The 44925-nt window shown below is 50.1% G+C and carries 36 protein-coding genes (1 of these 36 running past the window's edge); 12 read left to right on the plus strand and 24 right to left on the minus strand.

Annotated features, from left to right (window positions below; translation table 11 throughout):
- Together B0I18_RS19735 and B0I18_RS19740 are read right to left on the minus strand one after the other, a co-directional pair.
- Positions 1-1604: the 5' portion of a histidine kinase gene (locus B0I18_RS19735; RefSeq protein WP_181358542.1), read on the minus strand. Its footprint begins 316 nt before the window's first position; 1604 of the gene's 1920 nt are visible here — the first part of the coding sequence; it begins with the start codon at positions 1602-1604; its stop codon lies off the left edge, out of view.
- Between the two features lie 12 nt (positions 1605-1616).
- Positions 1617-2372, minus strand: a complete 756-nt coding sequence (locus B0I18_RS19740) for a LytR/AlgR family response regulator transcription factor (protein WP_106524474.1) — start codon at positions 2370-2372, stop codon at positions 1617-1619.
- Positions 2373-2588: 216 nt separating this feature from the next.
- On the opposite strand from B0I18_RS19740, the gene B0I18_RS19745 reads away from it, so the two are divergent.
- Complete coding sequence (locus B0I18_RS19745; RefSeq protein WP_106524475.1) at positions 2589-2960, plus strand: hypothetical protein; 372 nt, start codon at positions 2589-2591, stop codon at positions 2958-2960.
- 87 nt (positions 2961-3047) lie between these two features.
- On the opposite strand, the gene apaG is transcribed toward B0I18_RS19745, so the two are convergent.
- The 7 genes from apaG to B0I18_RS19780 form a co-directional block, all read right to left on the minus strand.
- Positions 3048-3434, minus strand: a complete 387-nt coding sequence (apaG, locus tag B0I18_RS19750; RefSeq protein WP_106524476.1) for a Co2+/Mg2+ efflux protein ApaG — start codon at positions 3432-3434, stop codon at positions 3048-3050.
- A 78-nt stretch (positions 3435-3512) separates the two neighbouring features.
- Complete coding sequence (locus tag B0I18_RS19755; RefSeq protein ID WP_106524477.1) at positions 3513-3968, minus strand: regulatory protein RecX; 456 nt, start codon at positions 3966-3968, stop codon at positions 3513-3515.
- Positions 3969-4067: 99 nt separating this feature from the next.
- The gene (locus B0I18_RS19760) at positions 4068-4496 is read right to left on the minus strand and encodes a DUF4293 domain-containing protein (protein ID WP_106524478.1); all 429 of its coding nucleotides are present in this window, start codon (positions 4494-4496) and stop codon (positions 4068-4070) included.
- Positions 4497-4542: 46 nt separating this feature from the next.
- Positions 4543-5814 carry a serine--tRNA ligase gene (gene serS, locus B0I18_RS19765; protein WP_106524479.1) on the minus strand — a complete coding sequence of 424 codons (1272 nt, stop codon included), beginning with the start codon at positions 5812-5814 and terminating at the stop codon, positions 4543-4545.
- A 109-nt stretch (positions 5815-5923) separates the two neighbouring features.
- A complete protein-coding gene (locus B0I18_RS19770) occupies positions 5924-7027 on the minus strand; it encodes an ABC transporter permease (protein ID WP_245882123.1) in 1104 nt (367 codons plus the stop codon).
- Positions 7028-7171: 144 nt separating this feature from the next.
- Complete coding sequence (locus B0I18_RS19775) at positions 7172-8644, minus strand: trypsin-like peptidase domain-containing protein (protein ID WP_106524481.1); 1473 nt, start codon at positions 8642-8644, stop codon at positions 7172-7174.
- 866 nt (positions 8645-9510) lie between these two features.
- A complete protein-coding gene (locus B0I18_RS19780) occupies positions 9511-10551 on the minus strand; it encodes an aldehyde dehydrogenase family protein (RefSeq protein ID WP_106524482.1) in 1041 nt (346 codons plus the stop codon).
- Positions 10552-10650: 99 nt separating this feature from the next.
- Here B0I18_RS19780 and B0I18_RS19785 point away from each other — a divergent pair, with 99 nt between their 5' ends.
- On the plus strand, positions 10651-10998 hold the full coding sequence (locus B0I18_RS19785; protein ID WP_106524483.1) for a 4Fe-4S dicluster domain-containing protein: 348 nt from the start codon (positions 10651-10653) through the stop codon (positions 10996-10998).
- A gap of 77 nt (positions 10999-11075) precedes the next feature.
- Here the strand turns inward: B0I18_RS19785 and B0I18_RS19790 are convergent, their stop codons facing one another.
- The 8 genes from B0I18_RS19790 to B0I18_RS19825 form a co-directional block, all read right to left on the minus strand.
- Positions 11076-11336: a hypothetical protein gene (locus B0I18_RS19790; protein ID WP_181358543.1), complete on the minus strand. Its 261-nt coding sequence runs from the start codon at positions 11334-11336 to the stop codon at positions 11076-11078.
- 157 nt (positions 11337-11493) lie between these two features.
- Positions 11494-12141, minus strand: coding sequence for a peptidylprolyl isomerase (locus B0I18_RS19795; protein WP_106524484.1), 648 nt, complete (start codon positions 12139-12141; stop codon positions 11494-11496).
- Between the two features lie 287 nt (positions 12142-12428).
- On the minus strand, positions 12429-13937 hold the full coding sequence (locus B0I18_RS19800; protein ID WP_106524485.1) for a carbon-nitrogen hydrolase family protein: 1509 nt from the start codon (positions 13935-13937) through the stop codon (positions 12429-12431).
- A gap of 185 nt (positions 13938-14122) precedes the next feature.
- On the minus strand, positions 14123-16066 hold the full coding sequence (locus B0I18_RS19805) for a T9SS type A sorting domain-containing protein (protein ID WP_106524486.1): 1944 nt from the start codon (positions 16064-16066) through the stop codon (positions 14123-14125).
- Positions 16067-16249: 183 nt separating this feature from the next.
- Entirely contained in the window at positions 16250-18865 is a 2616-nt protein-coding gene (gene mutS / locus B0I18_RS19810; RefSeq protein WP_106524487.1) for a DNA mismatch repair protein MutS, read from the minus strand.
- Between the two features lie 50 nt (positions 18866-18915).
- A complete protein-coding gene (locus tag B0I18_RS19815) occupies positions 18916-20481 on the minus strand; it encodes a hypothetical protein (protein ID WP_106524488.1) in 1566 nt (521 codons plus the stop codon).
- Positions 20482-20908: 427 nt separating this feature from the next.
- On the minus strand, positions 20909-21268 hold the full coding sequence (locus tag B0I18_RS19820; RefSeq protein ID WP_106524489.1) for an ArsR/SmtB family transcription factor: 360 nt from the start codon (positions 21266-21268) through the stop codon (positions 20909-20911).
- A gap of 337 nt (positions 21269-21605) precedes the next feature.
- A complete protein-coding gene (locus B0I18_RS19825; protein ID WP_106524490.1) occupies positions 21606-22883 on the minus strand; it encodes a sensor histidine kinase in 1278 nt (425 codons plus the stop codon).
- Between the two features lie 198 nt (positions 22884-23081).
- On the opposite strand from B0I18_RS19825, the gene B0I18_RS19830 reads away from it, so the two are divergent.
- The 9 genes from B0I18_RS19830 to B0I18_RS19870 all read left to right on the plus strand — a co-directional run bounded on the left by B0I18_RS19830 (position 23082) and on the right by B0I18_RS19870 (position 34193).
- A complete protein-coding gene (locus B0I18_RS19830) occupies positions 23082-23660 on the plus strand; it encodes a YqgE/AlgH family protein (RefSeq protein WP_181358544.1) in 579 nt (192 codons plus the stop codon).
- A 91-nt stretch (positions 23661-23751) separates the two neighbouring features.
- Positions 23752-24474, plus strand: coding sequence for a YiiX/YebB-like N1pC/P60 family cysteine hydrolase (locus tag B0I18_RS19835; protein WP_106524492.1), 723 nt, complete (start codon positions 23752-23754; stop codon positions 24472-24474).
- Between the two features lie 25 nt (positions 24475-24499).
- Positions 24500-25027: a DUF4878 domain-containing protein gene (locus tag B0I18_RS19840; protein WP_106524493.1), complete on the plus strand. Its 528-nt coding sequence runs from the start codon at positions 24500-24502 to the stop codon at positions 25025-25027.
- A 102-nt stretch (positions 25028-25129) separates the two neighbouring features.
- Positions 25130-26383, plus strand: coding sequence for a methionine adenosyltransferase (gene metK / locus B0I18_RS19845; protein ID WP_106524494.1), 1254 nt, complete (start codon positions 25130-25132; stop codon positions 26381-26383).
- A 99-nt stretch (positions 26384-26482) separates the two neighbouring features.
- Positions 26483-26974 (plus strand): YajQ family cyclic di-GMP-binding protein, encoded by a 492-nt coding sequence (locus B0I18_RS19850; RefSeq protein ID WP_106524495.1) that lies wholly within the window; start codon positions 26483-26485, stop codon positions 26972-26974.
- 79 nt (positions 26975-27053) lie between these two features.
- Positions 27054-28337: a prolipoprotein diacylglyceryl transferase gene (locus B0I18_RS19855; RefSeq protein ID WP_106524496.1), complete on the plus strand. Its 1284-nt coding sequence runs from the start codon at positions 27054-27056 to the stop codon at positions 28335-28337.
- Positions 28338-28502: 165 nt separating this feature from the next.
- Positions 28503-29891, plus strand: a complete 1389-nt coding sequence (locus B0I18_RS19860; protein ID WP_106524497.1) for a T9SS type A sorting domain-containing protein — start codon at positions 28503-28505, stop codon at positions 29889-29891.
- A 124-nt stretch (positions 29892-30015) separates the two neighbouring features.
- Positions 30016-32307, plus strand: coding sequence for a TonB-dependent receptor (locus tag B0I18_RS19865; protein WP_181358545.1), 2292 nt, complete (start codon positions 30016-30018; stop codon positions 32305-32307).
- Between the two features lie 143 nt (positions 32308-32450).
- Positions 32451-34193, plus strand: coding sequence for an ABC transporter ATP-binding protein (locus B0I18_RS19870; RefSeq protein WP_106524499.1), 1743 nt, complete (start codon positions 32451-32453; stop codon positions 34191-34193).
- Positions 34194-34667: 474 nt separating this feature from the next.
- Here the strand turns inward: B0I18_RS19870 and B0I18_RS19875 are convergent, their stop codons facing one another.
- The 5 genes from B0I18_RS19875 to dnaB form a co-directional block, all read right to left on the minus strand.
- Positions 34668-35273, minus strand: a complete 606-nt coding sequence (locus tag B0I18_RS19875; RefSeq protein WP_106524500.1) for a superoxide dismutase — start codon at positions 35271-35273, stop codon at positions 34668-34670.
- Between the two features lie 178 nt (positions 35274-35451).
- Entirely contained in the window at positions 35452-36159 is a 708-nt protein-coding gene (gene porT / locus B0I18_RS19880; protein ID WP_245882124.1) for a type IX secretion/gliding motility protein PorT/SprT, read from the minus strand.
- Between the two features lie 46 nt (positions 36160-36205).
- The gene (gene ubiE, locus B0I18_RS19885) at positions 36206-36961 is read right to left on the minus strand and encodes a bifunctional demethylmenaquinone methyltransferase/2-methoxy-6-polyprenyl-1,4-benzoquinol methylase UbiE (RefSeq protein ID WP_219906012.1); all 756 of its coding nucleotides are present in this window, start codon (positions 36959-36961) and stop codon (positions 36206-36208) included.
- A gap of 61 nt (positions 36962-37022) precedes the next feature.
- The gene (dtd, locus tag B0I18_RS19890) at positions 37023-37475 is read right to left on the minus strand and encodes a D-aminoacyl-tRNA deacylase (protein ID WP_106524503.1); all 453 of its coding nucleotides are present in this window, start codon (positions 37473-37475) and stop codon (positions 37023-37025) included.
- A gap of 114 nt (positions 37476-37589) precedes the next feature.
- Positions 37590-39233 carry a replicative DNA helicase gene (dnaB, locus tag B0I18_RS19895; protein WP_106524504.1) on the minus strand — a complete coding sequence of 548 codons (1644 nt, stop codon included), beginning with the start codon at positions 39231-39233 and terminating at the stop codon, positions 37590-37592.
- A gap of 630 nt (positions 39234-39863) precedes the next feature.
- Here dnaB and rpe point away from each other — a divergent pair.
- A complete protein-coding gene (gene rpe / locus B0I18_RS19900) occupies positions 39864-40511 on the plus strand; it encodes a ribulose-phosphate 3-epimerase (protein WP_106524505.1) in 648 nt (215 codons plus the stop codon).
- Positions 40512-40607: 96 nt separating this feature from the next.
- On the opposite strand, the gene B0I18_RS19905 is transcribed toward rpe, so the two are convergent.
- Positions 40608-42659, minus strand: coding sequence for a T9SS type B sorting domain-containing protein (locus tag B0I18_RS19905; protein WP_106524506.1), 2052 nt, complete (start codon positions 42657-42659; stop codon positions 40608-40610).
- 302 nt (positions 42660-42961) lie between these two features.
- On the minus strand, positions 42962-44925 hold a 1964-nt coding region (locus tag B0I18_RS19910; protein WP_146146820.1), incomplete at its 5' end, for a T9SS type B sorting domain-containing protein.

A 44925-nucleotide genomic window follows, 5' to 3' on the forward strand; every position in this document is an offset into this window, starting at 1 on the left:
ATCAGCATCGGAGGTATCATTACCTCTTCATCCTCTTCATAACCTTTATAACCGACGATCCGGTATTCGAATACGCCTTCGAAGCGCATCGCCTGCAGGCTCAGGTAGTTTTCCAGGGCTTCTATCTCCTGGCGCAGCGGCACAAAGGCTTCCCGCGAATTTTCGAGGCTTACCCGCAGCAGGCGGGCAAACTGGCTCAGGTATTTGATCGAGCGGTCGTTGTCATTACTCCGGATAAAACTCTGTAATACCGACAGGGTATTGAAAATAAAATGAGGGTCCATCTGGCTGCGCAGCAGGCGCTGCTCCAGCTCCATGCTTTCGTTGACGGCGCGTAGCCTGCGTTGCCGGATCAGTAAGAATGCCAGTACTACCGCCAGCACCAGCGATGTGGCAAAGGCAAAGATGAGAATGCGTTGCTGCCGCAGGATCAGCGACTGGCCTTTGTATTGGTTGGCCAGTTGTTGTGTTTTATGTTTCTGTTCTTTCAGGTCGAGGTTCAGCTGTAGCTGGGCCACTTCCTTCTGTTGTTTGCTGGATACGCTCCGCAATTCCGCATTAAAGGCTTCTTTGAGGTACTCGGTGGCGCTATCGGCCTTACCCATGGACTTAAAGTTGATGTACAGGCATTCGTAGGCGGCCCTCAGATTGTCGTCGCTTTCGTTCTCCATAGCTACGCTCAGCCCTTGCTGGGCATAGATGTTGGAGGTGGCAAAGTCTTTTTGGTCCTTGTAGGTATAGGCCATGTTCATATACTCCTGGAAGGTCAGCATATCCAGCCTTTTCTTTTCCTCGAAGGCTTCTCTTTGCAGCCGGTAGCCTTTCTCGGCCTGCCCCATACGGATGTATAAAACTGCTTGTGCCGCCTTACTTACGGCCAGCCGCCGCATATCGCCGGCCTGCAGGGCGTAGGCATACGAACTGTCCTCATAGCGCAGCGCCTGCTTAAAGTCTTCCCGGGTAGAGGCAATACGCGAAAACTGCGACATGAATACCGAAAGCTGCGCATAATTATCCGGCTCGGGAAAATGAAGCCGGGACTGTTCGATATAATACGCCGAACGGTCGAGATCGCCGAAGCGGAACCAGGCTTCGGCCGCCAGGTTCTCGGCCCACCAGGCATACCGGGTAGGGTAACGCTGCGTAAATTCCAGCAGCGAAAACAACATGGCAAAAGTCGTGGAATCTACCTGGCGGTCGAGCTTGAGGCGGAGCAGGCCTGCAGCCTTGAGCGTAACCAGGTTGCGGTCGCGCGTGGTATCCGGTTTTACCTTGTCGAGTATGGCTTCGAAATCGATTGCCGCAGAGTCGGACTGCTTGTTTTTATAGGCATGGTATCCCTTGATGAAACTGATATACCCTTTGATGCGGTAGTTCTTATTGGCCAGGGCCAGGGGCAGTTTATTGTACCCCGCGGTATCCGACATAGACGAAGTGATCATCTTGCTGATAACGGCTTCGTATTGCCGTTCCAGGTTGGACACTGCTGCTGCTTTTGCCTGCTTGCGGGCATTATCGCTATGGCAGGCCTGTACCGCCAACAGGAGCAGGGGTAAGAGGCGGCAGATAAGGCTCGGTAGGGTTCCGGTACGATTCCTGTTCATTACGCGCGGCATTTAATTCCTGTTGCCCGTAAGGAAGGTAACCACATGGTCTTTCTTGCGGGTAGATACCGGTATTTCTTCGCCCGTACGCAGCACCAGGTAACCATCCTTATGAAACTTATCGATAAAACGGACATTGACCAGGTAGGATTGGTGCGGCCTCAGGAACTGGTCGTCGGGCAGCAGGTCGTTGTATTCCTTGATCGATTTGCTGACCACTATTTTTTTCTTGCTGGTCAGGTGGAAGTGAGTATAACCGCCATCATTCTGGCAATACACGATCTCTTCGAAGGGTACCACCTGCAGGTATTGCTGCGAGCGGAGCACAATGCGGTCCTGCATACCTTTATTGACCTGGTTCAGGTGGTTGCGGGCTACGTTCCAGCCTTCCTTTATGGAGTCGCTCAGCTGCCTGCGCGAGGCCCTTACTTTATCCAGCGCTTCCTGCAGTTCCAGTTCGTCGATGGGTTTGAGCAGGTAATCCAGGGCGCCGTACTTAATCGCTTTGATCGCAAACTGGTTATACGCCGTGATAAAGATCACCTGGAAAGGGATCTGTTCCAGGCCCTGCAGCAGGTCGAAACCGGTGCCGTCGCTCAGCTGGATATCGAGCAGCAACAGGTCGGGGCTGGTGGTATTGAGCAGTACGGCTGCTTCTTTAAGACTTCCGCAGGCGCCGACCACGACCATGTCGTCGTGTTTTTGCAGCAGCATTTCCATGTCTTTACGGATGACCGGTTCATCATCAATCAGGAGTACACGTAGCATAGATGGTGGTTTTCGTATACAAATATAATGGCAAAAAATAACTGTAAAACGGAGGCCCCGCAAGGCATTTACGGATACCGGTTATATCAATACGGATTTGTACCCGGCCGATACGGATTTATATCCCGGGCCTGATCTTTTTTTTGAGCGGTTACCTTTGCAGCATAATCCCGAAAGGTAGTTCCGGTAAGGGTTGCCCTCGGTATAAATTACGTTATGAGTTATGATCTTAATTTCTGGAAATACAGCCCGGGTGTTTATAAAGAGCACCGCAGACTGTACGAAAGATTATCGGAAGGCTTTACGGTAGATGGCCTGGAGGCCTTGCCGGTCCCGGAGATCAGGACGCGTATTGCCGGTGCGTTCTGCGATTGGGAGCGGATTGGAGAGGATGACTGGGAGCGGAATGGTTACGGCGCTTTCCGGCTTTTTACCACCCACCAGTTTGTCCGTGTTAATTGTTACGGCATGAAGGGAACCGAGATGAATAAGTTTGTCGATATCCTCTATGAATATGAATGCCCCTTGTACGATCCTCAGGTAGCGAGGCGCTTTGATGGCCTGGAAAAGGCCGGAGAAGGAATCTGAAAGAGCAGCAACTACCACACCATTAAACAAAAACAAAACAAAATAAGCCGGGCACAAGCCCGGCTTATTCGTTTCCTGCATTTTGCTTTAGTTCATTTTGAACGGGGCAATAAGCTCGAACTCCGGTATGGTAACGGAAAATATTTTCTTGTTGTACAGGTTCTCCATGCTGTAGCTGCCGTACATCTTGCCCATATCGCTGCGCAGGTTGGCCGTAGATACATATTGATAAGCCTCGCCCGGATCGAGTATGGGCTGTGCGCCTACCACGCCTTCACCTTCTACCTGGCGGTGATTGCTGTTGGAGTCGATAATGTGCCAGTGCCTTCTCAGCAGCTTGATGGGCATAGAAGAAAAGTTCTCTATGGTAATCCTGTAGGCAAATAAATAATCGGCGTTTTGAGGGTTGCTTTGTTCCGGCTGATAGAACGTTTCCACTGTTATGCTTACTCCCTCTGTTACTTGTTGAATCATGGCTATCCTTCTTTATAAGCGGTCAGCAAAATGAATTATTGTAAAAATATCAAAATTTAGTTCACATCACTATAGATTTTATTCACCCTCCGTGAATTTAGTTTGCAGTACTTCAAGTATAAGACCCGTCTCGTATCCCTTTTGTACTAGATAACGGATGGTTTTCTGATTTCGTATCCGTTCGCTTCTTTCCTGCCGCAGTTCGTGCAGCTTTTGAGCGGCCAGGCCTGCCAGGGTTTCGTAGTAATCGGCCTCGTCGATTTCGGTCAATCCCTTACGGATGCAATATTCCGATACCTGTTTCAGCTTCAGCTGCTGTACGATCTTCCTGCGGCCCCACTTCAGTATCCTGAATTTTCCTCCTGTATAGGACCGTGCAAAGCGCTCTTCGTTTAAAAAGCCTTCCGAGATCAGCGTGCTGATGGCCTCTTCCAGCGCTTCGCCGCGGAACGACAGCTCGAGCAATTTGCTGCGCACTTCGCTGTGACAACGCTCCTGGTAGGCGCAAAAGTGTTTAATCGCTTGCAGATTCATATACGTAAGCACTTGTTTTTACGGATGAAAAAAGCCTGTTAACGCCGTAAGGCAATCAGCAGGCTTTATCCGGGTATTTTAAAAAGTAATATTTATAGCTTAATCCCTCAGGCGGTCCAGCGACTTCACCAGCTTCTCATCTTTCCGGATGCCGGACTTGGCCATAAACAGCAGGATAAGGGTAACCAGGGGCAGGAACATGCCGATCCAGAAGTAGCCCTGCAGCGTGCTGTTGGCCGGGTCGTTGCGGAAATTGGTCACCTTGAAAAACAGCCAGGCCTGCAGGCCTATCGTCACCAGGATATTGAGCCAGGTAAGCCCCACCTGGTTTTTCCGGTTCTTGAAACGGAAAATGGTCACAAGGCTCAGCACGATGCTGATGCCGGCCAGGATAATGCCTACAAAATCGTTACCGATCGTCATCGGCAGCTGCGTAGCCGTATCGAATTTGTAGACCGGGAAATAGAATATACAGGCCATTACCAGGGCTGCAAGAAAAAGCCATACGGTTTGAATGCGTTGTATCATGCTGTTGAGATTTGTTTGATTAAGGTTGAATAAAGAAAGGCAAACCTTAGCCGATGCTCAGGCCGCCCACATATTTTTCCAGTACGGCCGGTATCCGGATGCCGCCTTCGTATTGGTTATTCTCCAGCAGGCAGGCCATAATACGGGGCAGGGCCAGGGAGCTTCCGTTCAGGGAGTGCAGCAGTTGCGTCTTACCCTGCTCGTCTTTGAAGCGGATCTTCATACGGTTGGTCTGGAAGGTCTCGAAATTGGATACGGAGCTCACTTCGAGCCAGCGTTGCTGGGCCGTGCTGTATACCTCGAAGTCGTAGGTAAGCGCCGCAGTAAAACTCATATCGCCGCCGCAAAGCCGGAGGATACGGTAGGGCAGTTCCAGGCTCTGCAACAGTTTTTCCACGTGCAGTACCATCTCCTCCAGTACTTCGTAAGAGCGTGTGGGGTGGCAGATCTGTACCAGCTCTACCTTGTCGAACTGGTGCAGGCGGTTGAGGCCGCGTACATCCTTGCCATAAGAACCGGCCTCACGGCGGAAGCAGGGCGTATAGGCCGTCATCCGTACGGGCAGTTGTTCCTCTTTCACGATCTCGTCGCGGTACAGGTTGGTCAGCGGTACTTCTGAAGTCGGGATCAGGAAGAAATTGTCGTCCTTGGCATGGTACATCTGGCCCTCTTTATCGGGCAGCTGACCGGTGCCATAAGCGCTTTCTTCATTCACCATATGCGGTACCTGGTATTCGGTATAACCCGCGCCGGTATTGTAATCCAGGAAATACTGGATCAGGCCGCGCTGCAGGCGGGCGCCTTTATTGGTATATACCGGGAAACCGCTGCCGGTAATCTTGTTGCCCAGTTCAAAATCGATCAGTTTGTATTTGGTGGTCAGGTCCCAGTGGGGTACCGCACCTTCGTGCAGCTGGGGTATGGCACCGCCGCTGCGTACTACTTCATTCTCCTCCGGTGTTTTGCCTTCGGGTACGGATGCATGGGGCAGGTTGGGCAGGCTGATCACGAGGTCGTGCAGCTTTTGCTCGGCCGCAGCCAGGTTCAGGCCCAGTTCTTTGGCCTGCTCGCGGTGCTGGGTTACTTCCTGTTTTTTGGCTTCTGCCGCTGCTTTATCGCCCGATGCGATCAGTTGGCCTATACTTTTGGATGCTGCGTTCATAGCAGCAGCCAGGGTCTCGCTTTGTTGCTGGATGTTTCGTTTTTCTTCGTCGAGGGCAATGATCTCGTCTACGACATGGAGATCTTTAAAGTGTTTTTTTTGCAGCCCTGCTATAATCTGTTCTTTATCTGTTCTGAATAAATTTATTTGTAACATCAGGAATATATTATTGTATAGGTCTTTTTTTAAGCTTGTTGCAAAAATAGCAAATCCTTTCTATCTCTCGGGGGCTAATAATTTTGCCGGGAAGCGGCCGGCACAACGGTTACCGCACATCGATCGCATCGCGCAGGGCATTACCCACGATATTGAATGCCAGCACCAGGATCATGATTACCAGGCCCGGGATAAGGGCGGGTAGCGGGTTGCCGGCAATCAGGAAGTTATAATGCTCCTTGATCATCAGTCCCCAGGAGGGGGTGGGTGGTTGTACACCGATGCCGAGAAAGCTCAGGCCGGCTTCGATCAGGATGGCTGTTGCAAAATTGGCCGCGGCGATCACCATTACAGGGCCCGCTATATTGGGTACGATATGGCGGAAAATGATACGGCTGTCGCGGTATCCCAGGGCTTTGGCCGCGGTGATATAGTCCATCTCCTTCAGTTGCATTACCTGCCCGCGGATGAGGCGCGCGGCGCTTACCCAGGAGGTAAGGCCTATGGCGATAAAGATCTCCCAGAAGCCTTTGCCGATGGTCAATGTAATGGCAAATACCAGCAGTAAGGTGGGTATCGACCAAAGGATATTGATCAGCCACATAACGGCGCCATCTACCCAGCCGCCGTACCAGCCGGCCAGTGCGCCCAGCAGGATGCCGATACTCAGCGACAATACCACGGATACGATACCCACTGCGATACTTACCCGCGCACCGATCAGCAGGCGCGAAAGGATGTCGCGGCCATAACGGTCGGTGCCCAGCAGGAAGCGGCGCTCCAGCGTGCGCTCTTTGGCCAGCCATTGTGCCGCACCGGTAGTACCGGGGGGCATCTTCATCTCGGCAAGCGGCAGCCGCAGGGTGTCTTCCAGGTTGTAGTCGATATAATGCCGGGCGTAAATGGTATCGCCCCGCAACGTATACCCGTTTACCGGCAGCATCTGGTAAGCGCCGGGTTGCCCGGCCCATAAGGCATAAAATGCATTGCGGCGGTCGGGTGGCCGTTGTTTGGGTATCAGCAGGAACAGTTGTTTGTGCCCCATAGGCCTTGCGCTCAGCTCCAGGGTCATGGTATTGGCCGCAGGAGTACTGTCGGGCGACAGCGGATAGGCAAATACGGCCACCAGTGCGGTACATACGATCAGTACCAGCGCAATCAGCGCCGGCTTATTGCTTTTGAAGCGCCGGTATATGGAGGCCTGTCCGTTCAAGTAAGAGTGTATCAGGCTGCAAAATAAGGATTGCCCTTTACAAATCGCTGTTCCGCTACAACAGCGGCATGTTATGGGCATAAAAAAACCTGCAACGTTGCCGCTACAGGTCTTCCTTTTTTACAGACACAAAACAATTTTTGATTAGTACCCGCCATCGGCATCATTAATACCGTAATAGTACATGCCGCGTTTGCCGGGATAAATGCCGCCCAGCTGTATGCCGCCGCTGGCTTGGGTTATGGCATTCTGGAAGTCGGTGGTATTGTTTATTTCCCGGTCGTTGATACTGGTAATTACAAAACCCTTCTGGATATTGGCTTTTTTCAGCGGGGCGTCGTCGGCAACGCCCGCAATCATTACGCCGCCTTTAATCCCGTATTGGCCGGCCTCTGCACTGCTCAGGTTACGCAGGTCGGCGCCCATAAAGGCCATGCCGCCCTGGGTGGCGCCTGCAGCTCCGCCCATGTTTTTCAGTTCTACCGATACGGTGCCGGGTTTGCCGTCCCGCATATAACTCACACTTACCTTATCGCCGGGATGGTAACGGGCTATCATTTCCTGGAGCTGGGGTACACTGCTTACCACGCTGCCGTTGACCATGGTGATGAAGTCGCCCTTACGGATGCCGGCTGCTGCCGAGCCACTCTGCGGTTCTACACCGCCTACATACACGCCGGTGGCATTCTTGAAGTCGCCGCTGCTGATGCCCAGGTGCTCGGCCATTTTAGAATCCATTTTGTTGAGATCCTGCAGCTGCAGGCCCAGGTAACCGCGGCGTACGGTGCCGAATTTAATGATATCGCTGGCTACTTTCTGCGCCAGGTTGGAAGGAATAGCATAGGAATAGCCAGCATAACTGCCGGTCGGCGATGCGATGGCCGCATTGATACCGATCAGCTGGCCCTGTACGTTTACCAGGGCGCCACCGCTGTTGCCGGGGTTAACCGCGGCATCGGTCTGGATATACGATTCGATGGCCGATGCATTGGCGCGGCGCTGGTTCAGGCCGATCTGGCGGCTTTTGGCACTTACGATACCTGCCGTTACCGTGGCGTCGAGGTTAAGCGGGTAACCTACCGCCAGCACCCACTGGCCCAGCTTTACATTGTCCGAGTTGCCCAGCTCCATATAGGGCAGGCGGTCGCCGTCTATTTTCAGTACGGCAATATCCGTTGCGGGGTCCGTGCCCACTACTTTCGCTACCTGGGTATTGCGGTCGTTAAAGGTAACCTGTACCTGGTCGGCGCCCTGTACCACGTGGTTATTGGTAATGATATACCCGTCCTGCGAAATAATTACGCCGGAGCCTGCACCCATCTGGTCGGGCATACGGTATTGCTGTGGCCCGTAAAATCCGAAAGGATCGTTGGCCAGCACGGTCTTACCCTGGGTCATTGTTTTTACATGTACCACCGATTTTACGGTTGCTTCGGCCGCGGGCGAGAAATCTACCGGTTGGGTGCCGGTAATGCCGGTATTGGATGCATAATGGATCGGTATTTTGCTTTCTCCCGGATAAAAGAGGTTTTTATCAGACAGTTTTCCAAAACCCCATATGGTGGCGAGAGAAGTAACGGCTGCGGTAATCACTACCGGAACAATTGTTTTCTTCATAGTTTGCGCTCTTGTTTTAACAGTAATTAGATTAATATTTAAACGTAGAGGTTTACCATAAATTTTTTGAAAACGGATTTTAACTTTTTAACGATACTCAAAAATACATTACTCTGATGCTCATTGTCGTTAAGGATTTGTTTTTTATTCTTTTTTAAGAATGGCGGGACAATGCGCTACGGACGCGGCTTTGATACAAAAGGATAGCGGCCCGGCAGGATAAGATAATTGGACCGGGGATGCCTGTATGGTATTATGAGGCAATCGTGGGTAACGCTATGTAACCCGGTTCCCAGTTGCGCAAGGTCCCTTACGGAGACCTCGCGAGGAAAAGGGTGGCTGCTTCTATCCCATAGTGTCATCGGCAATTGGAGTCTTCAACAAGTTAGGGGGTCGTAGCGTTCTGTTACGATCAGGGTGAGTTTTTCCGGCTGCGACAGCTGCCGCGCTGCGAGACCTAAAAGAGATCGGGAATAATTCTATTAAGCGACAATGGGTAAGCTATCTATCCAATAAAAAACGTGTCTTCTTTCGCAAGGTCCCTTACGGAGACCTCGCGACAAAGCAGGCGTGGCATGCTTCTTCCTTCGTTCTCAACGTTTTCTTTCGCAGCGTCTCCTGCAAAGGAGCATTGCGAAAACAGGCGCAAAACAGCCTTGGATAAAAGCGCCAGGGCTAGAATAGCCGGGCAATTTATTGCGCTACGAAATAGTCATTGTAAAAGGTGATGTAAGGGGAGGTCTATTGTGGACTGCATTGCCAGGCAATGGGCTTGAATGATCCGTGTTGTTATAAGCCGCCCTATATAAAAAAGCCCCGTGCCGGGTCTTTAACACCAGCACGGGGCAAAAATATTTTGGGCGTTTTTATACCAGGGAAGCCAGGAAGGCCATCGTATCTACACCGTCGGCATAATCGCTGAGGCCGGGGGCCTGGTTGGCGCCGAAGGCCTGGGCCTGCGGATAGGCCGCCAGCTGGCTTTGGCTGGTGGTAATGCATTGCAGGCGGTCGTCGGCGGCCAGTTGTTCCATCAGTGCGGCACGGTCGGTATAATAAGCATAATGCAATACACTGATGGCCGCATAAGGGCTTTCGCCGGGCACCAGCAGCAACTGGCTGTTGGTCATGTATTCGACTTTGTTGAGCAGGAACAGGGCCAGCTGGAAGTCGTAGTTGTTGCGGTACTTATTGTGGTCGTTAAAGTGGGTATAACTGTTGAATGCGGGCAACAGGGTTTCGAAGTTATAACCTTCGGGTACGAAGATCTTGGTTACGTTGCGGCAGCCCAATCCGAAGAAGCTGCATACATCGTCGGCCAGCAGGGCCAACTCTGCTGTGGTTTCGCTGCCATCGAGCACGGCTACCGAGGTGCGGTTGCGGCGGATGATATGCGGGAACTTCCGGAAGTAGTAGTCGAAATGGCGTGCGGAGTTATTGCTGCCGGTGGCGATATAGGCATCGCAGCCTTTGAGCATTTCCTCTACGCTTACCTGCGCGGCAAATTCGGGGTCCCAGCTGCCCAGCAGGCGGAAGATATGTTCCCAGAGCAGGGTATCTTTGGACGATAGTTTGATCCGGAGGCGGAAGCCGGCCAGGTAAATGCACAGAAAATCGTGAAAGCCAACCAGGGGTATATTGCCGGCCATCACCAGGCCTACCGCGGGCAGTGCTGTTGCTGTACTGGGTTTAGCAAACAGGTCGGGGTAGGCTGCCGTCCATTCGCGGAGCAGGTTTTCGCGCAGGAAAGCGTTGGTTATATTTTGCACGGCAAGACGGATAAATTCGGGAGTAAACCAGCCATTCTGCCGCTCTGCAAGTTCAACTGCTTCCTGCCACTCCGGCCCGTTTTCCTCAAAATAGTTGCCAAGCCGTACCATCAACGCTATTCTTTCTTCTAATACACGCATAAGTTATTGGATTTTCTGACTGCGAAATTGTAATTTTGCAACCGTATAAACAATTTTAATTGGCAGATTGCCTGATTCGCGAATTATCAAACTATTAAAATGGCTATAAAAATAACAGACGAATGTATTAACTGCGGCGCCTGCGAACCGGAATGCCCCAATACCGCCATCTATGAAGGCGGTGTGGAGTGGAAAGTAGCAGACGGCACCACGGTTAGGGGAGATTATACCTTAATGGATGGGAGCACGACGGCAGCCAATGCCCCCCACGATCCTATCGCTGTTGACACGTATTATATTTCTCCCGATAAGTGTACCGAATGCCAGGGCTTCCACGAAGAGCCGCAATGCGCCGCGGTATGCCCCGTAGATTGTTGTGTGCCGGACGAGATGTACCAGGAAACGGTGGAGTCGCTGTTGGAGAAACAGTCGAAATTACACGCGTAACCGGGTTTTGATCCTTATACATAAAACAGGGCTGAGATCGATCTCAGCCCTGTTTTATTATTGATGCGTTATGCGCCTTATTTTTTTATTTCTTCTGCTTTTTTCTCGCCGGCCTGCTCTACTTTCTTAGCATTGGAATCGGCGGCTTTTTCTACGTTTGCTGCAGCTTGTTTCAAGGAGTCGGCAGTAGCTTCGCCCTGTGCGGCAATATTATCCGCTTTGTTTTCGGCCTGGTTCTGTACAGAATCAGCAGCAGCATTTTCTGCTTTTTCTTCGGGTGAATTACATGCTGCAAAACCAGCAGCTACAACAGCTAACATTAAGATTACTTTTTTCATCGGGTGCTTATTTTTTGATTGAGTTAGAAATTTATATAAGTTTATACGCTGCCCCGGGGTAAAGTAACCCTTTTATTATGCATATTTATATATAATAAATATATTTAGCTGTTTAATAATAAGTTGGGATAGGTATTTTTTATATTTGTCCCGGCTCTTATTTTACTTCATACCCGTATTCCGACAGGATTTCGGCCTTGGTTTTCTCCAGCACTTTTACCTGCATCTTAATATTGGTAAGGGGCCTGTCGTTGGCGTTTTTAGGTTGTACCACGATCTTGTCGGCCGCCTCCATACCTTTCATCACAAAGCCGAACACGGTATAGTTGTTGTCCAGGTGGGTATTGGCTACCAGGTTGATAAAGAACTGCGAGCCGTTGGAGGCTTTCTGCGGGTTTACATTATCGCCCAGGCGGGCCGTGGCCAGCGCGCCCCGTACATTTTTAAGACTGCTTACAAACTCGGCAGGAATATCGTATCCCGGGCCGCCGGTACCGTCGTTGTTCGGATCGTCATCTTTTGATTTGGGGTCGCCGCCCTGGATCATGAAATCTTTGATGATGCGGTGAAAGGTGGTGTTGTCATAAAACTGCTGGCCGGCAAGCTTCAGGAAGTTTTCGCGGTGTAACGGTGTTTCCTTGTATAGCCATACATACATATTGCCGAAGTCCGTCTGGATCTCGATCACCTTTTCCTTCTGCCCGGTAACCGGTGGATCCGGCACCAGCGGCGGACTATTATCTTTCAGACAGGACTGGAACAACAGGACGGAACTGCAAAACAGCAGGGATAGAAGTTTCTTCATGAATATTAGCTTTATTGATTTTAACCCGGCAAAATAGCGAATATGTGTTTAAAAAAGCGCAGCGATTTTTTCAGGAAGAAAAATGGGGTAGTGCAGCGGCCGCTTTTCGCGGTTATGCTTTACCGGGATGTACCTGGCTGGTCCTTGCTTTGGCCGGGGCTGAAATGCTTCATGGGCGGTGCTTTGGGAGTGCTGTAAAAATATGATCCCGCTGCGCTTTGGCGCTGCAGCGGGATCATATCCTGTTTCAATAACAAGTTACACCCTGCCGGACAGGGCTTTGCCAATCAGGTTCTTGGTTTTTTGCGCACTTCGTACAGGTCTGTGCGCCGGTCGGTCATGGTGCGTACGGAGCCGTAGTGATGCAGTTCCTTCAGCAGGTTCAGGTCCACATCCGCAATCAGGGTCATCTCGGTATTGGGCGTGGCCTCGGCCTTGATGGCGTTCATCGGGAAGGCAAAGTCGGAAGGGGTGAATACAGCGGCCTGGCCAAACTGGATATCCATATTGTTGACCCCCGGCAGGTTGCCTACGCAGCCGGCAATGGCCACGAAACATTCGTTTTCGATGGCCCGGGCCATGGCGCAATGGCGTACCCGAATATAAGCGTTCTGCGTATCGGTAAGGTAGGGTACAAACAGGATCTTCATACCCTGCAACGCCAGCAGCCGCGACAGTTCCGGGAACTCCACATCGTAGCAGATCAGGATACCGATCTTGCCGCAATCCGTATTGATCACTTTGATCTTATCGCCGCCGGTAATGCCGTAATACTTGGTCTCGTTGGGCGTGATGTGGATCTTGCGGTATTCGCTCAGTTTGCCGTTGCGGTGGCAGAGGTAAGATACGTTGTAGAGGTTGCCGTTCTCGACCAGGGGCATGCTGCCGGCAATAATGTTCACGTTATAGGCAATGGCATATTCGGAAAGCTTTTTCTGTATCTCCTCCGTTTTCTTGGCCAGTTCGCGCATCGATTCGTATTCGCTCATATGGTTGAACTCGGCCAGCAGCGGCGAATTGAAGAATTCGGGAAATACGGCGAAGTCCGATTTGTATTCGCTCAGCACATCCACAAAAAACTCGACCTGTTCAAAGAATTTGTCCATATCGGCAAAGGGGCGCATCTGCCATTGTACCAGGCCCAACCGGATAATGCTATCGCTCAGGGCATTTTTTTTGCGCGAGTAATAGATATTGTTCCACTCCAGCAGTACGGCATATTCTTTCGATTCGGTATCGCCTTTCAGGTAATTGGTCAGCACCTTTACCACGTGAAAATCGTTGGCGATCTGGAAGCTCAGTACCGGGTCGTAAATTTCCTTGGCCTTAACGCGATCTATGTATTGCTTGGGGCTTAACTTGTCGCTGTGCAGGTGATAGTTGGGAATGCGGCCGCCTACCAGTATTTCTTTGAGGTTAAGGTGTTCGCACAGCTCTTTCCGGGCGTCGTAGAGCCGGCGCGCCAGCCGCAGTTGCCGGTAATCGGGATGTACAAATATTTCGATGCCGTACAGGGTATCGCCATCGTCGAAATGGGTGTTAAAGGTATAGTCGCCGGTTATTTCTTCGTAGGTATGTTCGTCGCCGAACAGTTCGTATTGTACAATGATCGACAGTGCGCAGGCCGCTACTTTACCATCTACCAGCACGCAGAGCTGTCCTTCGGGGAAGATATCCAGGAGTTTGTCGATATTGGCTTCGCGCCAGATGCCGCCCATACCCTGGTAGGCTTCGATCATTGTTGCTTTCAGTCCTGCATAATCTTCGCGTAGTAAACGTCTTACTATAACTTCCATAATGTTGTATCCTTTTGGGGATCAACAAAGAAAGTGCCGTAATTGTTGGCGGCGTCCTGTGCCGGCAACAATTGATGAAAAAATAATAAAGCAAAGGGGCAGCGCCTTACAGCCTGCCCCCTTTGCATATCCTTCAGCTTGTTTTTTTGTAAGATGAGTTTGCTCCCCGGTAGGAGCCCGGTGTGTCACTGAACAACCAGCTTTATTATTTTCGTCGCACTTTTATTGCTTAGTTTAACGAGGTAGATGCCCGGAGCAAGACGCGGATATTGTATATTGCTTTTGGCGTAGGGGCCAATCATGCTCTTGTCCAGTAATCCTCCTCTTACATCAGACAGTTCATAGTAAAACTGTTTATTACTGGTGTTTTCAATGCAAAAACGGGATTGATGAACAGGGTTTGGATAAAGCCGGATATCCTGGTCGATCGGATTCGCTTTTTCTGCAGGTAGCAAATGCCCGTTTTGCCCGCCCTTCATGGTTAGTGCAGTATCAAGAGTATCGGCACAGGTGGAGGGGTATAAATTATTGGGAACGCTCCAATGCCAGAACCGGATACCATCAATTTCGTAGGGCGCATTGTAGACCAAGCTATTTTGGATATGCTGGTAATTCTGGTACCAATAATAGTAGAAAACATTGTTACTGAATACCACATTGGAATCATATCCGATATTGACAAAGTCCGTGTAGGTATTGGGCGAGTTGATCCTGATTTGCGTATTGGTAACACTTGTCGGCTCATTAGTCGTAGTGTTTAAGAGCCATAAGCGTTTATTGTACAGGTCGAAGCTGCAACTGTCGACCCTGAGGTATTTAGAGTACTTCCCATCGCGGGTTAGCAAGGTTATCGTGCTGTGAGTATACGGTGGCACCCTTAACAGTTCATCCGATACGGTATCTTTCCTGTAATAACAATCTGAGAAACGGCATTTTGAAAAGTGAACACCGTCATCGACTGTACTGGCTTCGTTCCCGCCGTCCATAACAACGCCGTAGATGTCGCAGTTATGGAAACGTACTTTTTTATAGAGGCTCATTTCGACGGCGAGATTTCCGGTATTGGAACCCGGTACTGCCGTTTCGGGATTTTTCATGGCAACAATGCTACAATTATTGAAATAGAATCCTTTCCCGATTCCCAGCCCGGAAGTAATGTCGATAGCAGATTTCCTGTTGTTTTCAAAGCGACAGTTATTAAAAATAAGATTGCGGGCAATCTTTGTCGGGATTTCCTCTTCAATATCGATGCCGGCTGCCGGGATCGAAGCCAGGATGCCCATGCCCGAACTATTGAACTGGGAATTGTTGATGATACCGCTATCGGCCCCGCATATACTCATAGCCTGGCGGCCGTTGTATTCAAAGACACAGTTGTTAATGTTGAACTTATTCGTTTTATAAACGGTATCGCCGTTAAGGATATAAAGCCCGTCTAGACCAAACCTCTTGACTGTAAGATTATTTAAAGAGAGGTTAGCGACATCTAAAACACGGATCCCGTAATTGGGCAACTGTATGTCGACGTCGTTATCCTTACCTCCCAACACCATCTTACCGGGATAGGCATTGCCATCAAGCGTAAGGCCGGAAATTTTGATATAACCGTCTTTCAGGTTATAGGAAACGGAAATCATATTCTCGGTAAAGGCCCAGCATGCCGGTCTTGGCGTTGTTGATCCCCACGATATAAGCGAAGCCTGTGCATCGGTTAAGGGCATGCCGGACAAGGAATCAAAATATCCGTAATGAAATCCGTCGGCATAGCGAAGGGTGGGATTGGACTCCCCGACAATTTCAACGTTAGTACAGCCGAAAATATTCAATACCGTACCTCCGTGCAAAAAGTAGCCGTTGCCACTTACCGGGTTCCCCACAATATAGGTTCCAGCAGGAATAATTAATTTACAATAGCCTTTCCGTGCGTTAATGAAGTTTGTAGCGGCTTCAAAGGCAAAATGATCATTGTCGACACCGTTGCCGGTTGCGCAGAAATCAGTTTTGATATTGAGTTCCATGATGGAACTGATGTCGGCATGTGCACCGCCTGCATAGATCAGCGGACTGCATTGTGCCCTGGTGTTGAATGCCGCAAATAATGCCAGCGCGAATGTGATTATTTTTTTCATGTTTACAGGAATTTATATGATAAAGGTACAATATATATACGATTTACAGGTGCAGAATTGAATCGCATCATTTGCCGGGGATTCCCAATCAACGAATCGTCTGCACCCACCGGAAGTCCCAAAAACCAAAAGAGCCACCCCCCAAAGTGGGGGCAGCTCTTTTCGCGTTTCTTAATAGGTCTTTTACTGCTGGTAACTTCTTACGATATCCTTCAGTTCGTTCAGTTTCATCAGGGCCTCTACCGGGGTAAGGGTATTGATGTCTACGGCGTAGAGTTTGGTTTGTATACTGCGCAGGTCTTCGCTCAGCCCGTCAAAAATATTGAGCTGGAAGTTCTGTACCGGTATTTTCTTCACCCGCTCGGCCGGTGTATTATCGGCATGTTTCTCTTCCAGCACGGCCAGTATCTCGTTGGCGCGGTCGGTAAGCGAAGGGGGCATACCTGCCATGCGGGCTACCTGTATACCAAAGCTGTGGCGGCTTCCGCCGGGCGCCAGCTTACGCAGGAAGATCACTTTATTGCCGGTTTCCTTATGGGTGATATGATAATTCTTGGTACGGGCCAGCTTATGCTCCAGCTCGTTGAGCTCGTGGTAGTGCGTGGCAAATAGTGTTTTGGGCTTATCGGTATGGTTGTGGATATGCTCCACGATCGACCAGGCGATCGAGATACCATCGTAGGTACTGGTGCCCCTGCCGATCTCGTCGAGTATGATGAGGCTGCGGCTGCTCAGGTTATTGATGATACTGGCCGTTTCGTTCATCTCCACCATAAAGGTCGATTCGCCGCCGCTCAGGTTGTCGGAGGCGCCCACCCGGGTAAAGATCTTATCGGTAAGGCCGATGGTGGCGCTGGTGGCCGGTACATAAGAGCCCACATGCGCCATCAGGGTAATCAGGGCTGTTTGGCGCAGCAGGGCCGACTTACCGCTCATGTTGGGGCCGGTAAGGATAATTACCTGCTGGGCCTCCTTATCGAGGTGTATATCGTTGGCTACATACGCTTCGCCCGGGGGCAGCAGTTGCTCGATCACGGGATGCCTGCCCTGGCCGATCTCCAGCACCTGCAGCTCGCTCATTTGCGGGCGGCAGTATTTGTACTGTTTGGCGATATAGGCAAAAGACAGCAGGCAGTCGATGCGGGCAATGGCCTGTGCATTGGCCTGCATGGGCGTAAGTGCCGTTTGCAGCTTTTCGATCAGGCCTTCGTAAATCTGTTGTTCCAGTACGCTTATCTTCTCTTCTGCGCCCAGTATCTTCTCTTCGTATTCCTTCAGTTCGGGGGTAATATAGCGTTCGGCATTGGTCAGCGTTTGTTTGCGTATCCATTCCGGTGGCACTTTGTCCTTATGGGTATTGGTTACTTCGAGGTAGTAGCCGAATACATTGTTGAAGGCCACTTTCAGCGAGGGTATGCCGGTACGCTGGCTTTCTTCCTGTTGTATGCGCAGCAGGTATTCCTTACCATGGTAAGCGATCTGCCGCAGCTGGTCCAGGTCCTGGTTAATGCCTTCTTTAATGGCGCCGCCCTTATGCAGGGCTACCGGTGCATCTTCGTTGAGAGTATTGCCTATGGCTTCCTGTATATCGTTACAGGCATTAATGGTCGTGGTGAGTGCGGTAAGCTCCTGGCCGGCTTTGCTATCGGCGGCCAGTTGTTTAATGTCTGCGCAGTGCTGCAGGCTTTTGCCCAGCTGGATCACCTCTCTCGGGTTAATCTTCTTCAGCGGTATTTTGGCTGCAAGCCGCTCCAGGTCGCCGATCTGGCGCAGGTGTTTGCGGTACTCGTCGGCCAGGTCCTGTTCGCGGATAAAGATGCTGACCCATTCCAGGCGCTGTTCTATGCGTTCGATATCGCTGAGCGGGAAAATGATCCAGCGCTTGAGCATACGCGCGCCCATGGGGGTAATGGTATGGTCCATGGCCCGCAGCAGGGTATGCCCGTTCTCTACCGGGCTCTGCATCAATTCCAGGTTGCGTATGGTAAAGCGGTCCATCCACAGGAATTCGGTGGCGGTAATACGCTGTACGGTATTGATGTGCTGAATATTGGGATGCTCGGTATCTTTCAGGTAGTGCAGCGCTGCGCCGGCCGCTATGGTGGCCTCTTTCCAGTCTTCGATGCCATAGCCTTTCAGCGATTGGGTGTCGAAATGGCGCAACAGCGCTTCGTAGCCGTAGTGATGCTGGAAGATCCAGTCTTCGAGCGCAAAGGTGTAATATTTCTGGTCCAGCTGTTCGCGGAAGAAGCGTTGTTTGCCTTTGGCGATCAGCACTTCCGAGGGCTGGAAGCTCTGCAGCAGTTTATCCATATACTCCAGGCTGCCCTGGGCTACAAAGAATTCGCCGGTAGAGATATCGAGGAAGGCAATGCCGTTTTCTTTATCGTCGAGGTATACCGATGCCAGGAAGTTATTGCTTTTGTTCTCCAGCAGTTTGTCGTTGAGCGATACGCCCGGGGTAACGATTTCCGTCACGCCTCTTTTTACGATGCCCTTTACCGTTTTCGGATCTTCGAGCTGATCGCAGATGGCAACGCGGTGCCCGGCCTTGACCAGCTTGTGCAGGTAAGTGTCGAGCGAGTGATGCGGGAAGCCCGCCAGCTCTATCGAAGAAGCCGAACCATTGGCTCTTTTGGTTAAAGTAATGCCCAGTACATTGGCAGCAATGATCGCATCTTCCCTGAAGGTTTCGTAAAAATCGCCTACCCGGAATAAAAGCACAGCATCAGGATATTTGCTTTTGATCGCCTGGTGCTGTTTCATCAATGGAGTCTCTTCTGCTGTTTTCTTTGCCATAATAGTGCTCCAAAATTAAACGAGATTTTCCACTAAACATTTGAAAGTTTTCAAGTATGGGGATAAACCGTGGAATGCCCGTTTTCGGCATCGAGCTGCATTTTGCGGTATTCGGTATACTTTACCCGGTCTACCTTGCTCTGCAGCCAGTCGTAGTAGTTGAAGTAGAGGAAATACAGCTCCTTTACCGGGTCGGTTTTATACACCTCCAGCCGTTGCAGGAAGCCGCGTATAGCCGTACGCCGGCCTTCGTTATGCTGTTCGTTGGAGAGATGGCGGAGAAAGAGCATCAGGTCTTTTTCAAAGCCATCCAGTTTCTTTTTATTGTATAGCCGGTAATAGGTGGCCGATATGGCATTGCTGAGCTGCAGCCCGTCTTTTTTCTCATACAGGATAACGAGGTAGAAGATGGCCGAGAAATAAAGAATGTCTTCGCGCTGTACCTCGTGGTTAATACGGATCACATCGAGCAGCAGGTCTTCGGCTTCTTTAAAACGGTCGAGTACGAAATAGGAAATACAGATCGACGACATCAGCGATAAGGCGCTGACCGGCGGCAGTACGGCTTCCACCTTTTGCAGCATACCGGCGGCCTGTTCGCGGATCAGGCTACCCACTTGATCGTAGGCTGCATGTTTATGAAATATTTTGAGTTGTGTATTGAAGGCGATCAGCTCCCAGCGCAGTTTATCCTTGCCTTCGAGCTGCGCGGCCAGTACGCTGTATTGTTGCAGCAGTACGGCGGCCAGCCCGGTTTGCTTCAGGGCAAAGGTATTGTAGAAGGTATAGTCGGCACAGTTAAGGAAGAGCGCGGCATTGCCTGCAATAAGATGGGGATTGCCCTGCCAGCAGTCCAGTACCGCCGCGGTATGGCGGGTGCAGGCTTCGAAGCAGTAGGAGAGGTGCTCGGTAAGGCCGCAGGCAAACTGGTGCAGGGTATAGAGCAGGGGGCAGCCGGCATCGATGCTGATCTGCGCCAGCAGGGTACGCAGTTGGCCCGTACGGGCCAGTTGTGCGGGCGAAAGCCGCAGGTAGTTGAATTGTTTAAAGCCCGTAAGTTCGCGGATAATCATCTGCAGCTGTTGTTCGCATTGCAGGCGGCTTACGGTGCCGGCCTGGTATTGCAGCAGCTTGCCGCTTTCGGTCTCGAAACTTTTATAGTCGGAGTAGGAGAGTATTTTATACTGCTGGTGGATCAGCTTTACCTGGGTGGCGTAGAGCTCGTACCGGACGGCCGTTTTCCAGGCTTTTTCCAGCAGTTTGCCGGCCGATACCACCAGGTTCTTATCCAGCAGCAGTTCGAATTGCAGTTCTATAAACTGCAGCTGGGCTACGGGATCGTTGCGGCGGAGGTATACGATGGTGGAGAGTATGTCGTTCCAGAGGTAGGTCTTGAGCCCGGAAAAGTGCGCCTGGCTTTGTAATCCGAGCCTGGCGGCAAATAGTTTTTCATCGTTTACGGGATGCCGTTCCATCAGTTCGAACAGCCGGATATGCAGGGCGCGGTTATCGATGGCATGTCGCCGGGCCATTTTTTTGTAACAGGCTTTCTCGTGCCTTTGCAGTCCCCGGATCAGCTCATACAGTTCGATACGTTTCTGGTTATCTGCCGCCATAACTTCATTTTTTAAAGTACAGGATTCCTATAAAGTTACGCAGCCTGAATTGTAAATTTTATTTTATTTTATGGTAGTTTAAATTGTTGTTTTTCAGATTTTTATTTCAATCCAGCTGTTCGAATAAGGTGGTCTGATTATTTAAAAGGGAGGTATAATTTAATTGGGGGGCAGCAGGGATTCCGCATTTTTGTACTGCATTAAGAAAAACGCAACGGCCCCTAAACCTTTGCTTGATGAATCGGATCCGCCTGTGCAAAGACTTTTTTACATTTCCTAAACCCTACCATCAAGAAGTGAATAGAAAGACAGGTCAGATTTCCGGTCCCCCCGGATCAGGTGGATTTATTCATTTTGAGTGCCATGAAAAAAAAGCCTCCGGTTATATACCGGAGGCTTTTGGTTTAACACACACAATGCAAGTTCATTATTTGTCAGATGCAACAAGTTCTTTTACGAATTGGGAAACCGCAGCGATACGTGCATGGTTTAATGCATAGTGGATGAATTTACCGTCACGTACGGTAACCACTACATCGGCGCGGCGTAAGATAGCCAGGTGTTGAGAAGCCACAGATTGTTCCAGGCGCAGTTTCACGTAAATATCCGTAACGTTCATTCTCTTATTTTCCTCGAGTAACTTAATAATCTGCTGGCGCAGTTTATGATTGATCGCCCTTAAAGTCATTGCCGCGCTCTTAACGGCCAAGTAATCCAATTTAATTGGTTCATTAGAATTTTCGTCCTTACGAATAACCAAAGTGTTAGCTGACACTGTTTGTTCCATTTTATATACTGGTTTAATTATAAGTGATTAAATAGATGCAAGTAGCAGTTTTTCCATAAAGTGAAACTTTTGCTTTTTTAGAATTCAGCTTGGGTTATAGGTGCAAAGATAGTAATTAAATAATATATCAATCGGCTTAAAAAAATACGATGACCGTTAATATGGTGTTAATAATATTTTTTATCTCCTTATTTATCACGACAAAAAGAACATTAGAGATTTAAATATTTAAAAATTAACTACTATTGTACCTACACTCGACAGAAATTGACATGTGTCAATTTGCATTTTCATTAACAGGTGTTTGTCTGTATTATTTCGATAAAATTAATGTATTTTATTTAATTTCAACACTTGTTTTTAATTCTAATGAAAAAACACTGCCTTTTCCCAGTGTGCTGTCTACTTTAATCTTGCCTTTATGGGCTTCCACTACCGATTTTACGTAGCTTAATCCGAGGCCAAATCCTTTTACATTGTGGAGGTTTCCGGTGTGTGCCCGGTAGAACTTTTCGAAGATGTGATTTACGGTTTCTTTGGACATGCCGATACCGTTGTCCCTGATCCGTATGGAGATGGTTTTTGAAGAAGGGTTAGAAGTCTCAATGATAATCTTGGCGCGGTCTTTAGAGTATTTGATCGCATTGTCGAGCAGGTTGGCAACGATGTTGGAAAAGTGTACTTCGTCGGCCTCGATCATGAATTTTTTCGCGTTCAGTTTTTGCTCCAGCGTACCGTTTTTTTCCTCTACACGCAGCATAATATTCGAAGCCGCCGTACGGATTATTTCGTGTGCGTCGATCTGCTGCAGGTTCAATTCCAGGTTGCTGGTATCCATTTGTGCGGCCTGTAAAATTTTTTCCACCTGTTTGTTCATCCGCACATTTTCTTCGCGGATAATGCCGGTATAATATTCGATCTGTGCCGTATTGCTTTTTACCTTAGGATTGGCCAGCGCGTCTACCGCCAGCGAGATGGTGGCCAGCGGTGTTTTAAACTCGTGGGTCATATTATTGATAAAGTCCGATTTGATCTCCGAAAGCTGCTTCTGGCGGAACACCGTGCGTACGGTAAGGGCAAAGGCGGCAATGATAATGATGGTAAACAATACGGAGGCCCCGATCATCCAGGAGGTGCGGCGCAGGATATAGTTTTTGGGTTGTTTGATGTACAGGGCAAAGCGGTAGCTGCCGTTGGGGGTTAAAGCCTTGCGGAACGAGGAGGAGAACATGTCGTTGGAGAACCCTTTGGAGCTGTTCTGCGGCCAGTTGTTGCTGGTAATGGAGTATTCGAATTTAAGATCGATATGGTTTTCCGACAGCTCTTCGGCGATGATATGATTAATGTCTTCCTGGGGTACCTGCGATACATAAGACCAGAGGATATCCCAGGTGCGGGAGTTCTCCCAGTCAACTGTTTCGGGGTTCATGCCTATGTATAATGCGATCTTGTGTTGTATGCCCCATTTGATATCCGTAAAGGAGTTTTCGAGATCGTTATTGTACTTTCCTTTCTGGACCAGCAGCACGTTTTGTATCCAGGACATCTGGAGGAACATGAGGCCTAAAAGGGAGAGGGTGATCAGGATAACAATAGAGGGGAAAACTTTTTTCATGAATTATGCAGATGAATGAACGTGTAAAGTTAATAAGATAGTGACGATTATATGATGTATAGCCGTCATGCAAAGGTTATTATATTACACTAAGTAGAATTGCTAATAATTTTATAAGGCTTAAATTATAGGGTTAAAATGTTTGGAAAGTTGCCGTCGAGGGTTAATTTTAATGTTCAAACAAAGCGTAAACCGACTATGGATTTGTTAGACCCGTATAAACGTACTGATATTAAGCCCGCGGCCGGTAAATTGTTGATTGCAGAGCCTTTTCTCAACGATCCCGGGTTTGCACGTACCGTGGTGTTCCTGGTGGAGCATGGCGAGGAGGGCAGTATCGGTTTCGTGCTTAACCGGCCTTCGCACAGCACTATCGGCGACCTGCTGCCCGAGTTGTATACCCCGCGGCTCTCTGTATTCGAAGGCGGACCGGTACAGGGCGATACCCTGCATATGATCCACAAAATGCCCGATGTAATGGGCGGAACCGAGATCCTGCCCGGCATATTCTGGGGCGGCTCGTACGACGACCTGGCACGTACCATCCACGACAACCCTGCCGGGATACCCGACCTGCGGCTGTTTATCGGTTATTCGGGCTGGGCCGACGGGCAGTTGGAGCAGGAGCTTAAAGATGGCGTATGGCTCGTGGCCGATACTTTCGAAGATGTGATATTTGAAACCGACAGCCGCAAGGTATGGCAGGATGCGCTCCGTTCGCTGGGCAGCAGCTTTGCCTTTATGGCCAATATGCCTATTCACCCGCAACTGAACTGATACCCGTACCTGCGGCCCGGCCCGCATTCCACCTATATCCCGCTTATTATTGCAAAAATTAAGAGGCGCCGCTGGGGGCTAACCTTTATATTTGCAGCAACAGATGGACAGCACACACGGAAACAAAAACAGGAAACTTCATGGCGCATTGCTGATTGCGATGCTGGTCGTATTCCTGGTGGTGTACAACCGCAAGCTGCTGATGGACTGGTACGATCCGCAGCCGGCCGCGGTAGTGCATACGCCCAATATGCGCCGTGCCGCCAATCCCTGGAACCGCTATCATGCCGATTCCTGTATCCAGATCGTAAAAGACGGCGACCTGGTATTGCGTTCGGGCAGCGATGCCATCAGCGCCCTGTTCAAAAAGGTAAATACCCGGGATAAGTCCTATTCCCATGCCGGTATCGTTTTTATCGAGAACGGCTACCCGATGGTCTATAACCTGATCGGCAATGCCGAAGATCCCGAGGCGGTGCTGCGGCGCGACTCGCTTTCGGCCTTTATTTCGCCCCACGACAATACGGCTTATGCCGTATACCGTTATAAGCTGAGCCGGCAGCAGGTCGAAAAACTGCACGACCTCTCCATCCGCTACTTTAAAGAAAAACGCCGCTTCGACCCGCATTTCGACCTGGCCACCGACAGCTCGCTGTACTGTACCGAATTCGTGTACAAGGCCATGATCGAAGTGACCGGCGACAAAAAATACCTCGGAACCACCCAAACGGCAAACTTCAGTTTTGTGTCGGTCGATAACCTCTTCCTGAAGAAGGGGATCAAATTGGTTTGTAAAATCGTGTATATCCAGTAATTTTGCAGGCTTCGATACTTTCCGTATGAAAAAACTAGTTCCTGTATTTTCCTTCCTGGTCCTCGCACTGTTCTGGACTTCCTGTAAGAACAGCAACTCGCCCCAGGCGGTAACCGAAAAGTTCCTGGTGAGCTTCAGTAAAATGGACTACACTACGGCCAAGAACCTCTCCACGCAAAACACCTGGGCCATGCTCGACATTCTCGCCTCTTTTACCAAAGAGATGCCTGAAGCCGAGAAGAACGCGCTTTTCCAGAATTTTAAGGTAAAGGTTACGGACAGCAAAAAAGAGTCCGACTCGACCATGATCGTAACCTATGTTACCGACCCCAAGATCCTGCCGTTTAACAAGCTGCGCCTGCTGCAGCAAAAAGATATCGAAGGCAATATCCGCTGGAAGGTAGATATCTCCACGCTCGATCTCGTGGGCGGCGAAGAGTCGTATATCGAAGAAGAACACCAGGCCGTGGAAGAGGACGTACAGCGCGATGCGGTAGATACGGTAAAGGTGGATGAGCCGCCTGCAGCACCCGCACCGAAAAAGAAAAAATAACGGCATAAGATAAAAAAATAGGTAGCGCCCGTTATTATTTTATTGAAAATTAATTTCAATCCTTACTTTTGAATACTTTTAAAAAACCTGTTTAAACAAAATATGCCTTATTTATTCACATCAGAATCCGTTTCTGAAGGACATCCAGATAAAGTAGCCGACCAGATTTCCGACGCGCTTATTGATCATTTTCTTGCCTTCGACCCGCAGTCGAAAGTGGCCTGCGAAACTCTGGTGACTACCGGCCAGGTAGTACTGGCGGGCGAAGTGAAATCGAAAGCATATTTAGACGTGCAGACCATTGCGCGCGACGTGATCAAAAGGATCGGTTATACCAAGAGCGAATATATGTTTGAAGCCAACTCCTGCGGCGTGCTTTCTGCCATTCATGAGCAGTCTGCCGACATTAACCAGGGTGTGGACAAAAAGAAGAAAGAAGAACAAGGCGCAGGCGACCAGGGTATGATGTTTGGTTATGCAACCAACGAAACCGAAGACTATATGCCGCTGGCGCTCGACCTGGCGCATAAATTACTGATCGAACTGGCTGCGCTGCGCCGCGAAAACAAGGAGATCAAATACCTTCGTCCCGATGCCAAATCGCAGGTAACGCTGGAGTATGATGATAACAACCAGCCTGTGCGTATCGATGCGATTGTCGTATCTACCCAGCACGACGATTTCGATACCGAGCCCAAAATGCTGGCCAAGATCAAGAAAGATATCGTTAATATCCTGATCCCGCGCGTTAAAGCCAAATACGAAAAATACGCCCACCTCTTCAATAACAAGATCCAGTACCATATCAACCCTACCGGTAAATTCGTGATCGGTGGTCCGCACGGCGATACCGGTCTTACCGGCCGTAAAATCATCGTGGATACCTACGGTGGTAAAGGTGCACATGGTGGCGGTGCTTTCTCCGGTAAAGATCCTTCCAAAGTAGACCGTTCTGCAGCATATGCTACACGCCATATCGCCAAGAACCTGGTTGCTGCCGGTGTCTGCTCCGAAGTACTGGTACAGGTATCTTATGCGATCGGTGTAGCAGAGCCTATGGGTATCTATGTAAATACCTATGGCACTGCCAAAGTGGATATGAACGATGGCGAGATTGCCCGTATCGTGGAAGGCATATTCGATATGCGTCCTTACTTTATCGAGCAGCGTCTTAAACTGCGTAACCCGATCTACAGCGAAACCGCATCTTACGGGCATATGGGCCGTAAGAACGAGATCGTGACCAAAGTATTCCATACCCCGGATGGCAAAGAGAAAAAAGTTAAAGTAGAACTCTTTACCTGGGAAAAACTGGACTATGTGGCCAAAGTAAAAAAAGCTTTCGGCATTAAATAAGGCTTCGACCTTATCTTTGCTTTTCCTCATTTTAAGCGCTGGTACCGGTACAGGTGTCAGCGCTTTTTTTGGTACATTTGCTTTTTAAAATTGAAAACTATGCCTTCATTTGACATTGCCAGCAAAGTAGATCTGCAAACGCTCGACAACACCATCAACGTAGTAAAGAAAGAGATTTCCGGCCGCTTTGATTTCAAAGGCTCGCATGTAGAGATCGATCTCGATAAGAAAACCCTGGTGCTGAAACTTGAGGTGGAAAGCGATATGAAGCTGAAGCAGGTAGAGGATGTGATCATTTCCAAATCGCTCAAGCAGGGACTGGATGCCAAATCATTCGACTTCAGCAAAGATCATTACAGCTCCGGCAAGTTTGTGCGCAAAGAGATCAGCGTGCGCAACGGCCTGGATAAAGACGCCGCTAAGAAAATCGTAAAGCTGATCAAGGACAGCGGGCTGAAAGTACAGGTGGCTATCATGGACGATATTGTTCGCGTTACCGGTAAAAAGATCGACGACCTGCAGGATGTGATTAAGCTGTGCAATGGCGCCGGCCTGGAAATGCCGCTGCAGTACGTAAACATGAAAAGCTAACCCTGAAATGAACTAACAGGTCCGGGGCATGTCATGCCCGCGCCGGATATCCTATTTTCAAATTTTATAACCACCCCTCATGTTTCCCGATTTTCATTACCTGTTCAATAGTCTTTTTGGTATCGATATTCCCGGGCTCAGCCTTGTTAAAACATTCGGTTTTTTTGTAGCGCTGGCCTTCCTGGCCGGCGCCTGGGTCATTACCCGGGAGCTGAAGCGGAAGGCAGAACAGAAATTGATGCTACCGGAGATCGTAACAGAAACCGAGGGCAAACCCGTTACCAATGCCGAACTCGTATGGATGGGCATACTGGGTTTTGTGATCGGTTTTAAGTTATTGGGGCTGGTACTGAATGCCAGCGAGGCCTCGCATAACCCCATCGATTTCCTGTTTTCGCTGAAAGGCAGCCTGATTGGTGGTTTGGCGGGTGCGGCGCTTTTTGTTTACTCCCGTTATTCGGCGCGTAAAAAACAACAGTTGCCGCAACCTAAGGAGCGCAAAGTCGCCATATATCCGCACCAGCGCGTTGCGGATATTATTTTTATTGCAGCCATCGGCGGCTTTGGCGGCGCCAAGGTGTTTAATGCTTTTGAAACCTGGAACGATTTTATCAAAGACCCGGTGGGTAACCTGATCGCCCCCGCGGGGCTTACCTTTTACGGCGGGCTGATCGTAGCCACCGTAGCGCTTTATGTGTATGCCCGTAAAAAGAAATTTTCCTTTGCCCATCTCTGCGATGCTGCTGCACCCGCGCTGATGCTGGCTTACGGTATCGGCCGCCTGGGTTGCCAGTTTTCGGGCGACGGCGACTGGGGTATTTATAACAGCGCTTACATTACCCGTGCCGATGGTTCGATGGTAAAGAGCAGCCAGATGGAGTATGATGCGGTGGTAAAGCAGAACCCGCATATTTTTATCGACCGCAACGAGAATACGGTAATCCCGCATAAGTACGCCCCTGCGCCCTCCTGGGCTCCCGACTGGCTGTATGCTCAGAACTTCAAACACAACGTAAACAACGATGGCATACCGATAGCCGGCGAAACCGGCGACTATATCCATGTGCTGGCTGCGGGTGTATTCCCTACTTCGATGTACGAAGCGGCGGCCTGTATCCTGCTGTTCCTGCTGTTGTGGTCGTTGCGCAAACGGTTTAACCGGCCCTTGCAGATGTTTGGTATCTATCTTGTGCTCAATGGCATGGAACGCTTCCTGGTCGAAAAGATCAGGGTGAATTATAAGTACGACTGGGGCTTTATACATCCCACACAGGCTGAGATCATTTCGGGCGCATTGGTTATTGCCGGTCTTGCGCTTTTCTTCTTCTACAAGCCAAAAGCAACCGTTACCCAGGTTCAATAGTACCACGGCATTTGCCGGGTGTAAATATACGATGACAGTAATCTTGACCTATGTCAGGCATGTGCCGGCAAGGGCCTGGTTACTGTCATTTTTGTGTCATAATTGATTGGGAATACAGGATATGTATTTTACCGGCTGTACTTTTGCACTACAAAAAATCGATTTATGAAACTGAAATACACTTTGGCGGTAGGAGCTTTGGCCTTGACAACTGCAGCCCAGGCGCAGACCTGGATTAAAGATACGGTGAGCATGGGCGTAGGATATGCAAACAGCGTTTATTACAGTCTTGCAAACGGTATGTCCGGTGCACCTGTTGCTGATAATAACTGGCACTTTGGCGTACAAGCCTTAAATGCTATGGCCGATACACATGGCGGCGTAGGTATCTGGACTAACGAAGCCACCAAAACCGGTGCAGTAGTAAAACTGTACTCCCTGCATAAACAAGGTACCGTAAGCTTCCTGACAGCTACAGCTGCTGATACCGTAGGTATGACCGGTGCTGCTAAACAACTGCACAACGATACCTCTACCTATGCCATGGGCGCTTTCAACGCCGGCGCAACCGGTGGTTCCAACCCTTCTGCAGGTATCAACTACGGCTGGGGTAACTACAGCAGCAACAGCCAGGGCGGCTTCCCTGCACACAGCGTAGTAGGCGACTCCCTGTACCTGCTTACCCTCAACCAGGGCGGTGGTATGGGCGCTCCGGCTACCATTACCGGCACTTACATCGTATGGCCACGTGCACTGGCTAACGGTAACCAGTGGACCCTCTATGTTAAAAATCTTGCTACGAACACCATCGATACCCTGGGCGTAAGCATCGCAGGTGCTACCACCCTGTTCAAATACTACAACCTGACTACTAAAACATGGTCTGACCGCGAGCCCAACAAAAACTCATGGGATATCGTATTCAGCAACTTCATGGACCTGTATGGTACCTATGGCCTGCAGGGTGTAACCGGTGTACTGAGCAATTACAACATTAAAGTAGCACAGGCCGATAACGTAGCGCCTAACAGTGCCGACTACAACAACTTTGCAAGCGCTTACTCCGAAGATATTCATACCATCGGTTCCGATTGGAAAACCGTAAATATGACCACCTTCAAATATGATATCAAAGCCAACCAGAGCTGGTTCGTTAAACTGAGCAACGGTGATATCTGGCAGGTGTATTTCGATATGTTCGATAAAGATGCTGCTAACAACCAGAAAATTGCCCTGCAGAAACGTAAAGTATTTACCGCTCCTGTAACCGGTATCGTAGATGCCAACCAATTCGTAAGCAATGTAGTGGTGGCTCCGAACCCGGTAATCAACGGTCAGGCTAACCTGCTGGTAGACGCTAAGCAAACCATCCGCGACGCTAAAATCATCATTACCGATCTGAGCGGCCGCGTGGTACTGCAAACTACCAAAACCATCAATGCCGGCTTCCAGCAACTGCGCCTCGATGTAAGCAGCTACACTTCCGGTCTGTACATGGTAAACCTGGCCGGCGAAGGCTGGAACTCCGTACAGAAGATCGTAGTACGTAACTAATCGACTGAGGAGATATTTTCTCCATGGGTGCTCCATATCTAAAAACATGCTTCGGCGCCCTTAGCGCAGAAGCATGTTTTTTCCGCTAATAGAAGATGGTTTTCCATCGCAAAAAAAGAATTCAGTGTCAAAAAAAATCCACGACGTATTTCGTTTTGTTGTTGTACTGCAACTCCTGCTGGGCCTGGCTTTCCCGGTTATAGCCCAGGGTAATTTAACGCTTAATGTGGCCGATGGCGCGGGCGAAAGCCTGCCCGGCGCTACGGTTAAAGTAGTTACACAGGATGGCGGCAAAACGATAACGAATGCCCTTACCGATGCGGCAGGTAATGCTACCCTGGCGGTAAGCAATTACCCGGTGCGGATCGAAGTCGGCAACCTGGGGTATGCAACGGTTTTCCGTACGCTTAAAGCCCAACCGGATGGTGTATTAGCCGTAACGCTGGACCAGAAGTATGCAGGTCTGAACGAGGTGATCGTAACCGGGGTGGGCCGCCCCACCAAGCTCGACGAGGCTGTGTCGGTATATAAGATCATTACCGCAGCCGATATCCGTTCGCAGGGAGCCGTTACGCTCAACGATGCGCTTCGCAACCAGTTGGGTATCAACCTGCCGCAGGATGGCGCTCTGGGCAGCCAGATCAATATGCGCGGGCTTAGTGGTAATAATGTAAAAATTATGGTCGACGGCCTGCCGCTTAACGGCCGCGAAGGCAGCAATATCGACCTCGGGCAGATCAACCTCAACAATATCGAACGTATCGAAGTAGGGCAGGGACCCATGAACGTGATGTACGGATCGGATGCGATCGGCGGGGTGATTAACCTCATTACCAAAACGAATAAAAAGAGCTGGTCGGCGGCCGGTAACGGTTTCTACGAGTCGATCGGTAAATATAATTTTGGCGCCGACGTAGCGCGCAGTACCGGTAAGCATAACATTGCGCTGAACTTTGCCCGTAACTATTTCCAGGGTTGGGACCCTAATTTTAAAGATATCCGCAACCCCTTATGGCGTCCGAAAGAACAATATCTCGGCAACCTGAAATATACCTGGCAGTTTGCACCGCGTGCATCGCTGACCCTGGCCAGCGACTACATGCACGAACTGCTGACCGCCAAAGAGTCTATGGCCAACTACTCCTATTACAACCGCGTGGTTAAAGACCAGGAGTTTAAAACCCAGCGCTGGACCAACAGGGCGCAGGCCCGCTGGCGTACCGGTATCAATGGTTATTGGGAGAGCAACAACAGTTATGCCTATTACCGCAGGCAGCGCATCTCCTATCTTACCGATCTCAGCACGATGGACCGTACACTGTCTGCCGTGCTGGGCGACCAGGGGGTGAGCACCTTTCATAATGTAACTTCCCGGACTTCCTACAACAACCAGGCCGGTATTTTCGATTATACTTTCGGTTATGATGTCAATATGGAATTCGCATCGGGTGTGGATAAGATCCAGGGTGGTAATAAATTTATCGGCGACTATGCCATGTTCCTGACTTCCAATATCAAAGTATTACCTAGTCTTACCTTGCAGCCGGCCTTAAGGTTTATTCATAACACGGCATACAATGCGCCGATATCGCCTTCCTTTAGCCTGTTGTACAAACCTTTGACGGCGCTGCAGTTCCGGGCTTCCTACAGCCGCGGTTTCCGTGCGCCTACCTTAAAAGAAATGTATCTCGACTTTAAGGACTTCAACCACGACATCGACGGTAATCCCGACCTGAAAGCCGAGTACAGCCAGCACTTCCAGCTTTCCGGTGGTTATACTTATTTCGATAAAGCCAATAAAAGCGGCCTGTCTTCCCTTACCTTGTTTTATGATGATGTAAGAGACCAGATCTCGCTTGCGCAAAAAGACGAAGGTCCGCTGCCGCCCAACCAGGCGCCCAAGTACATTTATGCCAATATCGGCAGGTCGCGCCTGATGGTGGTTCAGCTGAACAACGACTTCCGTTTCGATGCCCTGCGTTTTACCCTGGGTGGCTCTTTTACGCAGAGCTTTAAAACGGAGAACGAAAATTACCCCACTACACCTTCGTTCAATTTCTGGGAGATCAACGCTTCGGCCCGTTACGATGTGGCAGCCTGGAAGGCCGGCGTAGCCGTATTCTACAAGTATACCGGCAGCCAGCCGGTAATCGGTAGTATCGAAGGCGGTGCAGTATTCGGCGCCCCGATGAAGGACTATCACAATATTGACGCTTCGCTGGAAAAGCGTTTTTACAAAGACCGTATACAGCTTAATGCCGGCGTAAGGAATATTACCAACAACCAGATCATCGGCGCTGTAGGTGCAGCTGCAGGTGGCGGCGCTACAGGCGGCGGACACAGCACCGGCGATGGACAGTTACTGACCACAGGCCGCAGCTTCTTTACTTCGTTGCGGGTGCAATTGGGTAAGTAAAAGCACGGCGCATAGTGCCGGAATAATATAAAATCATGAGTAAGGCCCGGTTATTTCCAGTAACCGGGCTTTCTGTTGTCCGGCGGCCGCCGAAGACGATAATATTGCTTAAATTACATACAGGTATATAGGCCTGCCGATCTATGAAGATACTCTGGAAATACCTGCGGCCGCATAGCCGGCTCATCATCCTGGCCTTGCTGCTGGCCGGTATAGCACAACTTCTGACCATGATCGACCCCATTATCTTTGGTAAGATCATCGACGATTATGCCAATAACCGGCAGCATAAAGAACAGCAGGACCTGGTACAGGGTGTGTTGTTCTGGCTGTTCGTGGCCCTGGCTATAGCCTTGCTGGCCCGGCTGGCGCGCACCTTCCAGGAGTATGTGATGCGGCTGGCAGTACAGCGCTTCGGTATGCAGATCTTTAACGATGGTCTGCGGCAAACCCTGCGGCTTTCGTTCCAGGAGTTCGAAGAGCAACGCAGCGGCGAAACCCTGGCCATACTGCAAAAGGTGCGTAACGATACCGAACGGTTTATCAGCGCCTTTGTCAATATCCTGTTCTCTTCGGTAGTCGGTTTCGGTTTCCTGATCTGGTATGCTATTACCAAACATTGGGCGCTTATCCCGGTATTCCTGATCGGGTTTGTCGTTATCGGTAGTTTTACCGGTATGCTCAGCCGCCGGATCAAACTGGTGCAACGTACCATCAACCGGGAAACAACGCAGATGTCGGGCGCTATTACCGAATCGCTGCGCAATATAGAACTGGTCAAGAGCCTGGGTCTTACCTATCCCGAAATCAAACGGATGAAGGCCTATACGCAAAAGATATTCGACCTCGAAATGACGAAAGTGAAACAGGTCCGGTTTCTTTCCTTCCTGCAGGGCACCACCTTAAATATATTGCGGCAGTCCATTCTCTTTACCCTGCTCTGGCTCATCTTCCGGCATGTGCTTAGTCCCGGCGAACTCATTGCCATGCAGTTTATCTCTACTTCTATTTTCGCACCGCTGCAGGAAATGGGCAATATCATCCTGTCGTACCGCGAGGCCGAAGCATCGGTCCAGCTTTTCGACGAATTGATGAAAAAGCCCGTGGAGCACCGGCCGGAGAGCCCGGTAGATATCGGCGCCCTGAGTTCGCTGCGCTTCGAGCATGTTGTGTTCCGGCACCAGACGGCCATGCATAATGCCATCGACGATATCTCGTTCAAAGCCGCTTCGGGCGAGACCATCGCCTTTGTCGGGCCCTCGGGATCGGGCAAGTCTACCCTGGTAAAACTGCTGGTCGGCCTTTACCAACCCGTAAGCGGCGAGATCTATTTTAATCATATTGCCGGCTCCCGCATCCGTTATAACCAGATGCGCCGGCAGATCGGCTTTGTAACGCAGGATACACAACTCTTTGCGGGCACCATCAAGGATAACCTGTTGTTCGTAAAACCATCGGCAACGGACGAAGAGATCTTAGAGGCGCTGGAAAAAGCTTCCTGCGGCGCTTTGCTGGCCCGCAGCGGCAAGGGCATCTATACGGTGCTGGGAGAAAGCGGGCTCAAGCTTTCGGGTGGTGAAAAGCAACGCATATCTATAGCCCGTGCGCTCGTGCGCCGGCCGCGGCTGCTTATTTTCGACGAAGCTACTTCGGCCCTCGATTCTTTAACCGAAGAGGTGATTACCGAAACGGTAAGAGCCATATCGGCGCGCAGGGAGCAGATCACCATCCTGATCGCACACCGCCTGTCGACCATTATGCATGCCGATAAGATTATCGTACTGGAGAAAGGGCATATTGCAGAAACCGGCACCCACGAGGAATTGGTGGCTGCAAAGGGCCTGTACTATGCCATGTGGCGCCAGCAGATCGGCGAGCGGCGATAGCGGGCATTGTCTTTACCCTTACGCCAGGTAATGCTATTGGCTGTGGGAAGAAAGCTTTACCAGGTAAACATCTCGCCTTCAAGACACGTTCGCCACGGCACCACATCCAATAGCTTAAATGTCCCCGCAGGGTCTCCTGCAAAGAGACCCTGCGGAGGCAGGCAACCACAGCAGTAAATAGCATCAAGTGCACATCCCTACCGACCAGATAAATATCATGGCGCACTATAAAAAGAAAGCCTGCAACAGGTTGCAGGCTTTGTATATTCGGTATGAATTGTAGTCCAATTACAGGGCAGCTTGATGTCCCCGCAGGGTCTCCTGCAAAGGGACCCTGCGGTAGGCAGGCAACGACAGCAGTAAATAGGATCAAGTGCACATCCCCACCGACCAGATAAATATCATGGCGCACTATAAAAAGAAAGCCTGCAACAGGTTGCAGGCTTTGTATATTCGGTATGAATTGTAGTCCAATTACAGGGCAGCTTCGTAGCGTTTGGCTACTTCGTCCCAGTTTACTACGCTCCAGATGGCTTTCAGGTAGTCCGGGCGTTTGTTCTGGTATTTCAGGTAGTAAGCGTGTTCCCATACGTCGATGCTAAAGATCGGTGTGCCTTTTACTTCAGCAACATCCATCAGTGGGTTATCCTGGTTAGGGGTAGAGCTTACGTCCAGCTTGCCGTCTTTTACGATCAGCCAGGCCCAGCCGCTGCCGAAGCGGGTAGCGCCGGCAGTGCTCATTTTTTCTTTCAGGGCGTCGAGGCCACCGAAAGCTTCGTTGATCGCATCGGCCAGTTTGCCTTCCGGTGCTGCTTTAGCGCCGGGTGTCAGTACGGTCCAGAACAGGGAGTGGTTAAAGTGACCGCCACCGTTGTTGCGTACGGCAGCAGGGTATTTGGAAATGTTTTTGATCAGGTCTTCGAGCGGAAGGTCGGCAGCGTCTGTGCCTTCGATAGCTTTGTTCAGGTTGTCTACATAAGCCTGGTGATGTTTGCCGTGGTGGATCTCCATGGTCTGTGCATCGATATGCGGCTCAAGCGCATTGTGGGCATAAGGCAAAGCCGGAAGTGTGTGTGCCATAAATCTTTAATTTATTGTTTGAATTTAGGATTGTGATAGCGGGTAAGCAGGCATAAGCCCTTGCGCTTACCGGATCACAAAAGTACCATCTAAATGATGCACTTACAAATTGTAAACAATAATTTAAGTATATCCGGAAATCGAATGATTTTATGCAACCTTGCGGCGCAGGTCATGTTTAGCCCTCGAGGTGTATCGAGAACACGATCATACGGGTGCTGATCCGGTCGATGGTATTGGACAGCGGGATCTGGACGTCTTTTGAATGCTCGTTCAGGAAGCCCTGGCTGATCTTGATCTCGGGCGAAAAGATAAAGTTGGGATAGAAGAACTCGAAGCCGAAGCCGATCTCCGCACCCACATCGATGGGTTTTACACGCAGGAATTCGTCCTGGCGGCGGCTGCGGGCATTGGAGGCCAGGTCATAATCAAACTTGCCGCCGATAAGGCCATAGAACCGGAAGTTGCCGATACGGTCGCTCTTGAACTTGAGCTGTAAAGGCAGGTGCATATAGATAGATTCTACTTTTTCGGTCTTTTCTACATCGCTCTGATCAACGGTGGTAATCCCTTTTTCGGCAAAGAGCAGGGTTGGGATAAAACGGAGATCGACGAATCGCGTCAGCCGCAGGTTGCCCATGATACCCAGGTTGAAACCCGGTCCCCATTTGGGTTGTACCCGCTTAAAGGTGTCGTTTTGGGCAAAGCTCTGGGTATTGCTCATACGGAAAGACGAGTAGTTGGCTCCGAACGTAATACCGAAATAGTACCATTTGGAATCGTGCTCCGGCATGTTGGGAATGCGGTGCTGTGCATGGAGTGTAACCGTTGCCAGCAACATTCCGAACAGGCATAACAATCTTAATCCTTTCACTTTGCTTGTCATATGGGTACGAAGATAATAATTGTTTGCAGGAAAAGAAGGCCGGTGATCAGCCTTTCTCCGCAGTGTACAAAGTGGTAATACCGAAAGTAAGCGGCCTGGCTTTCACATTTTTATAGCCGCATTGTTCCAGTATTGTACAGAACTGGGCGCCTTCGGGAAATGCTGCAACCGATTCGGGTAAATAAGTATAAGCGGTTGCATCTTTCGATACGGTTTTGCCCAGTGCCGGCAGGATATAACGGAAGTAGAACTGGTATAATTGTTTGACGGGAAATGTTTTTGGCTTGGAAAACTCGAGTATGGCTATACGTCCGCCGCTGCGCAGCACGCGATTCATCTGTTGCAGGCCTTTTTCGAGGTGTTCGAAATTGCGCACGCCATAAGCGCAGGTAATGGCGTCGAAGGCATTGTCGCTGAAGGGCAGCGCTTCGCTGTCGCCATACTGCAGGTTAATGATCCCATCCAGGTGCTTGTCCGCCAGTTTTTTACGGCCTATCTCCATCATGCCTTCCGAAATGTCCACACCCGTTACTTTGTCGGGGTTAAGCCGAAGGGCTGCGATGGCCAGGTCGCCAGTGCCTGTAGCTACATCCAGTATCTTTTTAGGCTGTATCGGGCGCAGGGTATTGATGGCTTTTTTACGCCATCCGCGGTCTATACCCATAGACAGGAAATGATTCAGGAAATCGTAACGGCCGGCAATGCGGTCAAACATACCAGCTACCTGTTCTTTTTTGCTCAGGTCGGAACCGGGCAGTGGCATTACTTTGGGCTTTGGCCCGGAAGAAGCGGATGAGTTCATTGCTGCAAAAATACGGCTAAAATAGGAACGGCTGTAATTATATTGTCGATACAGGCCGGGATTACAACTCGTTCCTGGAGTCGATAATGATCGTTACGGGACCGTCGTTGACCAGGTTTACCTGCATATCCGCGCCAAACTCGCCGGTGCCGATGCTGCGGCCCAGGTCCTGCTCCAGCTTTTTGATCATCTGTTCGTAAAGCGGGATCGCCTTTTCGGGTCTTGCCGCCCGGATAAACGAAGGCCGGTTGCCCTTGCGGGTAGCGGCATGCAGGGTAAACTGGCTCACCAGCAACAGGTCGCCGCCGGTATCGGCTACCGAGCGGTTCATGAGGCCTGCCTCGTCGGCAAAAATGCGCATCTGGATAATCTTGCTGCTCAGCCAGCTGATGTCCTGTTCGTTGTCGGCATCTTCGATACCCAGCAATACCAGTAGGCCGGGGCCTATGGCTGCTTTTTGCCGGCCGTCTATAGTAACGCCGGCTTCTTTTACCCGTTGAATGACTGCTCTCATGTTGAAAAAACGACCGCCGGCAGCGATTAAAACCGGTGTGGACCGGCCGTGTAGCTGTCGGCGGGAAATGGGATGATATAAATAGCGCCGGTAAAGCGGTGCTGGTTCTGTGTTTTAGAATGGTGCGTCTCCATCGTCCGGCGGCGGCTTAAAGCCTTTCAGTTTGGACTTGGAAGAGAATTCATCGTCTTCGAAATCCATATTGTTGGCCTTCGATTGCAGGGTCTGGAAACCGGGCGCTATGCTCAGCTTGCTGTTGCCAAAGTCATCGTCGCTCTGCCTGCGGAAGCCCGCCTGCGGATCGTCAAAGCCACCGGGGGCTGCAGGTCCTGCGCTCCAGTCGTCGGGCGGGAGCTCGATAAATTTCTGGTATTCCAGCAGGGCTTTCAATTTAACCGTATCCAGGCGACCATTACGGTGTTTGGCGATATTGATGTGGGTTTCGCCGTCTACCGGTTGTCCCTGTTCATCGTTGTTGATGCCATAGTATTCGGGACGGTAAATAAACATAACCATATCCGCATCCTGTTCGATCGCACCCGATTCCCTAAGGTCACTCAGCTGCGGGATCTTACCTTTATCGCCACCACGGGTTTCTACCGCACGGCTCAACTGCGACAGGGCCAGTACCGGCACGTTCAGCTCTTTGGCCAGCATTTTCAGCTCTCGCGATATCTTACTGATCTCCTGCTCGCGGTTACCGGCTTTATCCGATCCCTGCATCAGCTGCAGGTAATCGATAATGATCATGCCGATATCGTTTTTGGTTTTCAGACGGCGGCACTTGGCCCGCAACTCGAAGATGTTCAGACCGGCCTGGTCATCGATAAAGATCGGGGCTTTGGCCAGGGGCTCCATACGCTGGGTGAGCTGGGTAAACTCGTAATCTTCCATACGGCCGCGGCTGATATTTTCGAGGCGTACCTCGGTAACGGCGCTCAGCATACGTTTTACGATCTGGGTATTACCCATCTCCAAAGAGAAGATGGCTACCCCTTTCGGTTTATGCGGGTCCATAGCGGCGTTCATGGCCAGGTTCAGGGCGAAGGCTGTTTTACCCACGGCCGGACGGGCCGCAAGGATGATCAGATCGCTCGGTTGCCAGCCGCCGGTAATGGCATCGAGGCTCGGGAAGCCCGACCGTACACCGGTTACATCGTCTTTCTCGTTCCGGGCTTTCGATACCTGCTCGATCGTTTCGACGATAATGTCCTGCATGCTCGAATAGTTCTTGCGCAGGAAGTTATTGCTGATTTCGAACAGGTCGGTCTCGGCCTTGTCCATCATGTCGAACACGTCGGTTTTGTCTTCGTAGGCATTGGTGATCATGTCGCCGCAGATCCGGATGAGTTCGCGCTGGATGTATTTTTCCATCACGATACGTGCGTGCGCGATCACGTGCGCGCTCGACACCACGCTCATGGTGAGCTTGGTGAGGAAGTAGGCCCCGCCTACCAGTTCGAGTTCGTCGCTGCGGCGCAGCTCCTCGGTAACGGTCAGCAGATCGACCACCTGGCCTTTTTCGGGCAGGCGGCGTATGGCCGAAAATATACGCTGGTGCGCGTCTACATAAAAGCAATCGGGGGAGGTCAGTACTTCCAGTACATCCGAAAGTTTATCTTTCTCCAGCAGGATCGCACCTAACACAGCTTCTTCCAGTTCTCTGGCCTGGGGGGGCACCTTGCCATACATCACATTGCTCAGGTCGGACTTACGGCCCCGGGTTGTTCCCAGTTCTTTTTTAATGTTTAAGGACATCGTTCTTTTTGGTTTAAAGCCATAACGGCCTTGTTTGCTACAACACTTAAAGTCGACGAACCCTTTCTTTATGTTCAGTGCGTAAACTGCTACATCCGTAGATCACGGCTGCAGTTAATCCTGTTTTTTTGTTTTCAGAATCGTGCGTTTACGCAATACTTATTGATGGGTAATACTATGCTCCGTAAGCGCTTGCGAAAGGTAAAGCCAATATCGGTTGCGTCATCCGGATGGACGGTAATATCGTACGGTTCTATATTAAGAAAAGGTTAAATACTTTTTAAGGACGGCTAAGGTAAGTTCATTTTACGCGTCGGGGACACATTTAGGGAAATAAATTTTTGAAAACGGCTTGCACAGGTTATCCCCCGTTAATCATATGATTTGCCATTGATACGGGAAGTTTATCCACAATCCTGTACCAAATATAACGCTAATTCACAGCAAATGCACAGGTTGCTGTGCAAAAGTAAGGTTAAGTTTTATTTGGAAAATGGATAGGAGATTAGTAGTATTTAGGAGTAAAACATTAGTACTTTTGCAGGGAAAACCGGGGGGCGGAACCAGGGGCGAAAAGCCCTTGTCCTTTACCGGAATTTATCTTATATTACTCTTTTTAATTTATTTGAAATGCCATTAATTGCCCCTTCTTTGCTTTCGGCCAATTTTCTGCGCCTGGAAGAAGATGTAGACATGATCAACCGCAGCGAAGCAGACTGGCTGCACCTCGATGTAATGGACGGCCGTTTTGTGCCCAATATCAGTTTCGGCCTGCCCGTTATCGCTGCCGTAAACCGCAAAGCCACCAAAACGCTGGATGTGCACCTGATGATCGTAGAGCCGGAAAAATACATCAGCGACTTTGCCAAAGCCGGGGCGCATTATCTCTCCGTACATATAGAAGCCTGTAACCACCTGCACCGTACCGTGCAGATGATCCATGGCGAAGGCATGAAAGCCGGCGTGGCCATCAACCCGCATACACCGGTGCACCTGCTTAAAGACATTATTGCAGACATTGACCTGGTGTGTATGATGAGTGTGAACCCCGGTTTCGGCGGACAGAAATTTATACCACATACCCTGAAGAAAATAGCCGAACTGCGGGCGCTGATCAACGAAACAGGCAGCAAGGCTCTGATCGAGATCGACGGCGGTGTAACCCTGGAGAATGCGGGTACCATCGTTGCTGCAGGCGCCGATGTACTGGTTGCCGGTAATACGGTGTTCAGCGCAAGCGACCCGGTTGCCATGATCAGCCAGCTGAAAGCGATCTGATCCATAATAAAATGATTTCAATACAAACAACGCCAGGCCTAGTGCCTGGCGTTGTTTGTTACTGGTAGCAAGGTAAAGCACAAAGGAGGGTCTGCGCTACCGGATCAGCACGAGCGCTCCTTTGTGGTAATAAGGTTCGGGACGGGCATCGGTTTTGAACCGCAGTTCGTAAAAGTAATTGCCCATATCGGCCGGGGCGCCGTTATAGGTGCCATCCCAGCCGCGGTCAAACTCGTTGTTGGATTTATAGATCATCTGTCCCCAGCGGTTATAGATAAGAAGGCTGTATTGCGCAGGCACGCAACCCAGTGCTATCGTGGGTTTGAAGTAATCGTTGAGCCCGTCGTTATTGGGACTGAAGGCATTGGGTACCGATATATTGCAGGGACAATGCTCGCCGCCGATCCGGATGGTATCGTGCTGCGGGCATCCCTCGGCCTCGAAGGTTACCGAATAGGTACCGGGACCATAGATATTTCTTTCGGGTATTATAGACTGGTCCTCCCACAGGTAATTGCCGGCTTCTTTAGGTTGGATCGTTACGGGGAACCGTTGGTCACAGATCACCGTATCCGGTGGCAGTACCGCTATCGGCGACCGGAACCGGTAAATGAAGGTGTCGACCCGTATGTTGTTACAGCCCCCCTTATAGTAGACCCAGTATTTACCCGGTGTGCTGATCTGGCGCCGGTCGCCGGTTGTACCATCATTCCATATATAACCGCTAAACCCGGGGCGCGCTTTTAAGGTCGTAGTACCTAATTGCATATCCGCTTCGCGGCAAAATACCGTATCGAAATACACGCTGGGTATGGTATCCATTTCCAGGTAAGGATATACGACATCGTTATTGGTGTATAACCTGCAGGATTCCGAAAGGGGCTTTGCCGGATCGAAGGCCACCTGTTGCCAATCATTACCCGACGGACCTATAACACCTAGTTTCGTACAGGTGATCTGGCCAATCAATTTATATCTCATTTCTAAGTCGTGCGGATCGGGTTTGCTATAGGCCTCAGGGATATTGAAATATATTTTATTACCGTGGGGTTTAAGGAAAATAATGGGTGGGGTATAAACCGAATGTTTGAGCCGGTTGTATACCGGGTAGGTAACCGGGAAAAGGCTACTCGTATGCCGCATGTTTTCGTTCAGCTCGTATTTGTGAAAAACGATGTTGTCGCCGGAGTTGTCTTGTTTATAAACGATATAAGCAGTATTGTCCGGCGTAAAGCAGCCATGTATATCCTTTTGCTCCGTTTCGCTCAGTAACACCGGGGGGTAGGCGCCTTCGGTAATGACGCCGTTGTCGGGATCGAATTTAAAGAAATGTACCTGTGGTCTGGGGTAATAATCGATATAATTTAATGCGATGAAAGCGAGCGATTCCCGGTTGGGCGACACTTTGAAGTCCCAAAGCATATCCCACATGGTCGCTTTTTCGTGGTAGGAAATAACTGGTGTTGTATCGACGCCGGAAGCCGTAATGTGGTAGGCAGATAAGGTATAGGGTGTGTTGCCGATGTCTCCTGTAGTCGTAATCAGCCAGAGGTCGCAATTGTTGCCCGGTACAACATCAACGAGCTCCATATACTCATCAATGAATGCAGAATTGCGGATCAATATATTTTTTAATCCCGGTACTACGTCGCCCCGCCCGTTATTGAGTTTCATATCCACTACCGAATAAGCCAGGTCAAGGGCGCCTGTAATGGAAAAAACATAATATCTGTCGGGGTCCCGGATAAAGGGGGCGACGATCATATACTTTGCGTAGCCGTTGGCAAATACATCCAGGTTACCATTGGGCATCGGTTCCAGGTCGCGGTCATACAACCAGTAAGGGATGGCGATAAACCGGAGTGCCCCGGTCTCCGGATGAGAAACAGGGATCATATTTTCAAACCGGTATCCTTTCTGCCGTTCGTACTCGATTTTAAATCTCCCGCCCATCGTTTCCAGGAATTTTTCAGTCCGGGTTACTGTTGCTGGTGTTGTTTTAAGGTTGAGGCCCATTTCGCCGAAGAACCAATTGCTGTTTGCATTAAGATGTATGCTCCGCTGGGCATGGAACTGGGCGCGGCTTTGCAGACCCGGGGCCAGGAGCAGCAGCAGGAGCGCAAGACCTTTTATGTGCTTAGATTTCAAAGTTATCCGCTATTCAGTTATGATTGGCATGCAGGCATCAGTATGTGATTATACTGCCCCGGATGTCCAGCATACTTACAAGACACTTTATATCGCTTTGAGTACTATCAGGTTAGAACGCTGTGGTCATGCTTATCCACTGGTAGTATCGCTTAAACGATCATTTTCCCCGCAACAAAACCGTTAAACCGGCGTTGCGGGCTTGGGGAGGGCAGGGAATAACGGTATGTATAATACATAATTATCTTATGCATTTTCCTGTAAAAGCCGGACCTCATGTTTCGTAAAATACAACGGTGCCGCTACCGGATAAGTACGAGCTCGCCTTTGTGATAATAAGGTTCGGGGCGGGCGTCGGTTTTGAACCGCAGCTCGTAGAAGTAGCTGCCCATATCGGCCGACCGGCCGTTATAAGTGCCATCCCAGCCGCGGTCAAACTCATTGTTGGATTTATAGATCATCTGTCCCCAGCGGTTATAGATAAGGAGGCTGTACTGCACAGGCACGCAACCCAGTGCTATCGTGGGTTTGAAGTAATCGTTGAGCCCGTCGTTATTGGGGCTGAAGGCATTGGGTACCGATATATTGCAGGGACAATGCTCGCTGCCAACAGTCAGCGTATCGTATTGGGTACAGCCCTCGGCCTCGAAGGTTACCCAATAGGTGCCCGGGGCATAGATGTTTCTTTCGGGTATAGTCGAGTTGTCCTCCCACCGGTAATCGCCGGCTTCTTTAGGTTTAACCGTTAGCGGGAAGCGCTGGTCGCAGATCACCGTATCGGGCGGCAGCACCACTACCGGTGCGCGGAACCGGAAAATGAAGCTGTCGACCCTTATATTGTTACAACCGCTCTTAAAATATACCCAGTATTTACCCGGTGTATGGATCTCGCGCTCGTTGCCGGTACTGCCATCGTTCCATATATAATCCGTAAAGCCCGGCCTCGCCTTTAATTTAATGGAACCGAGCGGGGTGTTGGGTTCGAAACAAAACACGGTGTCGAAATACACGCTGGGCATGGTGTCGAAGGCGAGATAAGGATAAACCACATCACTATTGGTCTGCAGCCTGCAGGTACGTGTCAGCGTTATCTCCGGGTCGTAATCCACCTGCTGCCAACCGTCACCCAATGGTTTCATCGTGCCCAATTTAACACAGGTATACTGACCGATCTTTTTTAGTTTTTGCTCCATATCGTCGGGATCGGGTAGCGAATAATGCTGCGGGATATTGAAAAATATTTTATTGCCATAGGGTTTTAGAAAAATAATCGGTGGTGTATAAGCCGAATATTTGTACCAATTGTATTCCGGGTACGAAAGCGGGTAGGTGCTGCTGGTATGCCGCATGTTCTCGTTGAGCGCGTACTTATGAAAAATCATATTGCCCCCATAATAGTCATGTTTATAAACGATATACGCGGTATTGTCGGGCGTAAAACAGCCATGCATATCCCTGTAGTCTGTTTCGCTCAACTCGATCGTAGGATAGGCATCGGTAGTTATGGCGCCGTTTTCCGGGTCGAACCGGAGGAAATGTACCCGGGAGCTCGGCCGGTTCTCGATGTAATTTAAAATGATGAATGCGATAGACTCCCGGTCGGGCGATACTTTGAAGTCCCAGAACATATCCCACATGCTCTCTTTGTTGTAATGCGCAACTACCGGTGTCGTATCGATGCCCGAATCCGTAATGTGGTAAGCCGATAAGGTATACGCTGTAGACATATCGTAGTCACTCTCCACTGCAAGCAGCCAGAGATCGCAATTGTTACCCGGTACCACATCGATGAAGTTTGTGAACGGATCGGCAAATTCCGGTGTACGGACGTGCCTGTCCTTTAACCCCGGTACCACATCGCCCAGACCGTTATTGAGCGTCATATCCACCACCGAATAATTCAGATCGGAGGTCCTGGAAAAGGTAAAGACATAATACTTATCGGGGTCATGGATAAAGGGTACGACTATAATGTTTTTTTCTAACGACCTGTAGGATACATCCAATGTGCCGTTGGGCATCGGGTCTATATTCCGGTCGTACAGGGTAGGCCCGCCGTGTTGGTTATACGGTGAGGCAAGAAACCGGAACGCGCCGGTCTCCGGGTGAGAAACGGGAACAATATTTTGTGCACGTATCCCTTTCCCCCGTTCATAAGTAACCGCAAAAATCCCGCCTATGGTCTGCAGGAATTTATCGGTCTCAATCACATCGGGTGGTGACTGCTTCATATCGAAACCAAAGAAGCCGGTGAACCAATTGCCAT

The sequence above is a fragment of the Taibaiella chishuiensis genome (assembly GCF_003014535.1).
Taxonomy (GTDB): Bacteria; Bacteroidota; Bacteroidia; order Chitinophagales; family Chitinophagaceae; genus Taibaiella; species Taibaiella chishuiensis.

Bases quoted from the DNA above. Each gene is read 5' to 3' on its own strand.
- dtd (WP_106524503.1), bottom strand. From the start codon at position 37,475: ATGAGAGCAGTCATTCAACGGGTAAAAGAAGCCGGCGTTACTATAGAC.
- B0I18_RS19780 (WP_106524482.1), bottom strand. From the start codon at position 10,551: ATGCGTGTATTAGAAGAAAGAATAGCGTTGATGGTACGGCTTGGCAAC.
- B0I18_RS19870 (WP_106524499.1), top strand. From the start codon at position 32,451: ATGAAGATACTCTGGAAATACCTGCGGCCGCATAGCCGGCTCATCATC.
- porT (WP_245882124.1), bottom strand. From the start codon at position 36,159: ATGACAAGCAAAGTGAAAGGATTAAGATTGTTATGCCTGTTCGGAATG.
- B0I18_RS19820 (WP_106524489.1), bottom strand. From the start codon at position 21,268: ATGGAACAAACAGTGTCAGCTAACACTTTGGTTATTCGTAAGGACGAA.
- B0I18_RS19855 (WP_106524496.1), top strand. From the start codon at position 27,054: ATGTTTCCCGATTTTCATTACCTGTTCAATAGTCTTTTTGGTATCGAT.
- dnaB (WP_106524504.1), bottom strand. From the start codon at position 39,233: ATGTCCTTAAACATTAAAAAAGAACTGGGAACAACCCGGGGCCGTAAG.
- B0I18_RS19805 (WP_106524486.1), bottom strand. From the start codon at position 16,066: ATGAAAAAAATAATCACATTCGCGCTGGCATTATTTGCGGCATTCAAC.
- apaG (WP_106524476.1), bottom strand. From the start codon at position 3,434: ATGATTCAACAAGTAACAGAGGGAGTAAGCATAACAGTGGAAACGTTC.
- B0I18_RS19740 (WP_106524474.1), bottom strand. From the start codon at position 2,372: ATGCTACGTGTACTCCTGATTGATGATGAACCGGTCATCCGTAAAGAC.
- ubiE (WP_219906012.1), bottom strand. From the start codon at position 36,961: ATGAACTCATCCGCTTCTTCCGGGCCAAAGCCCAAAGTAATGCCACTG.
- B0I18_RS19790 (WP_181358543.1), bottom strand. From the start codon at position 11,336: ATGAAAAAAGTAATCTTAATGTTAGCTGTTGTAGCTGCTGGTTTTGCA.
- B0I18_RS19840 (WP_106524493.1), top strand. From the start codon at position 24,500: ATGAAAAAACTAGTTCCTGTATTTTCCTTCCTGGTCCTCGCACTGTTC.
- B0I18_RS19875 (WP_106524500.1), bottom strand. From the start codon at position 35,273: ATGGCACACACACTTCCGGCTTTGCCTTATGCCCACAATGCGCTTGAG.
- B0I18_RS19830 (WP_181358544.1), top strand. From the start codon at position 23,082: ATGGATTTGTTAGACCCGTATAAACGTACTGATATTAAGCCCGCGGCC.
- B0I18_RS19755 (WP_106524477.1), bottom strand. From the start codon at position 3,968: ATGAATCTGCAAGCGATTAAACACTTTTGCGCCTACCAGGAGCGTTGT.
- B0I18_RS19825 (WP_106524490.1), bottom strand. From the start codon at position 22,883: ATGAAAAAAGTTTTCCCCTCTATTGTTATCCTGATCACCCTCTCCCTT.
- rpe (WP_106524505.1), top strand. From the start codon at position 39,864: ATGCCATTAATTGCCCCTTCTTTGCTTTCGGCCAATTTTCTGCGCCTG.
- B0I18_RS19860 (WP_106524497.1), top strand. From the start codon at position 28,503: ATGAAACTGAAATACACTTTGGCGGTAGGAGCTTTGGCCTTGACAACT.
- B0I18_RS19760 (WP_106524478.1), bottom strand. From the start codon at position 4,496: ATGATACAACGCATTCAAACCGTATGGCTTTTTCTTGCAGCCCTGGTA.
- B0I18_RS19775 (WP_106524481.1), bottom strand. From the start codon at position 8,644: ATGAAGAAAACAATTGTTCCGGTAGTGATTACCGCAGCCGTTACTTCT.
- serS (WP_106524479.1), bottom strand. From the start codon at position 5,814: ATGTTACAAATAAATTTATTCAGAACAGATAAAGAACAGATTATAGCA.
- B0I18_RS19785 (WP_106524483.1), top strand. From the start codon at position 10,651: ATGGCTATAAAAATAACAGACGAATGTATTAACTGCGGCGCCTGCGAA.
- mutS (WP_106524487.1), bottom strand. From the start codon at position 18,865: ATGGCAAAGAAAACAGCAGAAGAGACTCCATTGATGAAACAGCACCAG.
- metK (WP_106524494.1), top strand. From the start codon at position 25,130: ATGCCTTATTTATTCACATCAGAATCCGTTTCTGAAGGACATCCAGAT.
- B0I18_RS19800 (WP_106524485.1), bottom strand. From the start codon at position 13,937: ATGGAAGTTATAGTAAGACGTTTACTACGCGAAGATTATGCAGGACTG.
- B0I18_RS19815 (WP_106524488.1), bottom strand. From the start codon at position 20,481: ATGGCGGCAGATAACCAGAAACGTATCGAACTGTATGAGCTGATCCGG.
- B0I18_RS19745 (WP_106524475.1), top strand. From the start codon at position 2,589: ATGAGTTATGATCTTAATTTCTGGAAATACAGCCCGGGTGTTTATAAA.
- B0I18_RS19795 (WP_106524484.1), bottom strand. From the start codon at position 12,141: ATGAAGAAACTTCTATCCCTGCTGTTTTGCAGTTCCGTCCTGTTGTTC.
- B0I18_RS19850 (WP_106524495.1), top strand. From the start codon at position 26,483: ATGCCTTCATTTGACATTGCCAGCAAAGTAGATCTGCAAACGCTCGAC.